Source organism: Actinomadura vinacea (assembly GCF_039532545.1).
In the GTDB taxonomy this organism is placed as follows: Bacteria; Actinomycetota; Actinomycetes; order Streptosporangiales; family Streptosporangiaceae; genus Spirillospora; species Spirillospora vinacea.
Genome location: NZ_BAAARW010000022.1, coordinates 111644 through 166729, shown reverse-complemented (window position 1 = coordinate 166729; position 55086 = coordinate 111644). Strand labels below are relative to the sequence as shown.

General features: G+C 70.4%; 58 protein-coding genes and 4 pseudogenes (2 of these 62 only partly in view). 23 read left to right on the top strand and 39 right to left on the bottom strand.

The window, feature by feature from the left end:
• A protein-coding gene (locus ABD340_RS30645; protein WP_344593652.1) for a hypothetical protein crosses the window boundary here: on the bottom strand, window positions 1-158 show its 5' portion. 241 nt of this gene lie to the left of the window's left edge; the window shows 158 of its 399 coding nt (coding positions 1-158); the start codon lies at window positions 156-158; its stop codon lies beyond the left edge, outside the window.
• 193 nt (window positions 159-351) lie between these two features.
• On the opposite strand from ABD340_RS30645, the gene ABD340_RS30640 reads away from it, so the two are divergent.
• The gene (locus tag ABD340_RS30640; RefSeq protein ID WP_344593650.1) at window positions 352-1320 is read left to right on the top strand and encodes an NAD(P)-dependent alcohol dehydrogenase; all 969 of its coding nucleotides are present in this window, start codon (window positions 352-354) and stop codon (window positions 1318-1320) included.
• Window positions 1321-1371: 51 nt separating this feature from the next.
• Here the strand turns inward: ABD340_RS30640 and surE are convergent, their stop codons facing one another.
• Window positions 1372-2370, bottom strand: a complete 999-nt coding sequence (gene surE, locus ABD340_RS30635) for a 5'/3'-nucleotidase SurE (RefSeq protein ID WP_344593648.1) — start codon at window positions 2368-2370, stop codon at window positions 1372-1374.
• Window positions 2371-2776: 406 nt separating this feature from the next.
• On the opposite strand from surE, the gene ABD340_RS30630 reads away from it, so the two are divergent.
• Together ABD340_RS30630 and ABD340_RS48150 are read left to right on the top strand one after the other, a co-directional pair.
• Complete coding sequence (locus tag ABD340_RS30630) at window positions 2777-3352, top strand: MarR family winged helix-turn-helix transcriptional regulator (RefSeq protein ID WP_344593646.1); 576 nt, start codon at window positions 2777-2779, stop codon at window positions 3350-3352.
• A gap of 357 nt (window positions 3353-3709) precedes the next feature.
• A pseudogene (locus tag ABD340_RS48150) lies at window positions 3710-3943 on the top strand (LysR substrate-binding domain-containing protein); the annotation flags it as partial.
• Window positions 3944-4085: 142 nt separating this feature from the next.
• Here ABD340_RS48150 and ABD340_RS48145 read toward each other — a convergent pair.
• From ABD340_RS48145 to ABD340_RS30610, 6 genes and pseudogenes are all read right to left on the bottom strand, one after another.
• Window positions 4086-4334 (bottom strand): annotated as a pseudogene (locus ABD340_RS48145) (P-loop NTPase); the annotation flags it as partial.
• An 88-nt stretch (window positions 4335-4422) separates the two neighbouring features.
• Window positions 4423-4512 (bottom strand): annotated as a pseudogene (locus ABD340_RS48140) (iron-sulfur cluster assembly protein); the annotation flags it as partial.
• A 37-nt stretch (window positions 4513-4549) separates the two neighbouring features.
• A pseudogene (locus ABD340_RS48135) lies at window positions 4550-4639 on the bottom strand (iron-sulfur cluster assembly protein); the annotation flags it as partial.
• Window positions 4632-4775: a hypothetical protein gene (locus tag ABD340_RS30620; protein ID WP_344593642.1), complete on the bottom strand. Its 144-nt coding sequence runs from the start codon at window positions 4773-4775 to the stop codon at window positions 4632-4634. The pseudogene ABD340_RS48135 and the gene ABD340_RS30620, both read right to left, overlap by 8 nt.
• A gap of 214 nt (window positions 4776-4989) precedes the next feature.
• A complete protein-coding gene (locus ABD340_RS30615; RefSeq protein ID WP_425547478.1) occupies window positions 4990-7371 on the bottom strand; it encodes an ATP-binding cassette domain-containing protein in 2382 nt (793 codons plus the stop codon).
• A gap of 73 nt (window positions 7372-7444) precedes the next feature.
• Window positions 7445-7717 carry a hypothetical protein gene (locus tag ABD340_RS30610; protein WP_344593640.1) on the bottom strand — a complete coding sequence of 91 codons (273 nt, stop codon included), beginning with the start codon at window positions 7715-7717 and terminating at the stop codon, window positions 7445-7447.
• A gap of 89 nt (window positions 7718-7806) precedes the next feature.
• Here ABD340_RS30610 and ABD340_RS30605 point away from each other — a divergent pair, with 89 nt between their 5' ends.
• On the top strand, window positions 7807-8013 hold the full coding sequence (locus ABD340_RS30605) for a VOC family protein (protein WP_425547473.1): 207 nt from the start codon (window positions 7807-7809) through the stop codon (window positions 8011-8013).
• A 485-nt stretch (window positions 8014-8498) separates the two neighbouring features.
• Here the strand turns inward: ABD340_RS30605 and ABD340_RS30600 are convergent, their stop codons facing one another.
• The gene (locus tag ABD340_RS30600) at window positions 8499-9101 is read right to left on the bottom strand and encodes a TetR/AcrR family transcriptional regulator (protein ID WP_344593638.1); all 603 of its coding nucleotides are present in this window, start codon (window positions 9099-9101) and stop codon (window positions 8499-8501) included.
• Window positions 9102-9384: 283 nt separating this feature from the next.
• Here ABD340_RS30600 and ABD340_RS30595 point away from each other — a divergent pair, with 283 nt between their 5' ends.
• The 3 genes from ABD340_RS30595 (at window position 9385) to ABD340_RS30585 (ending at window position 11978) form a co-directional block, all read left to right on the top strand.
• On the top strand, window positions 9385-10218 hold the full coding sequence (locus ABD340_RS30595) for a TauD/TfdA dioxygenase family protein (RefSeq protein WP_344593637.1): 834 nt from the start codon (window positions 9385-9387) through the stop codon (window positions 10216-10218).
• Between the two features lies 1 nt (window position 10219).
• Window positions 10220-10807 carry a nuclear transport factor 2 family protein gene (locus ABD340_RS30590; RefSeq protein WP_344593635.1) on the top strand — a complete coding sequence of 196 codons (588 nt, stop codon included), beginning with the start codon at window positions 10220-10222 and terminating at the stop codon, window positions 10805-10807.
• A 223-nt stretch (window positions 10808-11030) separates the two neighbouring features.
• On the top strand, window positions 11031-11978 hold the full coding sequence (locus tag ABD340_RS30585; protein WP_344593634.1) for a TIGR03564 family F420-dependent LLM class oxidoreductase: 948 nt from the start codon (window positions 11031-11033) through the stop codon (window positions 11976-11978).
• Window positions 11979-12031: 53 nt separating this feature from the next.
• Here ABD340_RS30585 and ABD340_RS30580 read toward each other — a convergent pair whose 3' ends face one another.
• Window positions 12032-12232, bottom strand: coding sequence for a carboxylesterase family protein (locus ABD340_RS30580; RefSeq protein WP_344593632.1), 201 nt, complete (start codon window positions 12230-12232; stop codon window positions 12032-12034).
• Between the two features lie 14 nt (window positions 12233-12246).
• Here ABD340_RS30580 and ABD340_RS30575 point away from each other — a divergent pair, with 14 nt between their 5' ends.
• Window positions 12247-12414, top strand: a complete 168-nt coding sequence (locus ABD340_RS30575; RefSeq protein WP_344593630.1) for a hypothetical protein — start codon at window positions 12247-12249, stop codon at window positions 12412-12414.
• Between the two features lie 38 nt (window positions 12415-12452).
• Here the strand turns inward: ABD340_RS30575 and ABD340_RS30570 are convergent, their stop codons facing one another.
• Entirely contained in the window at window positions 12453-13106 is a 654-nt protein-coding gene (locus ABD340_RS30570; RefSeq protein WP_344593628.1) for a TetR/AcrR family transcriptional regulator, read from the bottom strand.
• Window positions 13107-13572: 466 nt separating this feature from the next.
• Between ABD340_RS30570 and ABD340_RS30565 the strand changes: the two genes are divergently transcribed.
• Window positions 13573-14037, top strand: a complete 465-nt coding sequence (locus ABD340_RS30565) for an alpha/beta fold hydrolase (RefSeq protein WP_344593627.1) — start codon at window positions 13573-13575, stop codon at window positions 14035-14037.
• 288 nt (window positions 14038-14325) lie between these two features.
• Here ABD340_RS30565 and ABD340_RS30560 read toward each other — a convergent pair whose 3' ends face one another.
• From ABD340_RS30560 to ABD340_RS30525, 8 genes are all read right to left on the bottom strand, one after another.
• A complete protein-coding gene (locus tag ABD340_RS30560) occupies window positions 14326-16542 on the bottom strand; it encodes a beta-glucosidase (RefSeq protein ID WP_344593625.1) in 2217 nt (738 codons plus the stop codon).
• Between the two features lie 345 nt (window positions 16543-16887).
• Window positions 16888-17751 carry an alpha/beta hydrolase fold domain-containing protein gene (locus ABD340_RS30555; RefSeq protein ID WP_344593668.1) on the bottom strand — a complete coding sequence of 288 codons (864 nt, stop codon included), beginning with the start codon at window positions 17749-17751 and terminating at the stop codon, window positions 16888-16890.
• A 98-nt stretch (window positions 17752-17849) separates the two neighbouring features.
• A complete protein-coding gene (locus ABD340_RS30550) occupies window positions 17850-18467 on the bottom strand; it encodes a TetR/AcrR family transcriptional regulator (protein WP_344593623.1) in 618 nt (205 codons plus the stop codon).
• A gap of 176 nt (window positions 18468-18643) precedes the next feature.
• Window positions 18644-21139 carry a glycoside hydrolase family 2 TIM barrel-domain containing protein gene (locus ABD340_RS30545; RefSeq protein WP_344593621.1) on the bottom strand — a complete coding sequence of 832 codons (2496 nt, stop codon included), beginning with the start codon at window positions 21137-21139 and terminating at the stop codon, window positions 18644-18646.
• Between the two features lie 281 nt (window positions 21140-21420).
• Complete coding sequence (locus ABD340_RS30540; RefSeq protein WP_344593620.1) at window positions 21421-22149, bottom strand: MFS transporter; 729 nt, start codon at window positions 22147-22149, stop codon at window positions 21421-21423.
• Between the two features lie 106 nt (window positions 22150-22255).
• The gene (locus ABD340_RS30535; RefSeq protein WP_344593618.1) at window positions 22256-23059 is read right to left on the bottom strand and encodes a DeoR/GlpR family DNA-binding transcription regulator; all 804 of its coding nucleotides are present in this window, start codon (window positions 23057-23059) and stop codon (window positions 22256-22258) included.
• A 374-nt stretch (window positions 23060-23433) separates the two neighbouring features.
• Complete coding sequence (locus ABD340_RS30530; protein ID WP_344593617.1) at window positions 23434-24735, bottom strand: tetratricopeptide repeat protein; 1302 nt, start codon at window positions 24733-24735, stop codon at window positions 23434-23436.
• A 140-nt stretch (window positions 24736-24875) separates the two neighbouring features.
• Window positions 24876-25226 (bottom strand): hypothetical protein, encoded by a 351-nt coding sequence (locus ABD340_RS30525; protein ID WP_344593615.1) that lies wholly within the window; start codon window positions 25224-25226, stop codon window positions 24876-24878.
• A 518-nt stretch (window positions 25227-25744) separates the two neighbouring features.
• On the opposite strand from ABD340_RS30525, the gene ABD340_RS30520 reads away from it, so the two are divergent.
• Window positions 25745-26125: a hypothetical protein gene (locus tag ABD340_RS30520; protein WP_344593613.1), complete on the top strand. Its 381-nt coding sequence runs from the start codon at window positions 25745-25747 to the stop codon at window positions 26123-26125.
• Between the two features lie 623 nt (window positions 26126-26748).
• Here ABD340_RS30520 and ABD340_RS30515 read toward each other — a convergent pair.
• Window positions 26749-27933: an MFS transporter gene (locus ABD340_RS30515; protein ID WP_344593612.1), complete on the bottom strand. Its 1185-nt coding sequence runs from the start codon at window positions 27931-27933 to the stop codon at window positions 26749-26751.
• Between the two features lie 128 nt (window positions 27934-28061).
• Here ABD340_RS30515 and ABD340_RS30510 point away from each other — a divergent pair, with 128 nt between their 5' ends.
• From ABD340_RS30510 to ABD340_RS30500, 3 genes are all read left to right on the top strand, one after another.
• Window positions 28062-28412, top strand: coding sequence for an ArsR/SmtB family transcription factor (locus ABD340_RS30510; RefSeq protein WP_344593610.1), 351 nt, complete (start codon window positions 28062-28064; stop codon window positions 28410-28412).
• A 281-nt stretch (window positions 28413-28693) separates the two neighbouring features.
• Entirely contained in the window at window positions 28694-28990 is a 297-nt protein-coding gene (locus tag ABD340_RS30505) for a hypothetical protein (protein WP_344593608.1), read from the top strand.
• Between the two features lie 16 nt (window positions 28991-29006).
• The gene (locus ABD340_RS30500; RefSeq protein ID WP_344593607.1) at window positions 29007-29222 is read left to right on the top strand and encodes a hypothetical protein; all 216 of its coding nucleotides are present in this window, start codon (window positions 29007-29009) and stop codon (window positions 29220-29222) included.
• A gap of 36 nt (window positions 29223-29258) precedes the next feature.
• Here the strand turns inward: ABD340_RS30500 and ABD340_RS30495 are convergent, their stop codons facing one another.
• From ABD340_RS30495 to ABD340_RS30445, 11 genes are read right to left on the bottom strand one after another with little or no spacing between them, the layout of a single operon-like run.
• Window positions 29259-31037 (bottom strand): gamma-glutamyltransferase family protein, encoded by a 1779-nt coding sequence (locus ABD340_RS30495; RefSeq protein ID WP_344593606.1) that lies wholly within the window; start codon window positions 31035-31037, stop codon window positions 29259-29261.
• Window positions 31034-31705 (bottom strand): GntR family transcriptional regulator, encoded by a 672-nt coding sequence (locus ABD340_RS30490; protein ID WP_344593604.1) that lies wholly within the window; start codon window positions 31703-31705, stop codon window positions 31034-31036. The genes ABD340_RS30495 and ABD340_RS30490 overlap by 4 nt, the downstream gene beginning before the upstream one ends.
• Before the next feature lie 49 nt (window positions 31706-31754).
• Window positions 31755-32945, bottom strand: a complete 1191-nt coding sequence (locus tag ABD340_RS30485) for a M20 metallopeptidase family protein (protein WP_344593603.1) — start codon at window positions 32943-32945, stop codon at window positions 31755-31757.
• Complete coding sequence (locus ABD340_RS30480; RefSeq protein WP_344593601.1) at window positions 32942-34474, bottom strand: class I adenylate-forming enzyme family protein; 1533 nt, start codon at window positions 34472-34474, stop codon at window positions 32942-32944. The genes ABD340_RS30485 and ABD340_RS30480 overlap by 4 nt, the downstream gene beginning before the upstream one ends.
• Window positions 34471-34902, bottom strand: coding sequence for a PaaI family thioesterase (locus ABD340_RS30475; protein WP_344593599.1), 432 nt, complete (start codon window positions 34900-34902; stop codon window positions 34471-34473). Before ABD340_RS30475 ends, ABD340_RS30480 begins: the two co-directional genes overlap by 4 nt.
• Window positions 34903-34905: 3 nt before the next feature.
• The gene (locus ABD340_RS30470; protein ID WP_344593597.1) at window positions 34906-35934 is read right to left on the bottom strand and encodes a zinc-binding dehydrogenase; all 1029 of its coding nucleotides are present in this window, start codon (window positions 35932-35934) and stop codon (window positions 34906-34908) included.
• Between the two features lie 54 nt (window positions 35935-35988).
• Window positions 35989-36621: a VOC family protein gene (locus ABD340_RS30465; RefSeq protein WP_344593595.1), complete on the bottom strand. Its 633-nt coding sequence runs from the start codon at window positions 36619-36621 to the stop codon at window positions 35989-35991.
• On the bottom strand, window positions 36618-37364 hold the full coding sequence (locus ABD340_RS30460; protein WP_344593594.1) for an ABC transporter ATP-binding protein: 747 nt from the start codon (window positions 37362-37364) through the stop codon (window positions 36618-36620). Before ABD340_RS30460 ends, ABD340_RS30465 begins: the two co-directional genes overlap by 4 nt.
• Complete coding sequence (locus ABD340_RS30455) at window positions 37357-38208, bottom strand: ABC transporter ATP-binding protein (protein WP_344593592.1); 852 nt, start codon at window positions 38206-38208, stop codon at window positions 37357-37359. Before ABD340_RS30455 ends, ABD340_RS30460 begins: the two co-directional genes overlap by 8 nt.
• A complete protein-coding gene (locus ABD340_RS30450) occupies window positions 38205-40082 on the bottom strand; it encodes an ABC transporter permease (protein ID WP_344593590.1) in 1878 nt (625 codons plus the stop codon). Before ABD340_RS30450 ends, ABD340_RS30455 begins: the two co-directional genes overlap by 4 nt.
• 4 nt (window positions 40083-40086) lie before the next feature.
• Window positions 40087-41259 (bottom strand): ABC transporter substrate-binding protein, encoded by a 1173-nt coding sequence (locus ABD340_RS30445; RefSeq protein WP_344593589.1) that lies wholly within the window; start codon window positions 41257-41259, stop codon window positions 40087-40089.
• Window positions 41260-41516: 257 nt separating this feature from the next.
• Here ABD340_RS30445 and ABD340_RS30440 point away from each other — a divergent pair, with 257 nt between their 5' ends.
• The 4 genes from ABD340_RS30440 to ABD340_RS30425 all read left to right on the top strand — a co-directional run bounded on the left by ABD340_RS30440 (window position 41517) and on the right by ABD340_RS30425 (window position 44388).
• On the top strand, window positions 41517-42389 hold the full coding sequence (locus tag ABD340_RS30440) for an alpha/beta fold hydrolase (protein WP_344593587.1): 873 nt from the start codon (window positions 41517-41519) through the stop codon (window positions 42387-42389).
• 48 nt (window positions 42390-42437) lie between these two features.
• Window positions 42438-42647 (top strand): hypothetical protein, encoded by a 210-nt coding sequence (locus ABD340_RS30435; RefSeq protein WP_344593586.1) that lies wholly within the window; start codon window positions 42438-42440, stop codon window positions 42645-42647.
• A 74-nt stretch (window positions 42648-42721) separates the two neighbouring features.
• Complete coding sequence (locus ABD340_RS30430) at window positions 42722-43234, top strand: Chromate resistance protein ChrB (RefSeq protein ID WP_344593585.1); 513 nt, start codon at window positions 42722-42724, stop codon at window positions 43232-43234.
• Window positions 43231-44388, top strand: coding sequence for a chromate resistance protein ChrB domain-containing protein (locus ABD340_RS30425; protein ID WP_344593583.1), 1158 nt, complete (start codon window positions 43231-43233; stop codon window positions 44386-44388). The genes ABD340_RS30430 and ABD340_RS30425 overlap by 4 nt, the downstream gene beginning before the upstream one ends.
• 365 nt (window positions 44389-44753) lie before the next feature.
• On the opposite strand, the gene ABD340_RS30420 is transcribed toward ABD340_RS30425, so the two are convergent.
• The 6 genes from ABD340_RS30420 to ABD340_RS30395 all read right to left on the bottom strand — a co-directional run bounded on the left by ABD340_RS30420 (window position 44754) and on the right by ABD340_RS30395 (window position 50185).
• Complete coding sequence (locus ABD340_RS30420) at window positions 44754-45794, bottom strand: NAD(P)-dependent alcohol dehydrogenase (RefSeq protein WP_344593582.1); 1041 nt, start codon at window positions 45792-45794, stop codon at window positions 44754-44756.
• Between the two features lie 38 nt (window positions 45795-45832).
• Window positions 45833-46021, bottom strand: coding sequence for a hypothetical protein (locus tag ABD340_RS30415; protein WP_344593580.1), 189 nt, complete (start codon window positions 46019-46021; stop codon window positions 45833-45835).
• The gene (locus tag ABD340_RS30410) at window positions 46018-46389 is read right to left on the bottom strand and encodes an ABC transporter permease subunit (protein WP_344593579.1); all 372 of its coding nucleotides are present in this window, start codon (window positions 46387-46389) and stop codon (window positions 46018-46020) included. Before ABD340_RS30410 ends, ABD340_RS30415 begins: the two co-directional genes overlap by 4 nt.
• Before the next feature lie 2 nt (window positions 46390-46391).
• On the bottom strand, window positions 46392-46559 hold the full coding sequence (locus ABD340_RS30405; RefSeq protein ID WP_344593577.1) for a hypothetical protein: 168 nt from the start codon (window positions 46557-46559) through the stop codon (window positions 46392-46394).
• 176 nt (window positions 46560-46735) lie between these two features.
• Entirely contained in the window at window positions 46736-49450 is a 2715-nt protein-coding gene (locus ABD340_RS30400; protein ID WP_486303566.1) for a family 78 glycoside hydrolase catalytic domain, read from the bottom strand.
• A 60-nt stretch (window positions 49451-49510) separates the two neighbouring features.
• Window positions 49511-50185, bottom strand: coding sequence for a GntR family transcriptional regulator (locus ABD340_RS30395; protein WP_344593575.1), 675 nt, complete (start codon window positions 50183-50185; stop codon window positions 49511-49513).
• Between the two features lie 96 nt (window positions 50186-50281).
• Between ABD340_RS30395 and ABD340_RS30390 the strand changes: the two genes are divergently transcribed.
• From ABD340_RS30390 to ABD340_RS30370, 5 genes are read left to right on the top strand one after another with little or no spacing between them, the layout of a single operon-like run.
• A complete protein-coding gene (locus ABD340_RS30390) occupies window positions 50282-51073 on the top strand; it encodes an SDR family NAD(P)-dependent oxidoreductase (protein ID WP_344593574.1) in 792 nt (263 codons plus the stop codon).
• Window positions 51073-51459, top strand: a complete 387-nt coding sequence (locus tag ABD340_RS30385) for a hypothetical protein (protein ID WP_344593572.1) — start codon at window positions 51073-51075, stop codon at window positions 51457-51459. Before ABD340_RS30390 ends, ABD340_RS30385 begins: the two co-directional genes overlap by 1 nt.
• Window positions 51368-51958 carry an amidohydrolase family protein gene (locus ABD340_RS30380; protein WP_344593571.1) on the top strand — a complete coding sequence of 197 codons (591 nt, stop codon included), beginning with the start codon at window positions 51368-51370 and terminating at the stop codon, window positions 51956-51958. The genes ABD340_RS30385 and ABD340_RS30380 overlap by 92 nt, the downstream gene beginning before the upstream one ends.
• Window positions 51955-53019, top strand: a complete 1065-nt coding sequence (locus ABD340_RS30375) for a VOC family protein (RefSeq protein WP_344593570.1) — start codon at window positions 51955-51957, stop codon at window positions 53017-53019. Before ABD340_RS30380 ends, ABD340_RS30375 begins: the two co-directional genes overlap by 4 nt.
• Window positions 53019-53357, top strand: a complete 339-nt coding sequence (locus ABD340_RS30370) for a hypothetical protein (RefSeq protein WP_344593568.1) — start codon at window positions 53019-53021, stop codon at window positions 53355-53357. The genes ABD340_RS30375 and ABD340_RS30370 overlap by 1 nt, the downstream gene beginning before the upstream one ends.
• 138 nt (window positions 53358-53495) lie before the next feature.
• Here ABD340_RS30370 and ABD340_RS30365 read toward each other — a convergent pair whose 3' ends face one another.
• Window positions 53496-53729 carry a hypothetical protein gene (locus ABD340_RS30365; RefSeq protein ID WP_344593567.1) on the bottom strand — a complete coding sequence of 78 codons (234 nt, stop codon included), beginning with the start codon at window positions 53727-53729 and terminating at the stop codon, window positions 53496-53498.
• A 207-nt stretch (window positions 53730-53936) separates the two neighbouring features.
• Between ABD340_RS30365 and ABD340_RS30360 the strand changes: the two genes are divergently transcribed.
• Entirely contained in the window at window positions 53937-54446 is a 510-nt protein-coding gene (locus ABD340_RS30360; RefSeq protein ID WP_344593565.1) for a CHAP domain-containing protein, read from the top strand.
• Between the two features lie 639 nt (window positions 54447-55085).
• Here the strand turns inward: ABD340_RS30360 and ABD340_RS30355 are convergent.
• Window position 55086 carries a 1-nt sliver of a hypothetical protein gene (locus tag ABD340_RS30355; RefSeq protein WP_344593563.1) on the bottom strand. 1067 nt of this gene lie beyond the right edge of the window, so just 1 of its 1068 coding nucleotides falls inside the window; the start codon falls outside the window, past its right edge — the gene reads right to left on this strand; only part of the stop codon is in view: it crosses the right edge, with 1 base visible at window position 55086.

The following is a 55086-nucleotide window of genomic DNA, read 5'->3' as shown; positions in this document are numbered from 1 at the left end:
CAGTCCGCATACTGCACGGGGTTGAAAGGGCCGGTGTTCTCGGCCACCCCCACGACAGGCCCGTTCGACTCGCGCACGAGTTCGACGCCTACATGCGCGAAATGCCCGATTCCACCCTGCTGCCTCTGCAGCCGGTACTCACCACGCCCCCAGATCACGTCACCAGTATCTCCGTGCAGGACTCCGTCACACCGCCATCGACCTGCGCCTGGCGGCCCCGAACACCGGAAGCCGGACCACGCGGGCCGGCCGGTGGCCGCTTCCGGCCCGCTGAACGGCCATCCCTCCGGCCACGGGCGGCGAAACCCTGGACGAAGCGCCCGCTTCGACCTCCAGGCCAGGGAGAACGCCATGAAAGCGATCGTCCAGGACGTCTACGGCTCGGCCGACGTGCTCGAGCTGCGGGACATCGACCGTCCCGTGCCCGCCGACGACGAGGTGCTCGTGCGGGTACACGCCGCGGGCGTCGACCCGAGCGTCTGGCACCTCATGACCGGCCTGCCGCGCGTTTCCCGCCTCGCCTTCGGCCTCCGCCGCCCCAGAAACCCGGTCCGCGGCTGGGACGGCGCCGGCCGCGTCGAGCAGGTCGGCGCGAAGGTGACCGGTCTCAAGCCGGGCGACGAGGTCTTCGGCAACTGCGACGGCTCTTTCGCCGAATACGCCCGGGCCAAGGCCGACAAGGTCGTCCCCAAGCCGGCCGGCCTCACCTTCGAGCAGGCCGCCGCCATCCCCGTCTCCGCCCTGACCGCGCTGCAGGCCCTCCGTGACAAGGGCCGCGCCCGCGCCGGCCAGAAGGTCCTCATCATCGGCGCCTCCGGGGGCGTGGGCAGTTTCGCCGTCCAGATAGCCCTCGCCCATGACCTCGAAGTCACCGGCGTCTGCGGCCCCGACAGCACCGACTTCGTCCGGTCCCTGGGCGCCGCCCACGTCATCGACTACACCAGCGCGGAGATCACCGACGCGGGGCGGCGCTACGACATCATCGTCGACAACGCCGGCAACCGCCCCTTGTCGCTCCTCCGCCGCGTCCTGGCCCCCAGGGGCACCCTGGTCATCGTCGGCGGCGAGGGCGGCGGCGCCTGGCTCGGCGGCATCGACCGCGCGTTCCGCGCCTCCCTCCTCTCCCTCTTCGTCCGCCAGCGGATGGGCACCTTCTACAGCACCGCCCGCCACAAGGACCTCCTCACGCTCAAGGACCTGGTCGAAGGCGGCAAGCTGGCCCCGGCGATCGACCGCACCTATCCCCTGACGGAAGCCCAGGCCGCCGTCCGCCACCTGGAAAGCGGCCATCCCAAGGGCAAGCTCGTCCTCACCATCTGACACCCCATGTGAGCCGCTCCGATGCCTCGTCCCGCGGCACCGGGACGCGGGTCAGTCGGCAAGGGCGGCCGACCGCAACCAGGCGAGGTCGCCGGTAGCGTCGCGGTCGGCCGTTATGGCGCCGACGCTGATATGGCCGTTCACCAGTGCCGCCGTGTCGCTGCGCGGATCGAGGCTCGGTGCGGGCTCCGCGGGCCCGAACGTGAGCCGATAGGTGTCCGTGCCCGCCGCCGTGTACGCGAAGCGGTCGAGCTGCACTCGTCCCAGGCGTGTCCATCGCGGCGAGGGGGTCGTACCGTGGGCGACGTCCGGACAGTTGATGTTCAGCAACAGCCGGTGCTGGACGAGCTTCCCGGCGGCCTTCCGGGAGAACAGACGGGCCGCGACCTTCGCCGCGAACACGGCCGCGGTCCGGTACGTGTCGTCGGACGGGACGCTCGTGGCACGCGTGCCCGCACTGACCGCCACCGCCGGCAGGCCCTTCTCCACGGCGGCGGTCGCGGCCCCGACGGTCCCGGACAGGTTCGCCGCCAGGTCGGTGTTCGCGCCCGGATTGACGCCGGTGAGGACGAGGTCGGGTCCGCCGCTCCACCCGACCCGTTGGGGCAGGAAAGCGCCCAGTGCCACCTCGACGGCGTCGGCGGGCGTGACGGAGGAGGAGGCCGGTGTGCACGTGGAGGCCCCCTGGCAGACGCCCACGACCAGCCCGCCGGAGGGCGCCGTCGAGCAGTCCTTGACGTACTGCGCGGGCGTCGCCGTCGGCGGCGCGACGGTGACGTGCGGTGAAGCGGCGGTGGAACGGCCGCGGCCGCCCTGCTGCGCCCATGGGCCCACGACGACGACGTCGGCCTTCGCCTCGCACAGCGCCTTGCGGAGGACGAACAGTCCGCGTCCGTCCTTGCCGTCGTCTCCAGCGGCCTGAACCGAGTCGTCATTGGCCAGGAGGATGCGCTTGCCCGCAAGGGCGCTGAGATCGGCGCCCGGCCCATGTCCCCGCTGTGCGCTCGCACCGCCTGCCACGGTAAGGGTCAGGAGCCCCGCGAGAGTCATCCTCGCAGCACATCGGCCACGCTGCCGGAGCCCCTCGCGCCTCGGCCGTTTCAGTTTCACTCCTGCGCCTCCCCAGAGTCGACGACAGGACGACTCTGGACTTCGGACACGATCCCGGGCGATAGAAGGCAGCAAGCTCTAACCACCGATTACTTCAACAGCGACTACTCGGCAACGCCGGATGCCGGCGCCGCCGACCGGCACGTCCGAGCCCTCCGAAGTTCCGCCGCGCGGTTCTGGCCGCCCTTCACCAGATCTGCTTGGACTCAATAATTTTTCACTAGGGCTTTTTGCCGAGGCCGACGGCCACACGTCCAGTTGTATCGGAGCCTGTGAAGTCTCGGACTAAACTGTTGCGGTGCGGCCGGTCCGACCGTCGCACCATCCCGGACACCAGGAGCGAACGATGGCAGCACGGTCTCGGGGCAGCGCCGCCTCAGCCACCAACGCCTCGGAGGCCAAGGCGCAGGCCGACCCCATCGACTGGGCCCGCCACTTCTGGCGCCGCCACGACCTCGGCGACTCCGAAGAGGCCTTCATCGCCATGAGCTCGGTGCTGCGCATCCACCGCCTCATCGTCGAGGCCGCCGAATCCAGGCTCCGGCCGCACAAGCTCAACCTCACCGACTACATGCTCCTGATGACCCTCCAGCTCAGCGAGACCGGAACCCGCCTCATCAGCCAGCTCGGCCGCAACCTGATGGTGCACCCCTCCACCGCCACCCTGGCCACCGACCGGCTCGAGGCACAGGCCCTGATCGAACGCACCCCGCACCCCACCGACCGCCGCGCCATCCAGGTCTCCATCACCGCCAAGGGCCGCACGGTGCTCGCCGAGACCACCGACGCCCTCCGCGAGATCGCATTCGGCCTGCCCGGCAGCGAGATCGACGATCAGAACACCCTCATCGAAGTGCTCACACGCCTGCGCCTGGCCGCCGGCGACAGCGAAGCCCCGCTGAAGACCATGCGCGCGAAGTGACCGGGCCAGGTTCCGCTGCGATCCACGCAGGTGGTCGATCCTGCTTCGCCGTCCACGGTGAGCCGGGCGGGGCGCTCGTGATGACCGGCTCCCGGCCGGCGACGATCGAGATCGGCGCCCCTCACCTCTGACAACACCGCGGCGCGCTGGGCGGCGGGGCCGGGGACTCCCGAGCTCGCCGACCTCGACCTGCTCCTTTCGGTCAAGATTCATCGAGGACCCGGCCGCGCACGGCGAGCTGCACGAGCTCGTGGTCGCCGACGACGAGCCGGTCGTGGTGGCCGGCCCGAGCCATCCCTGAGCGGGCGTCCGCGCCCCGCTCACCGGCGCGGACCTGGCGGCCAGGACGCTGGACGGGTGCTCGGCGACCTGCGGGACGACAAATCGCATCTGGGGCTTTCCTCGACCGCGGCCATCAAGGAGCCGGTCGGGGCGGGCGCCGCCGTGCTGAACGCGCTGGCCGTCAAGCACGAGCTGCGCACCGGCCAGCTCGTCCGGGTCCCGGTGACGGGGATCGAGCTGACCAGGCGGCTGCGCGCGGTGTGGCGCCGCCGCACCGAGCCGTCCCCGCAGGCTCGGGTCCTGCTGCGGATCGCCGCCCGGGCCGGGCGGGGCGCACCCGGCGCGCGGTCCCTAAACGGGGAGAGCGGAAGAGGCACCCCGACCAGGCTGCGGCGTGGTGACCACGACGACCCGCGCGTCCTGTACCAGTTCGAGCAGGGAGCGCGTCCAGTTCGCCCCAGTGGACGTCGTCCAGGAACTGCTGCAGCGCCTGTGCAGCATGGGGGCGCCACACCAGCGGCTCGGTCCCGTCGACGAAGAAGCCGGTCGACATCAGCCGCACGCCGTGCGCCTCGACGGGCAGCATCGCCCCGCCGAGCGCGATCGGGGCGCGGCGGACGCCGAACAGCGACGGGATCGACGGCCCCCACACGTCGGCGTCCAGGACGCCCACCCGGTGACCCGCACGGGCCAGCGCCACCGCCGCGCACCCTGCCGGTCTCCCCGCGCAGCCGCTCGCCCAGTTCGGCCCGCCGGCACGCGGTCATGGCGGCGAGCTCGACCCTGACCTCCCGCGTCCCCGGGACGGCACGCGCCGCGGCCTCGACGTCGGCGCCCAGCCGTTCCCGCATGGGGCAGCCGGCGGTGGTGAGGAGGATCCGGATCCGGCCGCGCCGCCCCGGCCCGCACCTCGGCGACCATGCCGAGGTCGGTGATCGGACGGTGCAGCTCGGGGTCCTCGACCCCGGCGAGGGCGGCGCGGACGGCCCGCTCGAGATCAGACATGGAAGGCCCGCCGCTTCGGTTTCACCGGGCGCATCATGAACTCGGGGCGGCGCAGCCCGGCGGCGTTCGGCCCGGGCCGGGTCATGGCCGGCCACTCCCGATAGACCTCGCGCGACCTGCGGGTGTCGACGACCACGTCGCCGTACTCGTCCCCCGTCCAGCCTGCGGGACGGCGTGGGCCAGCCCACCGTCGCGGTGCCGTCCTCGTGCCGGACGCCGATCGCCCCGGCCTCCCCGATCAGCGGCGGCACCGAGTCGGGGGCGTCGGGCGGCGCAGCACGCCGATGAGGTCATAGCCGCCGGCCATGGCGCTCGCCCCTCGCGGGGTGTCTGTGAAGGTCTGAGGTCGGTCAGGCGTCGATGTAGGCCGCGAGGTGTTCGCCGGTGAGGGTGGAGCGGGCGGCGACGAGGTCGGCGGGGGTGCCTTCGAAGACGATGCGGCCGCCGTCGTGACCGGCGCCGGGGCCGAGGTCGATGATCCAGTCGCTGTTCGCCATGACCGCCTGGTGATGTTCGATGACGATGACGCTCTTGCCGGAGTCGACGAGCCGGTCGAGCAGGCCCAGCAGCAGCTCGACATCGGCCAGGTGCAGACCGCTGGTCGGCTCGTCCAGGACGAGGACACCGCCCTTGTCGCCCATCCGGGCGGCCAGCTTCAGACGCTGCCGTTCGCCCCCCGACAACGTGGTCAACGGCTGGCCCAGACCGAGATAGCCCAGCCCCACGTCGGCGAGCCGGTCGAGAATGCGGTGCGCGGCCGGCGTGCACGCCTGGCCTTCACCGAAGAACTTCCCGGCCTCGGTCACCGACATCGCAAGCACCTCGCTGATGTCGCGGCCGCCGAGACGATACTCCAGCACCGAGGCCTGGAACCGCTTGCCCTCGCACTCCTGGCAGGGGGTGGCGACACCGGCCATCATCGCCAGATCGGTGTAGATGACACCCGCACCATTGCAGGCGGGGCAGGCACCCTGGGAGTTGGCGCTGAACAGCGCCGGCTTCACCCCGTTGGCCTTCGCGAACGCCTTGCGGATCGGATCGAGCAGCCCGGTGTAGGTCGCCGGATTGCTCCGCCGCGACCCCCGGATCGCGCCCTGATCGATCGACACCACCTCGTCCCGCCCCGCCACCGAGCCGCCGATCAGCGAACTCTTGCCCGAGCCCGCCACCCCGGTGACGACGACCAGCACCCCCAGCGGGATGTCGACATCGACATCGCGCAGGTTGTTCGCCCTCGCACCACGGACCTCCAGCGCGCCGGTGGCCGTCCGCACCTTCTGTTTCACAGCGGACCGGTCATCGAGATGACGGCCGGTGAGGCTGTCGCCGGCCCGCAGCCCGGCGACGCGGCCCTCGAAACAGACCGCGCCACCGGCCGCACCGGCCCCGGGACCGAGGTCGACGACGTGGTCGGCGATCGCGATGGTCTCGGGCTTGTGCTCCACGACCAGCACCGTGTTGCCCTTGTCCCGCAGCCGCAGCAGCAGATCGTTCATCCGCGCGATGTCATGGGGATGCAGACCGATGGTGGGCTCATCGAAGACATAGGTGACGTCGGTGAGCGGGGATCCCAGGTGGCGGATCATCTTGGTGCGCTGCGCCTCACCGCCCGACAGAGTGCCCGAGGACCGGTCGAGCGAGAGGTAGCCCAGCCCGATCTCCACGAACGACTCAAGGGTGTGCCGCAGCGCGGCCAGCAGCGGCGCCACCGAAGGCTCCTGCAGACCGCGAACCCATTCGGCGAGATCGCTGATCTGCATCGCGCACGCGTCGGCGATACCGATCCCGTTGATCTTCGAGGAGCGGGCGGCCTCGTTGAGCCGGCTGCCGCCGCACCCGCCACAGGCGGTGAAAGTGACCGCCCGGTCCACGAACGCCCGAACGTGCGGCTGCATCGCCTCCCGGTCCTTGGACAGAAACGCCTTCTGAACCTTGGGAACCAGCCCCTCATAGGTCACATTGATGCGACCGACCTTCACCTTGGTCGGCTCGCGATACAGGAAATCGCGCAGCTCCGCTTCGGAGAAGTCACGGATCGGCTTGTCCGGGTCGAGGAAGCCCGACTCCGCGAACACCCGTGCATACCCGGCGTCGCCGTTGTAACCGGGGATGGTGAACGGGTCCTCGTTGAGCGATTTGCCGTCGTCGTAGAGCTGGGCCAGATCGATGTCGCTCACACTGCCCCTGCCCTCGCAACGCGGGCACATTCCGCCGAGAACGGTGTAGGTCTTCCTCTCGGTCTCCCCCTTGCCGGCACCGCGCTCGACGGTGATCGCGCCGCTCGCCCGGACCGAGGCGACATTGAAAGAAAATGCGTTCGGCGAGCCGATGTGCGGCTGCCCGAGCCGGCTGAAGAGAATACGCAGCATCGCGTTGGCATCGGTGGCGGTACCGACCGTGGAACGGACGTTGGCGCCCATCCGCTCCTGGTCGACAATGATCGCGGTCGTCAGCCCCTCGACCACGTCGACGTCGGGCCGCGCCAGGGTCGGCATGAAGCCCTGCACGAAAGCGCTGTAGGTCTCGTTGATCAGCCGCTGCGACTCCGCCGCGATCGTGTCGAACACCAGCGAGCTCTTGCCCGAGCCGGAGACACCGGTGAACACCGTCAGCCGCCGCTTCGGAATCTCAATGCTGACGTCCTTGAGATTGTTCTCGCGCGCGCCGTGCACCCGGATCACATCGTGGCTGTCGGCAGCGTGCGGCGCACGCGACCGCCCGTCCGTCCTCATCATGTCTCCCCTCGTTACGCGGAGCCGCGTGGGACCCCTCGCGGGTGTCGCTTCGCTGAGCCGATGCCCCATGTCACAACGACGTTGGCGGCCGAACGCTGCCGTCTACAAGCCATGGCCGCGATCGTCGGGCGGTTTCCTGGATCCGGATCAGGTTGCCCGCACGATCGTGGACCCCGTACTCCTGCTCGGTCTGCTCCCGGACGACCTCGGCGTGGACGCCGGTGCAAGTCCCCTTGGCCATCATCTCCACGATCATGCGGCTGATGGATCGTGCCGTCCATGCCGACCACGCTAACCACGGCCGAGTGATCAGCACTTCTCGATTCCTGATCAGTCCGCTCATCCGTTCCACCTGGCACCGACCAGACGCCTTCTGAAGGTGCCCGGTGACGCTCAACGCGGCAAACCGCACGAGGCGACACAGCGCCGTCGATGACCACGACAAGGCGCTCGCCTTCTACCGGGACGCTCGGTGTCATCTTCAGGACCGACGACTGCGACGCGACCTTCGAGCGCGTCCGCGGCGCGGGTGCCGAGGTCATACAGGAGCCGATCGACCAGCCCTATGGCGTCCGCGACTGCGCTTTCCGCGACCCCTCCGGCAACATGCTGCGCTTCACCCAGCCTCGCCGACAGTGAGCCCTGGTCCAACACTTCCGGCTGATCCCCCGCCGCGGGTGACATCCAGAGACGAGGCAAAGACCGTCTACGCCTCGTAATCGGGCATGGCGGCATCACGACGCCAAGAGGGAGCCGTACCCGCACGGGCTGATGCTGTCAGGAGGCCTGGACGCGGGAAAGGAAAACATACGAGCTGCTCAAGCGTGCGAGGGCGAGCGCCGGGCAGTGGACCACGATTGCCGCAAGCCGCCATCTCCGTTCGTCCGAGTTCGTCCGCCGGAGGGTGCCCGGGATCTGTTGCCGGCCGCCACGATCATCGACCGGCCGCAGACGGTCCCGTCACACGACGCCCTCGGCGGCCAGGGCGTCCACCTCGTGGTTGTGCACTCCGTACGCCGGTGCGCCGCGAGCCGCTTCTTCCACCACTTCGCGTCCCTTCCGGTCGGCGATGCGTCAGCATCTCGGTCGCCGAGTCGGTGGGCCGTCTCAAAATGGGACCCGCACTAGGGTGCTGGGCTGGAGGACGGGGCGCCACTGTCCGACTGGGCAGCACGTGCCAGGTACTCCTCGATGAGCGTGAGCACCTCGTCGTGGCCGGCGGTGATGCCGAGCATGCCGTCCATCGCCAGGATGCGGGACAGGGCGGCGGTCACGACGGTCATCGCCGCCGGGGTCGGCCCGCCTACGTCGCCGGAGCCGTGGACGTGCTCGATGATCTCTTGCTGCCGCTCCCGGAATCTGCGGGTGTAGGAGGCCAGTTCGGCGCGGACGGCCTGGCGGTGGTTGGCGAGGGCGATGAACTCGATGGTCAGGGCGCTGTCCCGAGGTTCGCTGCTGACCTGCCACAGCGCGCGCAGTGGGTCGTCGGCCCGCGCGGCGCGTTCCATGCGCTTGAGGCTGGCCTCGGCGCCGCGCCGGAAGACGGCCAAGAACAGCTCGTCCATCGTGCGGAAGTAGTAGTACACCAAGGCCTGGTTGACTCCTGCCCTCGCGGCGACCTTGCGGGTCGTGACGGCGGCGTAGCCCTCCTCCAGCATCAGCTGGTTCGCCGCGTCGATCAGCGCGGTCCGGGTCCCGGAGTCCCTGGCGGGCGGGGAATCGCTCATGTCGCCCCCGACCACCGAGTGGGGACGGATCTGCCGGTATGGAGCACCCGGCCACTGTATCTGGGCCTTGACCCGCGCGATCCACCGATGTTAGGCATGTGCCTAATGGAATTTAGGCGAACGCCTAAGGACGCGGCACGGCGTGCCTCGCAGAGCCAAGGAGCGCGTGAGAGATGGGCGGTTCCGCGAAGTTGAAGAGCGATCGCACGCTCACGCGCCGTAGACACGGCCGCAGAGAGCGCTGCGGTCGTTCCCCGATTGCGAAACACCTCGGAGGTACGCGATGACCGTTGGGTTCACCCCTCTCAAACCGTTCGGTGTCGAGATCACCGGTGCCTCCGGCGCGCAGCTGGTCGACCGCCGGGCCGCGGACGAGTGCCAGGCGGCACTCGACGAGCACGGTGTCGTGGTCTACCGCGAGCTCGACATCGGCGACGAGGACCTGGTGGCGTTCAGCCGCCTGCTGGGCAAGGTGGTGGTGGCCAAGACCGGGGAGCACCGCCATCCGGAGATCGCCACCATCACGCTGGACCCGGCGAAGACCAACGCCGTGCTCGCCTCCTACCGGCAGGGCAACTTCCTGTGGCACGTCGACGGCCTGACCGACGAGCTCCCGCAGAAGGCCACCCTGCTCACTGCCCGGGAGGTCGACGACGCCGGCGGCGACACCGAGTTCGCCAACACCTACCTGGCCTACCAGGCGCTTCCCGAGGCGGAGAAGGCCGAACTCGACGGCCTTCGCGTGCTCCACAGCTTCGCCGCCGCGCAGGCCCGGTCCAACCCCGACGCCTCGGCGGGGGAACGAGCCGCCTGGGAGAAGGTGCCGTCCCGCGTCCACCCGCTGGTGTGGACCCGGCGTAACGGCCGCAAGTCGCTACTCGTCGGGGCCACCGCGGGCGAGGTCCTGGACCGTCCGGCCGAGCAAGGGCGGGCACTGCTGGAGCGGCTGCTCGAGTGGACGACCCGGCCGCGTTTCACGCTGCGGCATCGCTGGCGGCGCGGCGACCTGGTCATCTGGGACAACACCGGGATGCTGCACCGCGCCCTCCCGTTCGAACCGACGTCCCTGCGGCTGATGCACCGCACCACCCTCGTCGGCGACGAGGCGGTCGCCTGAGATGACCGGCGAAGACCTCGAGGCGCTGCGGCGCGACGTGCGATACCTCAAAGACCGCGCCGAGATCCTCGACTGCGTCGCCCGCCACGCGCGCGGCTGCGACCGTCACGACGACGACCTCATCACCGGTGCCTATCACCCGGACGGCACCGACGAGCACGGCTTCACCGTCAACTCCGGCGCCGACTACGCCGGCTGGGTCAACCCGGCGCACGCCGCGACGTCGCAGATCCACCTGCACAACATCACGACCCACTCCTGCGACATCGACGGCGATGTCGCCCACTGCGAGAGCTACTCGCTGGTCGTCCTGCTCGGCAAGGACGGACGGACGGCACAGGTGGTCAACGGACGTTACCTCGACCGTCTCGAGCGGCGAGACGGCCGGTGGCGCATCGCGCTGCGACGTTCCACCGTCGAGGTCATGTTCACCGCCGACGCCTCCGTCCTGAAATCCTCGTTCTTCCAGGAACAGGGCTACCTCAAGGGAACGCGCGACAAGGACGACCTGTCCTACCAGCGCCCGCTGCGGCTGGAGACGCCCGCTCCCGCTCGCTGGTCGTCCGCTCCGCCGGCGACCATCCGATGACGGGGGCGCCTTCACCCGGCTGGTGCCGCGGGACAGGGCCCCCGCGGACCGCGGACTGGACAGCGGCACCCATCGGATCGACATCGAATCACCCGAGCGTCCGTAGCCGACCGAAGAGAAACATGTGCCTCGCCCCGATGAATCCCGGTTCGAGGCGCGGCCCGACCACTTCCCCGCGCGGTGTGAGATCTCGGCGCCGCGGGACACCCATGGAGGACGCGGCATGCGCATCGGCCTCACCGGCGGTGCTTCAACCCCCGACAAGATCATCCAGCAGGCGAAGCGGGCCGAGGAGGACGGCTTCACCTCGCTGTGGTACGCCAGCATCGTCACCGGCGATCCGCTGACCCCCATGGCCCTCGCCGGGCGGGAGACCTCGGCGATCGAACTCGGCACCGCCGTCCTGCAGACCTATCCTTGCCATCCGCTGCTGCAGGCCAACCGCGCCGTCTCCGTGGCCGCCACCATGGGCCGCCCCGGCCTGACCATCGGCATCGGCCCGTCCCACGAGCCGATGATCCGGGACGTGTACGGCATGTCCTACGACCACCCCGGCCGTAGCACCGAGGAGTACATCCGGATTCTCACCGGCCTCCTGCGCGGCGAGGACGTGGACTTCCAAGGCGAGGACTGGACGACCCGCAGCAGCGGCCGGATGGCGGCCGGCGACCATTCCGTCCCCGTGCTGCTGTCGGCCCTGTCGCCCCGGCTGCTGCGCGTCGCCGGCCAGTACGCCGACGGCACCATCCTGTGGATGGCACCCGCCAAAGCGATCGACGGCCACATCGCGCCCCGGATCCACGCCGCCGCGGCCGCGGCCGGCCGGCCGGCGCCCCGCATCGTCGCCGGGCTGCCCGTCGCCGTCCACGACGATGCCGCGCGAGCCCGGGAGGCGGTCGCGGCCACCGCCGGAACGTACGCCGGGATGGCCAACTACCAGCGCATCATGGACATCGGCGGTGCCCGGTCCCCGGCCGAGGCGGCCCTCGTCGGCGACGAGACGTCGGTGCGCCGCCAACTCCAGTCGCTTCTGGACGCCGGAGCGACCGACATCTGGGTCAACATCGTCCCCGTCGGCCCCGACCACGCCGCGTCGGTTCGCCGCACCCGAGACCTCCTCCGCGAACTCGCCACCCCACCCGCTGAACAGCGCCATCGCAGCTCGGCATAGGAGGCCGGGCCCGCGAGCCGACTTCTCTTCGGAAAGCGAGGCACCCTCGGTGGTCAACGGTGCGGGTCGCGGATGTGAGCGTTTCCGCCGACGTCCGGCATGCCATGAACCCGCAGCGCCTGGAAGCGGGCTTCGCCGAGCGGGGGCTCGGCGTGCGGAATGCCACGGAAAACGGCCAGACCGTCCTCCGTGCGGCCGCGCACCACACCGGCGGCGATGCGGACCTCGGGCCGGGAGGTCTCGACTACGGACATGGGGAACTCCTCAGATGATCGACGTGGACGAGTCCCACTACTTCGTATCAGGCACGTCGATGGCCGCTGGGGCCGGTTCGGAGGAGTCCAGGCTGGTCCGGAGCGTCACCGGCTTCAGCAGGACCGCCGCGACGAAGCCGAGGGCGGCGATGAGGAAGATGACTCCGGTCGCGTCGGCGTAGGCAGCCGACTCGCGGTCCGCACCGGAGCCGGCCGGCGATCAGCCCTCGCGCGTGACCGGCGCCTCCCACAGGGCGGCGATCGCGTCGATCAAGCCGTTCGCCGCCTCACCCCAACTGGCGCGGAACGTCGGCGCGTTGTCCGCGAGGGCGCGCTCCCGGTCCGCGACCATCTGCGTGATCAAGTGACGGGTCATGGCGGCGCGTTCGGCGTGCACCTCGGCCGGCAGGTCGGGCAGGCAGCGGTTCAGACCATCCTGCAGCTTCCGCATCGAGGGCGCTCCGGCCGCGAACTCCTCGGCCGTGACCGCACGCAGGGCCGGGTCGTCGGTCACCTGGGCGATGAACCGGGCGTACCAACTGGGCGTACCCAGGGCCTCCAGATACCCGGTGACGGGGCGGACCGCACAGGCCACCCAGTCCCGCAGGTCGGCGGAGTCGCCGATCTCGGCCAGCATGCGCAGACGGCCGACCTCGATCGCTTCGGCATGCCGGCGGGCGATGGCGCGCACCAGGTCGACCTTGGTGCCGAAGTGATAGCTGACCGCGGCGTTGTTGCCCTGCCCGGCGGCCTCGCTGATCTGGCGGTTGGCGACCGCATGCACCCCGTGTTCGGCGAACAGCCTCTCCGCCGCGCTCAGGAGCGCCTCCCGCGTCGCGCTGACCCGCTCGTCCCGCCTCACCCTGCCGACCATCGTCACCACCGCTTCGGGACATCACACCAGCCCGCGCAGGCCCGTCCACCAGGCCACCGCAGGCCCTCGACCAGGTCGGCGAGGTCAAACGACGAAAGCGTACGGCCCGATTTGGAGATGCAGAACCCGCCAGATTTAAAATCAACCCGTTGATTTAAGGCGGCGGGAAATCCCCCACACCTGCCTGTTCCTACGGAGACCAGCCATGCCGCCTACGGGGCCCTTGGGCGCGGTACCGGTGTCCGAGACGGCTGCCGCCAACTGTCTCAATACTCTGCTGCGGCCATCCGCACCTCCTTCGCCAGCGCCGCCCTCCTCGCCCTGCGCCTGGCCTCCTTCCTCCCCCGGCAACGCGAGGGCGCCACCGCGCGCGGGGCCCCCGCCGAAACAGTCGCCCAGAAGGTATAGACGTCCCTGCGCCCGCACACCCGACAGAGAACCCCCACGACAGGCAACGAGAACGAACGTGGCCACCTACGTCCTCGTACCCGGCGCTCACGGCGGCTGGTGCTACCAGCCCGTCGCCAGGATCCTGCGGCAGGCCGGACACGACGTCCACACCCCGACCCTGACCGGAGTCGGCGAGCGCTCCCAACTGCTCAGCAACGACATCGACCTCGACTTCCACATCAACGACGTCATCCAGGTCCTGACCTACGAGGACCTGAGCAACGTGATCCTGGCCGGACACAGCTACGGGGGCATGGTCATCACCGGCGTCGCGAGAGTGCTCTCCGAGCCGCGCATCATCTGGAGCGGCACCGGCCTGGCCACATGGAGGGACCGCACCCTGATCCGGCGCGGTGACCTGTGGTACCTCCTGGTGACCGAAGGCGGCACGGGCCCGGGGTCTGCGTCACGCGGTCGGACTCGCCCTCCGGCCCGTGGGAGCCGCACCCGGCGAACCCGATCGTGTCGCCGCCACCGGTGAACCAGCGAGGGCTGCTGAACTAGTGCAGGGCGACGACCGGTTCAAGGCCGAGAACGCGCGCGGTGTCGATCATGCGGCGGTAGCGGGCGAGTCAGGCCTTGGAGAACTCGCCGGGCTCCGGTTCGCTGGGGGCCCATTCGATGCCGAACCGGTAGGCGTTCAGGACGGCTTTGGACAGCAGCCTCATATCCCCGCCATGGCCGGGTCACCGCTTCACCAGTCGCTGTTGAGGTTGTTGCCCTCGGCTGGTGCGGTGGACGCGCCCCGGACGAAGGCCGGGGTCGCGGCTTATCGAGTCGCCTCCAGGATCTCGGTCAGGTCGTCGGTGGACACAGGGACGCCGGGGAAGTGGAGGAACTGGCGGGCCGGGATGGATGCGACCATGTCCATGAGGTCGCTGTTGGCCTCCCCCTGTCGGCGCTGTTCCTCGGTCGCCCCGGCCATGAGCGCCTCGCGGAGCAGCGGGCCGGCGACGGGGTGGGCGAACCAGTCGCCCAGGGCGGAGTCGAGGGACAGGGCGGTCGCGGCGGTGTCGCCGGGGAGGGTGACGGTCTGTTCGGCGACGATGCGGGTGGCGCTCTCCCCGATCTGGACCGTGTACGTGCCGGGGGCGACCGCCCATTGGCCCGCTTCGATGTCGTAGTAGGCGAACGCCCTGCGGTCCAGTGGGAGTTGGACGGTGCTGGACTCCCCAGGCCGCAGGGCGACCTTGGTGAAGGCACGCAGTTCGCGTGCGGGCCGGCGGACGCGGCCGGCGGTGGTGGCGACGTACGCCTGGACGACGTGCTTGCCGGGCCGTTCTCCGGTGTTGGTCACAGTGACCCGCACGATGGCGGTGTCGTCGCCGGTGACGTCGACGGCCAGGTCGCCGGTGCTGAACGTGGTGTAGCTCAGACCGTGTCCGAAGGGGTAGCGGACGGCGCGTCCGACGGTCTCGTGGTGGCGGTAGCCGACCATCACGCCCTCGCCGTAGCGGACATGGCCGGCCTCACCGGGGAATGTGAGGTAGCTGGGGGTGTCCTCCAGCCGCAGCGGGATGGTCTCGGCCAGGCGGCCGGACGGGTTGACGACGCCGGACAGCACGTCCGCGAGGGCACCGCCCGAGGCCTGTCCAAGGAGCCAGCCCGCCACGATCGCGTCGACGTCGTCGTGCCAGCCCTCCAGGGACACCACACCGCCGGTCGAGAGGACGACCACTGTGCGCGAGGCGACGGCGGCGACCGCGCGCAGCAGCACAACCTGATCGGCGGGCAGGTCGATGTGCTCGCGGTCCACCCCCTCGGTCTCGCCGCGCAGACCGACGAAGATCACGGCGACCTCGGCCCCGCGGGCGGCTCGTACGGCCTCCGCGCGCAGCGCCTCCGGGTCCTCCCCGCCGGTCGTGAACCCGGCCGCGTAGGTCACGGTGTGGCCGAGGGCCTGGATGGCCTCCAGCGGGGTGTCGACGCGTGTGGCGTTGATCAGGGAGCTGCCGCCGCCCTGGAACTGCGGATCGGCGGCGAACTCGCCGATGACGGCGAGGCGCACCCCCGCCGCGAGCGGCAGGGTGTGCTCGTCGTTCTTCAGCAGGACGACGCAGTCCGCGGCCAACTCCCGTGCCAGGGCGTGGTGTTCGGCGGGTACGGTCTCATCGGGCTCCGGGGCGACGGCCGGTTCGGCCAGCCCGGCCACACGCCGCACGCTCGCGTCGACGACGGCCTCGTCCAGGAGGCCCGCGCGCACCGCCCTGACGATCGCCGCGTCGTTCGCGGCGTCCGGACCGGGCATCTGGAGGTCGAGACCCGCGGCCAGCGCCGCCACCCGGTCGCCGACGCCGCCCCAGTCCGAGACGACCACGCCCTCGAAATCCCACTCCGCGCGCAGGACATCGGTGAGCAGCCATCTGTTCTCCGAGGCTGGGACACCGTTGATCCGGTTGTAGGCGGCCATGACGGCGGCCGGGCGCGCCTCGGTGACGATACGTTCGAAGGCCGCCAGGTAGATCTCGCGCAGGGGGCGCTCATCGACGTCGGCGCTGACGCGCATCCGGTCGGTCTCCTGGTTGTTGGCCGCGAAGTGCTTCACGGCCGCTCCCACGCCCTGGGCCTGCAGGCCCCGCACGAACGCGGCGCCAAGGATGCCGGACAGAAGCGGGTCCTCGGAGTAGTACTCGAAGTTGCGCCCGCACAGCGGGGACCGCTTGATGTTCACGCCAGGGCCCAGGATGACTCCGACACCCAGCGCACGGGCCTCCCGGCCCACCGCCTCCCCCACACGTGCGGCGAGCTCGACGTCCCAGCTGGATCCGACGGCAACGGCCGGAGGAAAACAGGTGGCGGGCTCACTCGCGTGGAAGCCCAGGTGGTCGGCGTCGGCTTTCTGCCGGCGGACGCCATGGGGGCCGTCGGTCAGCACCACCGCCCGCACATCAGCCTCGCCGAGCGACTGAGTGGACCAGAAGTCCCCTCCAGAGAGCAGGGATGCCTTGCTCTCCAGAGGGAGGGCGGCCGGATCGGGCTGCTGCATGGGCGGATCCTTCCGAAGGTGCGACGGCGGCCTCACAGAGATGTTCGCCCGCCGAAAATCTATCATTCAAAAAATTAGGAGTGGCCACACTGGGACCACAAGGGCTTAGCAGTACGGAAGGCCGGGGCGCGGCATGACACTCGACATCGAGTCACCGAACCAAGAAGGGGAAGCCGGTAAGGGCGGTTTCGGCGCGGTTCACACTGATCCTGATCGCACTGCTGTGGGGGTCCCAGCTGAACAGCCTCATCGGCCTGATCGCTTCGAACGCCCAGTCCCAGATCGCGCCCCACCACCACACCGCTCAGCTCGCCTGGTTCAGCCAGATCGGCCTGCTCACGACGGTTACTCCTTCAGAGACCACCCCTCCCCGGGGTCCGAGGACGCCGGCCCCGTGGCCCTCAGTCCACCCGAGGCCGGCGCCATCGCAGCCAGCGGACGCTGGCCCGAATCGCCTGCGGACGCCCGAGGTACGACGCGATGGCCGACCGCATCGCCGCCTCGTTCAACGCGGTCGACTTCCTTGAGGGACGGGGTCCGGTTCAGGTGTCCGTGTGTCATGCCCGCCGCGAGATACCTCCGGCCGGGGACGCCGGACTCCTCCAGTTGCCGGGCGAGCAGGTCGCCGGACGGCCGGAGGTCGTCGTACTCGGCGAGGACGATGCCGGTCGCGGGAAGGCCGTCGAGGTTCGCCGCCCCCGGCAGCGCGGCCGCCGGCAGATCGGTCAGGCGGCCCACGTAGTTGCGCACCATGTGCTCGATCGACTCGGTGGTGAAGCGCAGGAGCGCCGGCAGGTCCCGCATCCCGGCCGCCGTCCGGTCGTCCAGGGCCGGGGTCGGGAAGTGGACGAAGGGATAGGCGAGCAGCAGGGCGTCCGGACGCGGCTCGTCTTGATCGCGGAGCCGGATCGCCGTGGACAGGGCGAGGGCGGCACCCGCACTCGCACCACCCAGACCGACAGGACCCGACGGCGGCCGACCGGTCCCGGCGAGCCAGCGCCACGCGGCGTGCGCGTCATCGACGGGAACCGGATACCGCGTGCCGCCCACGGCCAGGCGGTAATCGACCGAAACTACCAACGCCTCCGCGCGAGCGGCGAGTTCAGCGGACACGACGTGCGCTTCCAGCATGTCGAGATCACCGGCCATGAACCCGCCACCGTGCAACCACAGCAACGCCCGGCGAACCTCGTCCCGCGGGGCATAGATCCGGACGGGGACCTCTCCGTGAGGTCCCGGGACGGTGCGGTCCTCAACCGAGATCCGGCAGGTTCCACTCTCGGATTGGCTGCCAAAAATCTAAAAATTCAAGGCGTCTCCTGCCCGGAACCGGCCGGAGGCGCCAGCATCCGCGTGAACGTCTCAGCGATCGCGGCGATGTCCACCGTGGGGTCGTGCATCCACTGGATCTGCAGGCCGTCCAGCACCGCCAGCACCGCCCGGGCAAGGTGGTCGGCCGGTTCGTCGGCCCGGATCACGCCGGCCCGCTGCTGCTCCTGGAAATCCTGCGTGACCTCAGCCGCCAGGCCCCGGTAGCGCTCGGTGAAATAGCCGTGCGCGGGACTCTCCGGATCCGTGGCCGCCGCCGAGAGCGTGACATACAGCTTGGCCAGCCCAGGATGGTCCGTGGTGTGCCGCGTGCTCGCCACCATCCCGTCGACCATGCTCTCGCCCGCTCCGGCCGCACCCCCGGCGAACGCCTTCCCCAACACATCCCTACGCTCCAGAACCGCCAGAAGCAGCTCATCACGCGTAGGGAAGTAATAAGTCAACGCCGGCTGCGTCACCCCGACCCGCTCGGCGATGTCATGCAGCGAGGCCCGTTCCCCGAACTCGTCGACAGCCTCATAAGCGGCCTGGAGGATCTGCTCCCGCCGTTCCGCACTCTTGCGATACGGGCCCCGCGGCTTTCGCTGCTTCGTCACCCGACAGACCGTACTTCACCTCGTTCAGCGGCGAGTCGACGTATGGCCTGCGCTGTCGTGCCGCGGAGGCCGTGACGCGCCGGTGTGTCAGGGCGCCGGCGCCCAGGCCATCGAGGCGGTGTCGAACTTGTCCGGGTACCGCACTGGCCCGCGTGCCGTCTGATATGTGCCGACCGTCAGGACGTGGGAGGGATCGGGTCGGGTGATCTCGATGGTGTGGGGGCCTGCGGGTGCTGTTCGGCCGTGACGACGACGTCCACCGGATCGCATTCCCGCGCGGTCGCGGTGAGGTTGATCTTTCCGGCTGCGGTGGGGCGCAGGACGGCCAGCGCGCGTCCCTCGTAAGTGCGGCGTTCCGTGGTGTCGAACCGTTCCTCGGTCGACGGATCGGCGCTGCCGAAACCGATCAGTTCCCCGGCGCCGGAGACCTCGATGCTCACCGGCCGGTCGGCGCCGGTGTGGCAGATGCCCTGTGCGTCGGTGAGGGTCAGAACGACGTAGGCCAGGTCGCCGCCCGTCGCCCCGAGGACCTGGCGATCGGCCTCGGCGGTCAGCCGCACGGGGCCGGTGGCGGATCGCAGGCTGGTGCGGCCGGTCTCGACGCCGCCCCGGTAGGCGACGGCGACCAGTTCACCGGGCAGGTAGACGATCTCGAACTCGGTGCGGAAACGGTGCTCCGCGCCGACGGGACGCCGCCCGAAGGAACCACCCTCGGCGATGAGTTCGACCTCGTCGGCGTCGCTGTAGACCTCGACGGTGATCGGCTCGCCCTCGAAGCCGGGCCAGGTCCAACTGGAGACGGTGTCGCTCCAGGCCCACGGCGACCCGGCCCAGGTCTTGCCCTGTCGCTCGGGCCGGCGGACCGCGATGTAGGGCTCGGCGCGCAGGCCGAAGACGATCTCCCGGTAGTAGGAGGCGGGCCTGCGGTGGCCGGTGATGTCGATGTCGCCGCAGCCGGCGACCAGGTACGGGTAGGGCGCGTTGTGGGCGCGCTGCGGCTCGTCCGGCGCGAAGTACTGGGGCCGGCCGATGCCGACCTCGCCGAGGTAGTCCCAGCCGGTCCAGGTGAAGTCGCCGATGACGTGGCCGTACTGTCCGACCAGCTGCCAGTTGCCGTCGATCCTGGTGGGGAAGGTCTCGGTGCCGAGGATGATCCGGTTCGGGAACAGGTCGCGGTCCAGGGCGTAGCGGGCCTCGGCGTAGTTCATGCCGGCCACGTCGAGGACGGCGAAGGACTCCGCCGTGCGCTCGGTGACCAGCTCCGAGGAGCTGACCGCGTTCATCGCGTCGCCCGCGTCGGCCATGAGGGTGTTGATGCCGGCGCCGTCCCCCGCCTGCTCAAGCGCCTGCTTCCGGAGGGCGCCCAGCTCGGACATAACGGCGAGCATGCCGTTGACGGCGTTGGTGACGTAGCGCGTGGGGTCCAGGGAGCGGACCTTCTCGGCGAGCCTGCGTCCCCACACCGCGCCGAAGGGCGAACCGGTCTCGGGGATCTCGTTGCCGATCGAGTACATGATGACGCTGGGGTGGTTGAAGTCCTTGGCGACCATCGCCTCGATGTCGCGCTCCCACCACTCCGGGAAGCTGAGGCTGTAGTCGAACTCGCTCTTGCCGGAGGTCCACACGTCGAACGCCTCGTCCACGACCAGCATGCCGAGCCGATCGCAGGCGTCCAGCATCGCCTTGCTCATCGGGTGGTGGGAGCTGCGGATCGCGTTGAACCCGGCCTCCTTGAGGAGCTCGACCCGGCGTTCCTCGGCACGGGGGTAGGTCGCCGCGCCGAGGATCCCGTTGTCGTGGTGGACGCAGGCACCGCGGAGCTTGACGGTCTCGCCGTTGAGACGCAGGCCCCGCTCAGGGTCGAGTCGCAGCGAACGGATGCCGAAGGTGACCTTCTCCTCGTCCACGTCCCGCAGGGCCACATGGCACTCGTAGAGGGTGGGCGACTCCGGGCTCCACAGGGCCGGGGAGTGCGCGTAGAGGCGTTGCCGGGCGGTCGCGGGCTCCCCCGGCAACAACGTCAGCTTCGAGATGTCGCTCGCGACGACGGCCCCGGAGCCGTCCCATATCTCCGTGACGACGTCCACCGTGCGGACCTCGATCGAGTCGTTCGCCACGTGAGTCGCAACCTCGACCACGGCACGCGAGCCGTCGACATCGAGGGTGCGGACCCGAACGCCGTCGGGGGCGATGCGGACGACCTCGCCGACGAGGAGCCATGTGTCGCGGTAGATCCCGGCGCCCGTGTACCAGCGTGAGTCGCGGTGGGCGCGGGCTTCGACGCGGATCTCGTTGTCCTCGCCGAAGCGCAGGAAGCGGTCGGCGTCGACACGGAAGTGCGAGTAGCCGTACGGCCGCTGCCCGGCGTGGTCACCGTTGATGTACACGGTCGCGTCGCGGTACACGCCCTCGAACTCGATGAAGATCCGCCTGCCCCGGTATTCCTCCGGGACGGAGAAGGTCTTGCGGTACTCGAAGACACCGCCGGGAAAGTAGGCGCCGGCCGCGCCCTCCATCGTGACGCCGTCGTCCGGCGCCGCGCGCCGCTGCTCGATCATCGCGTCGTGCGGCAGCGTCACCGGACGGAAGGGAACCACCTGACCGGAGAGTTCGGCGAAGGGGTTGACCTTGGACCGGACCTGCCAGCCGTCGTTGAAGGACGTGCGGATCATGTGGACTCCATGAGTTGTCGGCTCGCTGCCGTGTGAGGGTCGCGCACACGGCCTGGCAGGACGCGCTACGCCCCGGCGACCTCGTCTTTGAGTGACCGCACCAAAAATCTATCATTCCAAAAAATTGACGTTAAGGGTGAGCGCGGGCCCTCGTGAACAGCACGCCGACGTCTTCCCCGACCCGACCGGCTCGACGTCCACCGCCACATGGCCTTCGGCTTCGGGGCCGGCCGCTGGCGCGCCTGGAACTCCAAGTCGTCTACGGCACTCTTCCGGCGCGTTCAACAAGTGCTGCGGCGCCGGGAGTTGCGTACTGGCCGCGCCGCCGTCCGAGACGCGGCCGCGGTATGTCCCGCCGCCATCACTCTCAGGGACGAATGACGTTCTGGCCGCACCTGCGGGACCTTTAGCGACAGCTCGTCACGGACCAGGACTGCGCCCCAGCGCGTATCCGAGGTTCGGCCCTCTCGGTGTCCGCCACTTTGCCGTGGGGGATCGTCCGCAAAACGCGAGGCCTGTCGAAGGCCGACGAGCATGCCTGCCACGCCGAGCAGCAGGAGTTGGACGGGCAGCGTGACGCCGGCGGCGACGCCGCCCGCTCCAATGCCCGCCCCGGCGAGGGCGCCGATGCTCCAGCAGCCGTGCACCGTCGTCATGATCGGCCGGCCTCGGACCCGTTCGGCGGCGATGGCTTGGGCGTTCATCGCGATGTCCAGAACCCCCTGGAAGGCTCCCCAGACCGCCAAGACCACGAACAGTTGCGCCGCGGACCCGGTCATGCCGATAAGAGCGCCGGCCAGGCAGTACCCCGGCAGGGTGAGGCGCACGACCGTGCGGCTGCCGACCCGTGACAGGAGCGCGCCGGCGAACATCATCGCGCAGACCGATCCCACCGGAGCACCGACGAGCGCCAGCCCCAGCGAGCCGTCCCCGAGGTTCAGGCGGGCCTTGACATCTGGGATATGCGCGGTCCAGGAGGCGAACAGCAGGCCATGGACGACGAAGACCACTGTGACCGCCCTGGCAGCGGCCTTTCCCACGGGCGCAGCGGTGGACGTCGCCCAGGCGCCGTAGGTCGGGGAGGCTGGGGGCGGCGTTTGTGAGGGGGACGATGTCTCAGGCACGGTGCACCTCGATGCCCATGGCGGCCACGGCATCGAGGGTCTGCGGCGGTGCGGCGGCGTCGGTCACCAGTACGTCCACTCGTTCGAGCGGGGCGACCACCGCCATCGCGGTGCGAGCGAACTTGGCGCCGTCGGCGGCCAGGATCGTCCGCGCCGCCAAGGAGATCGCCACCGACTTCACCGAGGCGTCCGCCGGATCATAGGCGGTGACACCGTGCTCGACCGAGACGCCGCAGCACGTCAGCACGGCCGTGTCGAAACGCAGGGCGCGAAGCCCCGCCTCCGCGAGCGGTCCGCTGACCGAAAGCTCGCCGGGACGGACCTCGCCGCCCGCCTGGATGATCCGGGTCGGCCCCGCGACCGCCAGCGCATGGGCCGCCTGCAGGGAAAGCGGCATCACCGTCACCCTTCGCCCGGCCAGTGCCCTGGCCACCTCCAGCCCGGTGGTGCCACCGTCGATCACGACGGCCTCCCCGTCCCGGACGAGCCCGGCGACCGCAGCACCTATACGCCGTTTGGCCTCGGCGTTGTCCAGCTCGCGGAAGACGAACGGAGGCTCCTGCCTCCGGGCCAACAGGCTCACCGCGCCCCCGCGGACGCGTCGCAGGACCCCCTGCTCCGCCAACTGCTCCAGGTCCCGCCGGATCGTCACCTCAGAGGTGCCCACCGCTCTGGCCAGCTCGGCCACCTCCACCCGCTCGGCCAAACGAAGGTAGTCAATGATCAGAGCATGCCGTTCCGAAAGGATCACAGGCCCATATGAACACGATCCATGTTCGGATACAAGACCGATCATGGCTTCGAGGACAGCGAATGCCGCAGCGGCCGCCATGGACCTGCCGTCCTGGCGCGGCCGGTGCGGCAGGTCTCGGCTGCGAGCAAGGCGCCCGGGGGGCAGGTGGCCCGGTTGGGCGTTGCACCTGCGGTTTCCCCCGGAGGGCCTCGCCTCCGGATACCGCGAGTCAGTGCTGTAGGGAACCCGATCGTCTCGGACGGGTGGGTCGCTCCTAGCTTGCCGGGCTCCGGCCGTGCACGGTTGCTGCGGCGCCCGGGACCCTACTTTGTGTGGCACCGGGCGACGGGGTAAGGGCGTCTGGTTCGCCCTTGCCCCGTCGCCGTAGGAGCCGGCAGCTTCAGGTAGCCCCCATGACGCCCGTGCAGGCGCGGCGATCAGGTGGCCTTGCCGCGGGCGATGTAGAGGTTCATGTCGGTGAAGTCGACGGTGATGTTGTAGGGCTTCCAGAAGCTGTGGGCGAAGTGGCCCAGCACGTCGAACCCGTTGGGGGCGGGGTTACGGCTTGGGTTCGCGAAGCAGTAGACCTCCTCGGCGGCGGCGTCGCCGAGGCGGATCTCCTTCGGGTAGCAGGGGTAGGCGACGGTTGGGCGGCTGTGGGCGAAAGTCTCGATCGGGCGGTCGTAGTCGGTGCGGATCCGCAACTGCTTGGCCGTTTCCTCGGACATGCCCGCGGCGCCCTCGCCGATTCCGCCGAAGTTCACGCCCATCACCCGTGTGCCGGAGCCGGCGATGCTGCCCATGCTGTGGCACATGTGTTCACGGGCCAGCCACAGCGGCAGGGGCTCGGCGCCCGCCCGTTCGGCGGCGGCGCGTACCTTCCTGGCCACCTCGGGGGTGCGGCGGCGCAGGATCAGCTGCTTGCCCGCGTAGTCGAAGGTGGTCAGCAAGTGGTAGAAGACCCACGTGCCGATGATGCCGTCGTTGGGCCCCCCGGGGTCAGCTGCGTCGGTGTCCGTCTCCGACCATTCCACGGGGATGTTGCGCAGTTCGATGCCGCCCAGTTTGAAGGAGTCCAGCACGCCGAAGTACTGCCATGCGCTGCCGTCCAGGTATTCGATCTTCTGGCTGGCGACGGCGCTCAGCCCGGCTTCCTTGGCCACTTCTGCGGACATGCCCAGCCACGGGGCGCCGGTGTAGAACATGAAGCGCTTTTGCGGTCCGCCGTTGACCGAGGCCTCTACCAGCGGTGACGGGTCCATCTGCTCCCATGTCAGCCGCGCGACGTCGCCGTGGATCTGATACGGCTTGCCGCGGACTGCCCCGAACCATTTGGCCCGGACTTCGTTGCCGGCCGCTTGCCAGCGTGGTATGGAGAGGGAGAATTTGTCTTGCCGGATGTAGCAGTCGCCCAGGAGCCGGTTGGTCTCCTTGTCGCCGGGCGCCAACTTGAGGGCCGTCTTGAGGTATTTCTCAGCCTCGGGGAACTTGTTGGCCAGTAGCCCGACATAGCCGCGCTGGCGGGCCGCGTGCACGTTATTGGGGTCCTTCTTCAGGATCTCCTCGTAGGCGCGGCCGGCCTGCTCGAACTTCCCGGCCTTGAACAACGCGTCCGCGTCACCGCCGCCGGCTTGCGCCGTGGCCGCCTCGCCCAGCAGCGCCACCGTCGCGGCGGCACCGGCCACCACAGCGGCGCCCCGCAACACCGAACGCCGGTCCCAGTCCCCATCAACAGCCAACGTACTCTCCTTCCGTGATGATCCTTCGCCACGAACTTTCTAGCGGCCGAGGAGTCACAGCACGGTGCGGAAAGCTGTGACCCGGCTGTGACCGCGAATCGGGCACGCTGACCGGCGATGAAAGTGCCGATGGCCGAGAATCATGCGGAGCCGGCGACTTTTGTCACCACCCGACCGGGCATCGCCCGGCGATGTCCCCGCTCCGTCCGGGAAATGTCATGGTCGTGCAACAACCGCAGCGGGCAGACTCGTTTACCGAACAGTGGTGACACGCGAGGCGGATCGTTGGACATGCTGACCAGCACCCCTTGGCCGGTCCGCTGGATCCTCTCGATCGGCCCGCGGAAGTCGAGGCGGTCCCGGTGCAGGATGCGCCGGCACCGCCATGTCCACAGGAGCCGCTGGCAGTGCAGCGCCAGCGGGAAGACAAAGCCGAAGAACCCGACGATGGCGATCGGCAGAAGGGCTTCGGAGCCGATCAGGATCGTCACGATCCACACGGTGCCGAAGGGGACGGCGAACGTGGCGAAGCATTTCCAGGACCTTGCGTAGTCTCGTCTGACACCCGGCGGGCGTCCGGTTTCTGCTGCGCGGGTACCTTCGGGTCTTCTGCGGTAACTGCCGTTGCTCCTCACGCCTCCTGCTGGGCCGGGCTCGGCCGTGTAGTTAGTCCTTTCGTGGTCCGTCAGATCAGGGCAAGGAGCGGTCGCTCTCGATCACGCCGCCGGTGCCGCAGTGCGTGTGCGGACGGGGACCGGGCAGCCGTGCGCGGGTGCGTGGCTGTGCCGGTTCGGGTCGCAGGGTGCTCCCCTGGCGCCGCACCAGGCCCGCCCGAATGCGGCCTCGCGTGGAGCGTCGGCGGCGGGCGGGGAACCGGCGGCGTCGGGTGGTCCCGGGCACGATCCCCGCGGCGCGCAGCACATGCGCGGCGGCCTGCTCAGCACGAGCTCAGCGCGCACGGCTCGCCGAACGGCACAAACCCCGCGGAGCGCCCGAACTCTACGTGAGAATGGGGCAGAAGATCGCCGCAGAGGTGAAGGAGACGGAGGCACCACAACTCAGCGTGGACGAGTGGACCATCGACCAGACGGTCGCGGAAGTCGAACGCTTCTTCGCTGGCGTCCTGGCCAAAGGCCCCACAGCCGACACCGCTGACGAGCGCCCTGCGCTGCTGCGATGGGCGAACCGTGCTGACGTCGAACGTTACCGCGCGTTCTATGCCCGGCCTTGGAGCACCGGCAGCTTCGACTCGGCCGTGCATGCCTTCGCTTGTGAGTGCGCCCGCCCCGAATGCGATGCCCAGGTCGAGCTCGCGCTCATCGACTTCCCGGCGCCGTCCGACGCCGCCTCACCTGTCCTTGCCGCAGGACACCACATGCCTGAGAACTGACCGAGGCCAGCGAACGACTTCGCTGAGAAACGCCAGGCCGCTATGGCCTTGGCCCCAAAGCGAATCAAAGCGTGCAGGGCATGTGGTCTGCGGGCCATCAGGACTTCTAGGGCGACCGGCTCGATGAACCGTCCGGTCCCCTACTGCCGGCAACGCGTCGGTCAGCTCCTGCTCGAAGGCCGGTCGCCGATCGCCGAGCAGCCGCCGCAGCGGCAGCGACGATGAATACAGTCAGCCGATGATCTGCTCCACCGTCCACGACCGCTCGAACTCGTGGACGTTCCGGACCACGTCCTGAGAAGGAGATCCGGCCAGCACGGCCGATGCGGCCGGGCCGTGGGCCCGCCCTCTGAGGGCGGGCCCACGAAGCGGTGCTGCACTTCCTCAATGGCCCGCTGCAAAGTAAGTCCGAACAGGATCGGCCCCACCCTCCGGACTTGCCTTGCGACTCGCAGGTCAGCGAGACACAGGCCGGAGCCATCAACCGGAACGGACAGCTCCAGCGGCCGCTCACGGACGGCGGCCGGCCCGTCGCAGATGTGCTCGCCGCACGTCGGTCAGCGGCAGGCCGTCCTCGGGTCGGACAACCCCGCGGTCAGCCGGGCCTAGGAAGGGCAGGGGCGTTACGCCTCGGCCTTCTCCGGGCTGGAGGGGGTCGGCAGAGGCGCTGCGAGCGCACGGTGGCGTGCGGTTGTCAGGTGGTACAGCAGCGCCAGGGCCGTGACACCGGCGGCTGGCAGCCCCAGCGCGGCGGGCACGATGGCAAACCACTCCTGGGCCAGTCCGCCCAGGCCGCCGCCGAGGGCCATCCCGACGTAGATGGCCGAGGAGTTGAGGCCGAGCAGAACCGGTGCTGCGGCCGGACTGAGGGCGATGAGCCGGTGCTGTTGGGGCACGACGATGACGCCCAGGGCCGCGCCCCAGATCGCGGCCCATGCCAGGGTGGACACGAGTGTGGCGGTCGCCACCGAAGTGAGGGCAAGTGCGACGGCGGCGATGGTGAGGGGCCCGGTCAACACGTGCGCCGGGTCGTGCCGGTCGACCAGCCGTCCGGCGATGATGTTTCCGGCCAGGATGCCGATTCCCCAGGCCAGCAGGATGACGGTGAGCAGCGATTCGGAGCCGCCGGTCGCATCCTGTAGGGCCGGGCCGATGTAGGTGTAGAGGGTGTAGGCGCCGAGGAAGACCAGCATGGTGACGGCCAGCAGCGCGAGGACCCGGCCCTGCTTGAGCGGGCGCAGTCGGTCGCCCAGTGAGGCGGCGGGAAGCGTCACCTTGGGCAGGCCCGCGGCGATTCCGAGGACGGCGAGGAGGCCGATCCCGGCGACGGCCCACAGGGTGGTGCGCCAGTCGGTACGGCCGATCAGCGTGCCGAGAGGAAGGCCCAACGCCGTCGCCAACGTGAGGCCGCCCAACACGAAGGCCAGTGCCCTGCCTCGGCGTTCCGGGGGTGCGATGGCCCCCGCAGTGCTGGAGGCGGCGGAGTTGATCATCCCGGCCCCGACCGCGGTGACGATGCGAGCGATCATCACTGCCTCGTAGCTGGTGCCCAGGGCGGTGACGGCGTTGCCGACCACGAAGACACTCAACGCGATCAGCAGCGCGGACCGTCTGTCCAGTCCACTGGTGAGCGCGCCCATGACGGGCGCCGACAGGGCCATCACCAGGGCGAAGACCGTCACCAGTTGCCCGGCGGCGGGAGTGGAGACCTGCAGGTCGGTGGCGATGGCGGGGAGCAGGCCCGCGATGACGTAGCTGTCGGTGCCGACGGCGAAGGTCGCCAGGGCCAGCGGAAGAAGTCGTTTCAACACCCGGGGGTGCCGCCTTTCCAGAGGAACCTCAGAAGTACCGAGCCGAACCCTAAGCAATACATGGATGCTTGTCCATATATCCATGGGTTGGTAGCGTGCGGGTGTGCGGAACACAGGGGGCGGCGATGCGTGAGGTGTCACAGCCGGCGACCGAGGCCATCCGGCTGGTGGAGGTGCTGCGCGCTCTGGCCGATCCGGTGCGGCTGGACCTCGTCCTGCGGCTCGACCGGATGGGCGAAGACTTCTGCAACGCGATCGGCGCCGAAATCGACGTGCATCAGACGACGCTGTCGCACCACTACCGGGTGCTGCGCGAGGCCGGCGTGACGTGGACGAAAGTGCAGGGCCGATCCCGGCTGATACGACTGCGCCGAGAGGACCTCGACGCACTGTTCCCTGGCCTGCTCGACTCTGTACTGAGCGCACAGCGCCAGACCAGCGATACCGCGACCACCAGCACTGTCGAGGCGCCGTAGGCGCGGACTTTCCGGCACCCGCCCACAACATGCGATCAGCCGCGAACGAGCCCGTACCCCGCCGTCCTCGGCCTCGACCTGTCGCCGCCAGGGCCAAGCAGACCGGTGGCCCCTGCGATCGCCTCTGGCAGGGATACCGGTGAAGGTCGCCCAGATCCATGCGCCGGGCGCGACTTCCATCACGAACGGGACGTACAAGCGCTTCAGAAAGATCGTGCTGACGTGAAGGAAATCGCAGGCCGATAGCCCTTCAGCCTGGGCGCAGCAACGTTCGCCAGGAGGTGCACATTCCGGGGCGCGGGACCGAACCGCCGACTCCGCACGATCCGCCGCCAGCGGGCGGCTTGTCCGGCCTGACCACTGAACAACTCAAAGAAATGGGATACGTGGTCTGGACGGCTCCCCAAGAGAAGGGCTCGTGGATCTCCGAGGGCGACACCTCGATCTTCATGAACCTGCTCGACAACGGTCTGCTCGGTCACATCGATCCGAGCGGCCGGCCGTCCGCGAACCATGCCGCAAGCCGCTGGTTCGGCGCCGCCCAGCAGGACTTCGCCGCCAGGCTCAATCGCCCGTGACCCGGACGGCGACCGGTTGACCAGCATCTGGTGGCAATACGGCGATGCGGACACCTACCCCGGCAACGTCGCGCTCACGGAGACCTCGCAAGCGCGCCACCGCATCGCGAAATTCCGCGTGCCCCAGGACGCGGTGCCCGGCCAGACGATTCACCTGATCCTGCAGACAACGGACAACGGCTCGCCGGCGCTCACGTCATACCAACGCGTGGTGCTCACCGTGAAGGGCTGAAACCGGCGGGACGCGTTGCCGATCATCCCGTCGCCTTCACCGACCCGCGGCGTAGCCCTGGGCGCCGCGGGGGTTGGCCGCGGCGCGCAGGAAGTCGCCGTCCCGCGCGACCGCGCTGAGGCGGCCGAGCGACCACGGGCCCGGTGTTCGGACGGTGTGGCCGCGCCGGCGGAGTTCCGCGACGACCGCGGGGTCGGCCCGGTCCTCGATGAGCATCACGCCGGGCTGGGCCTGGCGCGGGTAGAACGAGCTCGGGAAGTGCACCGAGTGGAACATGGGCGCGTCGATCGCCTCCTGCAGGTTCAGCCCGCCGTGGACGACGGACAGGAAGAAGTTCAGGCTCCACTGGTCCTGCTGGTCACCGCCCGGTGTCCCGAACGCCAGCCACGGCCGTCCGTCCCGCAGCGCGAGCGAGGGCGAGAGGGTCGTGCGGGGACGCGCGCCGGGACGCAGCGAGCTGGGCAGGCCGGACTCCAGCCAGAACATCTGCGCCCGCGTGCCGAGGCAGAAGCCGAGGTCGGGAATGAGGGGCGAGCTCTGCAGCCAGCCCCCGCTCGGGGTCGCGGACACCATGTTGCCGTACCGGTCGACCACGTCCAGATGGCAGGTGTCGCCGCGGACGCGTCCGTCCGCACGGACGGTCGGTTCGCCCACTCCCCCGGTCACCGGGACGGTCGCTTCGCCGCCCGCCGGAAGCAGCGGGTCGCGCCCGTCCGGACGTCCTGGACGCAGGTCGTGGCTCGCGGTTTCGCCCACGAGGGAACGCCGTGATCTGTTGTAGGTGTCGCCGAGCAGCGTCTCCATCGGCACGTCGGTGAAGTCCGGGTCGCCGTACCACGCCTCCCGGTCGGCGAAGGCGAGCTTCGCGCACTCGACGACCGTGTGGACGTAGTCGGCGGAAAGGTGCCCGGCCGTGTCCAGATCGAAGCCCGACAGCAGGGCGAGCTGCTGCAGGAACACGGGGCCCTGCCCCCACGGCCCCGTCTTGTAGACCGTGTGGCCGTGGTAGTCGTAACCGAGCGGGTCTTCGGCGGTCGCCTCCCAGGATGCGAGGTCGTCGCCGGTCAGCAGGCCGCCGTGGGCGCGTCCCGAGCTGTCGCGCCAGGCGGTCGCGGCGCAGAATTCCGCGATCGCCGCGGCAACGAACCCGCGGTACCAGGTGTCGCGGGCGGCGGCGAGCTGCCCCTCGCGGGTACCGGACGCCGCGCGGGCCTCCGCGACGACCCGCCGGTAGGTGGCCGCCAGCCCGGGGTTGACCAGCCGTGATCCTGGACGCGGCGGCCGGCCGGCCGGGAGCCAGACGGCCGCGGACGTCGGCCAGTCGTCGGTGAACATCTGGGCGACCGCGCCGATCGTGGCGGAGATCCCGTCGACGGCGGGAAACCCGTGCTCGGCGTAGGAGATGGCGGGCTCCAGCACGTCCGCGAGCGTCCAGGTTCCCCAGCGCTCCAGCAGGTGCAGCCACCCGCCGAACGCGCCGGGCACCGTCGCCGCGAGAAGCCCGGTCCCGGGGACCTCGTCCAGGCCGAGCCCGGTGAACCGGTCGATCGTGGCGGCGGCGGGTGCGGTGCCCTGCCCGCACACGGCGGACACCTTCTCCTCGTCCTCGCTCCACAGCAGGATCGGCACCTCGCCGCCGGGGCCGTTCAGGTGGGGTTCGACGACCTGCAGGACGAATCCGGCGGTGACGGCCGCGTCGAAGGCGTTGCCGCCGCGTTCCAGGACGCTCATCCCGGCGGCGGACGCGAGCCAGTGGGTGCTCGCCACCATGCCGAAGTCGCCGGCCAGTTCGGGACGGGTGGTGAACACGCTCATCCTTTCCCGTGGTTGTCGAGGAACGCGGCCACCCGCAGATCCCGGACGCGGGAGAGGTGCTCGGTCATCGCCGCTCGCGCCGTCTCCGCGTCGCCCCGCCTGATCGCCTCGATGATCCGGACGTGCTGGGCCTGGCCCTCGCCGAGCTCGGCGGGCTTTCGCACGTGCATCTGCGGGTTGTAGATCTGCTGGAGCACGCTCAGCTCGTCCAGCAGCCTGGTCATCGTCTCGTTGTGCGCGGCGGCGCGCAGCCCCGCGTGCCATTCGGTGTTGAGCCGCAGGTGCGTTTCGTAGTCGGTGCAGGTCCCGGCCTCCGCGGTGAGGTGCTCCAGCCGCGCGAGGTCGTAGGGGGAGGCGTGTTCGGCGGCCCGGGCGGCGCAGGCGGATTCGAGCACGATGCGGACCTCGTAGATCTCCAGGATCTCCTCCGGCGTGCGCCTCTTGACGACATAGCCCCGGACCTCCCGGTTGATCAGGCCCTCCTGCGCGAGCCGCGCGAGCGCCTCCCGGACCGGGGTCCTGGACACTCCGAGCCGCTTGCTCAGCACGGTCTCCAGCAGCAGCGAGCCCGGCGGCAGCGAACCGTCGACGATCATGTTCCTGATCGCCTCGTACCGCGCGGTGGCCGAGTCCCGCGGGCCCGGCCGTTCAGGCGCGCTGTTCGACATGAGGCACTCCCTATGCGTGCGGCGATACCGCGAGACCGGCCCTGCGGGGTCACGGTACGGCCGATCCCGCCGCCGCGAGCCGGCGGGTGGCGAGCTCGGCCAGCAGCGTCGCGGCGTCCGCGATGACGGCGTCGTCGAATCGCGCCAGGGGCGAGTGGTTCGAGGGGACGGGGCCGGAGGTGAGGTCGGCCGCGCCGACGAAGACGAACGCGCCCGGCACCTCGGCGAGCACCCGGGAGAAGTCCTCCGCGCCCGTCTTGGGCGCGGCGAGCGTCTCGAACGAGCCGAAGACGTCCTCCACCGCGCGCTGGGCGAGCGCGGTCTCGTCGGCGTCGGTGACGGTCGCCGGGTACTGGTACTCGAAGTCCAGCGCGACCTCCACGCCGTGGGCGAGGCCGACGTGCTCGACCAGCCGGCGGATCTCCCGCTCCGCCTTGTGGAGCACCTCCGGTGAGAAGCCCCGGACGGTGGCGCCGAGCGTGGCGTGGTCGGGGATCACGTTGGCCGCCTCGCCGGCCTGGAGCCGCCCGACGGTGACCACGACCGGGTCGAACACGTCGAAGCGCCGGGTGACCATCGTCTGCAGGGCGCCGACCAGCTCGGCCACCACCGGGACGGGGTCCTTCGCCTTGTGCGGGCTGGCGCCGTGCCCGCCCGCCCCGTTGACCGTGGCGTCGAAGACGGCGGACGCGGCCATCAGCGTGCCGGTCCGGCTGTGGAAGGTGCCGGTCGCGTACTCGGTGCTCACGTGGACGGCGTAGGCGGCGACCGGGCGGTCGCCGGACGCCTCGAGGACACCCTCGGCGATCATGTGCCCGGCCCCGTCGAAGCCCTCCTCCCCGGGCTGGAACATGAAGATCACGTTGCCGGATAGGCGGTCCCGCCGCGCGGACAGCAGCCGCGCCGCGCCCACCAGCCCGGCGGTGTGCAGATCGTGGCCGCAGGCGTGCATGGCGCCGTTGGACGCCGCGTACGGCAGCCCGGTCTTCTCGGTCACCGGCAGGGCGTCCATGTCGCCGCGCAGCAGGACGGTCGGCCCCGGTGAGCCGCCGCGCAGCACCGCCGTCACCGAGTCCAGGGACTTCCCCGTCCGGATCTCCAGCGGCAGGCCGTCCAGCGCGGCGAGGACCCGCTCCTGCGTCCGCGGCAGCCGCAGCCCCACCTCCGGTTCCCGGTGGATCTCCCGCCGGAGCCGGATGAGGTCATCGGAGAGGGCACGGGCGTCGTCGCGCAGGGTCATCGCTGTTCTCCGGCGGGTCGGGGGGACGGTGGGAGCTCGCCGAACGCGGTCCGCGCGCGCTCGGCGAGCGAAGCGCGGTCGATCTTATTGGTGGACGAGAGCGGGAGCGCGTCCACGAACCACACGCGGCGCGGATGCTGGTAGGCGGGAGCGTTCTCCAGCACGTGCCGCTTGATGCCGTCGGCGTCGGCGCGCGCGCCGGCCCGCGGCACCACGAACGCGACCGGCTTGGTGCCCTTGATCTCGTCCGGGACGGGGACGACGGCGGCGTGCAGCACGCCCGGGTGGGACTGGATCACCTGCTCCACCTCGCCGGGGTAGATGTTCTCGCCGCCGGAGATGAACATGTCGTCCGAGCGGCCGACGAAGAAGTGGAACCCGTCGGCGTCCACGCGGAAGATGTCCTTGGTGTGGTAGAAGCCGTCCGCGGTCACCGGGTCGGGGACGTCCGGCCGGTTGTGGTAGCCGGTCATCAGCGCCGGGCAGCGGATCTCCAGTACCCCCTGCCCGGCGCCGGCGGAGCCGTCCTCGCCGACCAGGCGGAGTTCCACCTCCGGGTCGGCCACCCCGACCGAGCCGTCCGGTGTGGGCCGCCCGTCCGGATGCGCGGTGAACGCGATCGGCCCGGACTCGGTCGTGCCGTAGCCGTTCCGCACGACCGCGCCGGGGAACACGGTGCGCACCTGGTCGAACAGGCTCTGGCTCGCCGGTGCCGAACCCATGAACAGCTCGGTGACGCTGGACAGGTCGAGGCCGTCCAGCAGGTCCCGTTCCTGGAACAGCATCGCGATCATCGGGGGGACGCCGGTGATCCGGGTTGGCCGGTGTTCGGCGATGGCCCGCAGGTAGCCGCGCGCGTCGAAGGCGGGCATCAGGACGCTGGCCGCGCCCGTCACCAGCGCCGCCTGCACGGTCGCGAGCGCGTTCATGTGGTAAAGCGGCGCGGCGACCAGGTTGCGGACGTCCGGCGGCGGTGGTGTGGCAGCGCGCACCTCCAGCACCCACAGGTGGCTGCGCTGCGACAACTCGACGCCCTTCGGCCTGCCGGTGGAGCCGGAGGTGTAGAGGAACATGGCCGGGTCGGCGGGCTCGGGACGGTGCGACACGAAACCGGCGGGGTCGGCGGCGGGGTCCGCGTCCAGCGGGAGCTTCGGGAGGTCCACGCCGTCGGCGAGCCGGCGGTTCCGGTCGTCGGCGAACACCGCGACCGCGCCGGAGTCGGCGAGGATGTACTCCACCGCGGACGGCGGCAGCCGGTGGCTGATCGGCACCGGCACCAGCCCGGCGCGCTGCAGGGCGTAGAACGCGGCGAGCCAGCGCGCGCTGTTGTGCCCGAGGACGCCCACGCGGGAACCGGCGGCGAACCCCTGATCGCGAAGCCACCGGCCGGTCGCGCGGACGGCGGTGTCGAACTCCGCGAAGCTCCACGTCCGCAGCGCCGCGCCGGCGGTGTCGGTCTCGATGAGGGCGGGCCGGTCCGGACGGGTCAGGTCGACGGCGTCACCCTGGTTGACGTGGTCGAAGGTCACGGTCCGTCCCCTCCGGCGGCGGCCAGGAAGGTGCCCCTGCCGACCGCCACGATCTTGCCGTCCGCGCCCGTCACCACCGCCTCGGACACCGCCACGTGGCGCCCGGGCTTGAGCACCGTCCCGACCGCGGTGAGCGGTCCCGGACGGGCGGGACGCAGGTAGTCCAGACGCAGGTCGAGGGTGGGGACCGCGCGTCCGACGGTGCCGACGAGGGCCCAGTCGGCGGCGAGGTCGGCCAGCGCCGCGAGCACGCCCCCGTGCGCGGTCCCGCGCTCGGGGTTGGACACGAACTCGTCCCGCCAGGGCACCTCCACGGTGATGCTGCGCTCGCCCAGCGCGACCACCCGGATGCCCAGCCACCGGTGGAAGGGGCTCGCGAGGATCTCCCGCTGGACGTCCTCGACGGCCGGCGTCCCCGTCTCCGCCATCTCTCAGCCCTCCAGCCACGGGTCGACGACGACCTTGCCGATGACCTCGCGGTCGCGGAGCCTGCGCAGCCCTTCGTGCGCCTTGGACAGCGGCAGGACGTCGTCGACGACGGGCGCGAACTCGCCGGCGGCCACACCGGCGAGCAGGGCACGGAAGTCCTCGGCGGTGAACCCGTTGGAGCCGACCACCTGGAGCTCGAACGTCCAGATGTAGCGCAGGTCCTCGGGCGGGTCGAACCCGGCCGTGGCGCCGCAGACGAGGATCTTCCCGCCGCGCTTCACGGCGCGCAGGGTCGGCGCCCAGGTGTCGCCGCCGGTGTAGTTGACGACGACGTCCACGCCGCCGTCGTAGCCGTGCCGCCGCGGTTTGCCGTAGCGGTCCTTGACCCACTGGAGGAAGTCGGTCTCGCGGTAGTCGATGACGTGGTCGGCGCCCAGTTCGAGCATCCGCCGCGCCTTCTCCGCGCTGCCGACGGCCGCGATCACCTCGGCGCCGAGCTTCTTGGCGAGGATCACCGACGCGGTGCCGACGCCGCCGGACGCGCCGAGCACCAGTACCGAATCGCCCGCCCGGACGGTCTCCTTGTCGACGATCATGCGGTGCGCGGTCCCGTAGGCGACCGGCAGCGCGGCGGCGTCGGTGAAGGAGACCTTGTCCGGCAGGGCGATCAGCTGCTCCGCCGACACCATGACGTACTGGGCCAGCCCGCCGTCGAGGGTCTCCCCCATCAGCCCGCGCCGCGGGTGGTGCGGATGGACGAGCACCCGGTCGCCGGGCCGCCAGCCTTCGATGCCCTCGCCCGTCTCCTCGACCTCGCCGGCGATGTCGAGCCCGATGACGATGGGCAGCGGGACGCGGATGCCCGGCATCCCCCGCATGGTGAACACGTCGTGGTAGTTGAACGAGGTGGCCCCCACCTTGACCACGACCTCGCCGGGCTCCGCCCGCGGGCGCGGATGCTCCTCGCGCAGGCTCAGCTTGTCCAGGTCGCCGTGTTCGGTGAGCACGACCGCGCGCATGGTGTCTGCCATGACCGCCTTTTCTCGTGTCGTCGGGAGGGTGCCGCGCCGGCCAGGTCCGGCCGGTCAGAGAAGGGTGACGCTCCCGTTCGGGGTGTCGATGGTGAAGCTGACGCCGGGCTCGCCGGTCTCCACCGGAAGGTCCACGTCCAGGGCGTCCAGCAGCGGCGCGATCTCGGCGGGGTCCTGCGCCCGCAGGGTCAGCGCCGTCAGCGGCGTCTCCGGCAGCCCGGCCGCCGTCGGGTGCACGGCCGCGCCCCAGTCGATGAGGAACGGGACGACGCCGGACGGGTGGGCGTCCTCCGACGGCGTGAGCCGCCACTCCAGCAGCGACCCGGCAGGGGTACGGCGGCTCATCGGCCGCACGTCGCCGGGATCGTAGCCCCGTTCCCTGGCGCGGGCGACGGCGGCGTCCAGGTCCGCGGGGCGGATCACCCAGGTGACGACCTTGGCCGCGGCCAGGTGGTCGATGCCGAACGGGCGCGGCAGCTCCGGCTCGGGCTGCTCGGGGTCCGGGCCGATGATCTCCAGGTAGCGCGCGCCGCCCAGCCCGACCAGGAAGTTGGCGGTTCCGCGGCCCGGGTGCGCGCCGCCGACGACGGGCTCGGCGCCCGTGCGGCGGGCGAAGTCCGCGACCGTGCCGGCGAGGTCGGGCGTGGCGTAGACGAGGTGGTCGAACTCGTCGGGTATTGCGGTCATGATGCCTCCGTTTCACGCTGGACTGTCTTGCCGAGGTAGGACTCCCGGATCTTCGGATCATCCACCAACTCCCGCGCCGGACCGGACGTCACGAGTTCGCCGGTCGCGAGCAGGTAGCCGCGGTGCGCGATCGACAGCGCCAGCTCGGCGTTCTGCTCGACCATGAACGCGGTGACGCCCAGCTCCCGGTTGAGCTGGACGACGGTGTCGAGGACCCGGTCGACGAACAGCGGCGACAGACCCATCGTCGGCTCGTCCATGCACACCACTCTCGGCCGCGACATCAACGCGCGCGCGAACGCGAGCATCTGCTGCTCCCCGCCGCTCAGCGTCCCCGCGTCCTGGCGGCGCCGTTCGGCGATGCGCGGGAACAGGTCGTACATCTTCGCCAGATCCGCGGCGATCTCCCGCCGGGACCCGCGGGTGAACGCGCCCATCCGCAGGTTCTCCTCGACGGTCATCTCCGGGAACACCCGCCGGGCCTCCGGCACCGAGGCGATGCCCCGGCGGATCCGGGCCGGTGTCGGCTCGCGGGTGATGTCGGCGCCGTCCAGCAGGACCTGCCCGCCGGTCGGGCGCACCAGGCCGAGGATCGTCTTCATCGTGGTGGACTTGCCGGACGCGTTGCCGCCCAGCAGGCAGACGATCTCGCCCTCGAACACCTCGATCGACACCGAGCGCAGCGCGTGGAAGTGCCCGTAGTGGACGTCCACGTCGCGCAGCGACAAGATCGGATCAGTCATCGGTCACCGGTGCCCTTCGCCGTCCGAGGTAGGCCTCGATGACCCGGGGGTCGGCCTGGACGACCTCGGGGGCGCCGTCGACCAGCAGCTTGCCGCCGTCCAGCACCACCACCCGGTCGGAGACGGCGTTGACCAGGTCCATCTTGTGCTCGACCAGGAGCATCGTCTGGCCTGCCTCCTTCAGTTCCAGCAGCTTGCGCATGATCTCGTCGGTCTCCGCCGGGTTCATGCCGGCCGTGGGCTCGTCCAGGAGCAGCAGGCGCGGGTTCGGCACCAGCGCCCGGGCGATCTCGGTGCGCCGCCGGTTCGCGTACGACAGGGTGTGGGCGCTGTGTTCGGCGCGCTCCGGCAGCCTGTCGGGGAACCGGTCGAGCTGCTCGGCGACGAGGCGCCGCACCTCCTCCTGCTCGCGGCGCCGGCGCGGCCCGCCGACCAGGCTCGCCACCGCCTCCAGGAACAGCGGCGCCCAGCGCGCCACCGGTGTGTCCGACCACGTGCTCAGCGGGCGGCTCGCGCGCCGCGTGGCGTGCAGCGCGACCTCCACGTTCGCGGCGACGGTCAGGTTCCCGAAGACGCGGCCGTTCTGGAAGGTGCGGGCGATCCCCGCCTTCGCGACGCGGTGCGCCTTGTGGCCCTGGATCTCCCGCCCGGCGAAGACGATGCGTCCCGCGTGCGGCGCGAGCAGCCCGCTGATCAGGTTGATCGTGGTCGTCTTCCCCGATCCGTTCGGGCCGATGACGCTCACGACCTCGCCCTCGCGGACGGTGAAGGAGACGTCGTCGACCGCGCGCAGGCTGCCGTACGAGAGCGACAGGCCCGACACCTGGAGAAGTTCGCCGCTCATGCCGTGTCCCTTCTGGGGGCGGTCCTCAAGACCCCCCGGACGGCTCCGCCGCTCGTGTCGGCGGCCCTTCCGAGGAGACCCTGAGGTCGGAACCGGACGAGGAGCACCAGCACCAGCCCGTAGAAGAGCATCCGGTAGTCCTGCAGGTCGCGGAACAGCTCGGGGACGCCGACGAGCACAATGCTCCCGAGGACGACGCCGAGCGGCGAGCTGATCCCGCCCAGCACCACGATCGTCACGGCCAGCAGTGAGATCTGCATGTTGAACACGCTGGGGTCGATGTAGCCGTACTGGTGGGCCTGCAGGCTGCCGGCGATCCCGGCGATGAACCCGCCGATGGCGAACGCCAGGGACTTGTAGGACGCCGCGTTCACGCCCGCCGACCGCACCGCGACCTCGTCCTCCCGGATCGCCGACCACACGGTGCCGAGCGGCGAGTTCTGCAGCCGCCGGACGACGCCGATGACCAGCAGCAGGACCACCAGGTTGAGCAGGTAGAACGTGGCGGGCGTCTCGAACCGGAACCCCAGGATCCGCGGCTGCGGAATCCCGGAGATGCCCTGCGGCCCGCCCGTCAGCCAGTCGGCGTTCAGCATGAACGCCGCGACCATCATGCCGGTGCCGAGGGTGGCGATCGCGACGTAGTGGCCGCGCAGCCGCCAGCTCGGCGCAACCAGCACCACGCTGACGACCGCGGCGACGACCCCGGAGACGAGCAGGGCCGTCCAGAACCCGAGGCCGATGCGGGTGGTGAGCAGCGCGGACGCGTAGGAGCCGAGCGCGAGCGGGCCCGCCTGGCCGAGGGACATCTGCCCGGCGTTGCCCGCGAGCAGCGTCAGCGACAGCGCGAGGATCGCGAACACCAGGATCTGCGCCCCGACCTCCAGCACGTAGTCGCTGAACAGGAACGGCGCGACCGCCACGGCGAACACGATGAGCGCCGCCGCCTGCCTGCGGTGCAGCCGGTACGGGGTGCCGCTCCCGAAGAACGTCCCCGTCATCGGCTCGGCCGCGAGCGTGCGGGCCTTGCCGAGCAGCCCGGACGGCCGCAGCCACAGCACCGCGATCAGCACCGTGAACGTGATGAGCTGGCGGGCGCCGTCGCCCCACTGGGCGATGCCGAACGCCTCGGCGATGCCGAGCAGCAGCCCGCCGACGATCGCGCCGGGCATGTTGCCGAGCCCGCCCAGGGTGGCCGCGGTGAACGCCTCGAACACCGCCATGGCGCCGATGGTCGGGTTGATGTTGCTGACGTACATGCCGACGAACACCCCGGCGAGCCCGCCGAGCGCGGACGCCAGGACGAACGCCGCGTTGTCCACGGCCCGCACCGGGATGCCCATCTGCGCGGCGGCCTGGCGGTCCTGCGCGGTGGCGCGGATGGCCTGGCCGAGCCGGTGGTGGCGGAGGAACGCCGCCAGCGCGGCGATCACCACCGCCGTGATCGTGAGGATGACGACGTGCAGCGTCCCGAACCGCACCCCGGCCACCTCGAAGTCGTCGCTGGACAGCAGCTGCGGGAACCGCCGGGTTTCCGGCGAGAAGACCAGCTGGGCGGCGTTCTCCAGGATGATCGAGACGCCGAAGGTGGCCAGCAGCGCGGCGATCGGCGGGGCACCGGCGAGCGGTTGCACCGCGAGCACGTTGATGACGAGGCCGAGCAGCCCGGTGAACAGCACGACGCCGATCACCGCCGCCCACAGCGGCCAGTGCATCTCGGCGATCAGCCACCAGCCGGTCAGCGCGCCCACGGCGAACACCGAGCCCTGGGCCAGGTTGATCAGGTTGGAGACGCCGAAGATCAGCGAGATGCCCACCGCGAGCAGCGCGTAGGCGCCGCCGTTGATGACTCCCGAGACGAGGATCGAAAGCATCGGCTCACTCGGCCCCGTCGGCCAGGACGTACTTGCCGCCCTTGACGACGACCTCCAGGAAGCGCGCCCCGGCGACGCGCCGGTCCGGGCCGAACGTGAGCGGGCCGTAGCTCACGCTCGGGATGTCCTTGCCCTTGAGCAGCCCCTGGTGGATGCCCTCCCGGGTGGCGCCGTGCTTCTTCGCCGCCCAGATGAGGATGTTGATGGCGTCGTAGGCGCCGGCGGCGAACATGTCGGGGGTCTCCTTGTAGCGTCCCCGCCACTTCTTCACGAACTCCCGCACCTCGGGGCGCGGCTCGTCGGCGAAGAACGTGGTGCTGAGCCGGACGCCCTCGGTCGCCGTCCCGCCGAGCGCGAGGAACTGCGGCGAGTACGCGCTGTTGGCGATGACGATCGGCAGCTTCTCGAAGCCGACGGAGCGGGCCTGCTGGGTGAGCAGGGCGGCGTCCTTGTAGTAGCCGATGATGACGAGCATGTCGGGGTTCGACTGGCGCGCCTTGATCAGCGTCGGCCGGAAGTCGGTGGAGGAGGCGATGAACCCGGACGAGTAGGTGATCGTGTCACCGTTGGCCTTGGCCGACTTCTCGTAGATCTTCCAGACCGTGGCGCCCCAGTCGGTGTCCAGGTAGACGACCGCGTGCCGCTTGCCGTGCTTGTGCGCCAGGTCGGCCTGGCTCTTGGCGGCGTCGTTCTGGCTCTGGGCGTTGCTCCACACGTACTCGCCGCCCTTGGTGAAGTCCGGGTGCGAGTCGGTGATCCCGAACTGGGTCAGCTTCGCCCGTTCGTAGATGCTGGACGCGGCCATCGACGCCGGGCTGGCGAAGTCGCCGAGTTCGGCGACGATCCGGTCGTCCGAGGCGAACTTCTGGGCGATCGTCACGGCCTGGCGCGGCGCGGCCTGGCTGTCCTGGACGTCCACCTGGATCTTCCGGCCGCCGATCCCGCCGGCCTGGTTGGCCTCAGCGAGCGCGAGGTCGAATGCCTTCTTCCAGATCGCCCCGTATTCGGCGCTGTCACCGGTCATCGGCGCGGAGACGCCGAAGACGACCGGGCCGGAGGACGAGCCGCCGGCCGAGCCGGACGAGGCGGAGAAGGGGTTCCGGCAGGCGTTCAAGGTCAGCGCACCGGCGCCGAGCAGGGCGCCCTGCAGTATGCGGCGGCGAGAAAGGTCGTTCACGGTTTCCCCTCAGCGGACGAGCGGCGGCGTTTCGATGGAATCGAAGGCAAGCTGGTTATTCCTACCGGATAAGTGGGGATATTACGTACACGTGTGTATACGGTCAATCTCGGCAGTTCGTGAGCAATCCCACAGCAGGCCGGCGGTCGACGAACCCGGCCCCGGCGAGCCGGGTCCACGTCCCGGCAACCTCCCCGACGACATCCGGTGGTATGAGAGCAGGAGGCGAAACGTAACTTCTACGGGCATGAGGTGACATGGACTACGACGAGTTCGGGTTCTTCGAGGAGAACGCCCGAGAAGCCGGCCTACCTTGGGCGGGTCCGCCGACCGTACGGCGAGAGTTCGTCGAGGTCGGGCCGAAGCAGCGAGTGAGCGCCCTGGTCTGGGGCGAAGGACCGCCCCGGACCGTGCTGCTGCACGGCGGCGCGCAGAACGCGCACACGTGGGACACCGTCGCCCTGGCGCTCGGCCATCCCCTGATCGCGGTCGATCTGCCCGGCCACGGACACTCCGACTGGCGTGAGGACCGGGACTACTGGCCCGTCCGCAACGCCGATGCGGTCGCCATCGCCATCGAGCGGCTCGCCCCCCAGGCCGGATCGGTCGTGGGCATGTCGCTGGGCGGACTCACGGCGATCCGCCTGGCCGCACAACATCCGTCGCTGGTGCGCAGGCTCGTCGTCGTGGACGTCACCCCCGGCGTGACCCGCGAGAAGGCCGCGCCGATCGCGGCGTTCGTCAACGGTCCCGAGACGTTCGGATCCCTGGACGAACTACTGGCACGGACGGCCCGCTTCCATCCGGGCAGATCGGTGAGCTCGCTGCGCAGAGGCGTCATGCACAACGCGCGCCGCGCCCCCGACGGCACATGGCAATGGCGCTACGACCGGCTCCGGCCGCCCGGCGACCGCTTCGGATTCGAGGGCCTCTGGGACGATCTCGCCAAGGTGCGGGCACCGACGATGCTGGTCCTGGGATCACTCTCCGGCGTCGTCTCCCCGGACGACATCACCGAGTTCACGCGCCGCCGCTCCCAGGCACGGATCGAGACCGTCGAAGGCGCAGGCCATTCCATCCAGGGCGACAAGCCCGTCGAACTGGCGCACCTCATCGAGGACTTCGCCTAGCGATCGGCCCCTCGAGAAGAACTTCCGGGAGCCCAAGGCAAGCGGATCGTGGTCGTCCAGGACGACCACGCCACCACCGCGGCGGTCGACGTGGTCGAGCATGCTGGAGGGCGATCTGCTCCGGCAGCAGATCGGCATGGCGTTCCAGCACTTCAACCTGTTCCCGCACATGAGCGTACTGCGCAACTCACGCCGCCGCTGCGCGTCAGCACGTTCGCGTCGTTCGACAGCCGGGTGTTGCGGGCGATCCAGGATTGATGTAACCATGGTTACATGATTGGGGATAGCGGGGGTCTGCATTGAACGGCCCGCCGCCGCGGCCGGGTGAGTGGGTGCTGCTGTCGTATCGGGTACCGCGCGAGCCGTCGGCGCCGCGGATCGCGGTGTGGCGCAAGCTCAAGCGGCTCGGCGTGGCCCAGCTGGGCGACGGGCTGGTGGCGCTGCCGTGCGATGCCCGCACCCGCGAGCAGCTGGAGTGGATCGCCGAGGAGGTCACCGAAGCCGGCGGCACCGCCGGTCTCTGGCTGGCCCGCCCGGCCACCCAGGCGCAGGAGCGTGCCCTGGCCGCCGCGATGGCCCAGGCCCGGGCGCAGGAGTACGCCGCGGTGCGCGAGGAGGCGCTGGCCGCTCTCGCGCTGACCGGAGCCGCGCGGGCGGGTGCGGTGCGGCGGCTGCGCGGCGAACTGCGGCGCATCATGCGCCGCGACTACTTCCCGCCGGCCGAACGCGACCAGGCCCGCGCCGCGGTCGAGGACCTGACCCGCCCATCAGCCGCCCCGGCCCTCCCGCAGACCGACACCGCCGTTGCAGACACCGGCGCCGCCGCTATCGAGGAGCCGTCATGAAGTGGGCCACCCGCCAGGGGATCCACATCGACCGGGCCGCCTGTGCCTGGCTGATCCGCCGCGAGATCGACGCCGGCGCCGAGTTCGTGTTCGTCGCCGACCCCGCCCAGGTGCCGGGCGAGGCGACCGGCTTCGACATGCGGGGCGTGGACCTGGGCCACCACGGCGGCGACTGCAGCTTCGAGACGATCCTGCGCCGCTACGAGCTGACCGATCCGGTGCTGTGGCGGATCGCCGAGATCGTCCACGAGGCCGACCTGGACGACGAGCGCTACGACGCCCCCGAGGCCCCCGGCCTGGACGTGGTGCTCCGCGGCCTGTCCATGGTCGTCGGGGACGAGGAGATCCTCGCCCTCACCCGGCCGCTGTTGCGCAACGGCGACGGCGACGGCGGCCCCGAACCACTGATCTCCGACGACATCCTGCACCACGAACCGCCCAGCCCGCGGCGCGGAGCCAGGGTGCTGGCCGCCGGGCTCGTCCTGTGGGGAGCACCGCTGGCAGCCGTCGCCGCCCTCACCGGCACCGGCAGCGTCTTCACCGACCAGGGCCTGTTCTTCTCCGGCACCGCCCTGGTCACCTTCGGCGGCGCCTACGCCGTGCTGTCCTACGTCGCCCAGCAGGCCGTCCAGACCTACGGCTGGCTCAACCCCGGCGAGATGGTCCGCGGCCTCGCCCTGGCCGAGACCACCCCCGGACCGCTCATCATGGTCGTGCAGTTCGTGGCGTTCGTCGGCGCCTACCGCAACCCCGGCGACCTGGACCCCTGGGCCGCCGCCCTACTCGGCGCGCTCCTGACCACCTGGGTCACCTTCGTCCCCTGCTTCATCTTCATCTTCCTCGGCGCCCCCTACGTCGAACGACTGCGCGGCAACTCCTCCATCTCCGCCGCCCTGACCGGCATAACCGCCGCCGTCGTCGGCGTCATCGCCAACCTCGCCGTCTACTTCGCCCCCCACACCCTCTTCCGCGACACCCACACCACCGACTGGGGCCCCGTCCACCTGCTGATCCCCGACCCCGCCACCTGGCGCCCCACCGCCCTGGCCATCACCCTGGCCGCCCTCACCATGATCTTCCTGCTCCGCTGGAGCGTCCTGCGCACCCTCGGCATCTGCGCCGTCCTCGGCCTGGTCGCCACCCTCATCTGGTGACGACCGGCCGGGCGCCGTCCTCCAGTGTGCCGTCGTGGCTGAAGATGACGTCGGCGTCCGTGGTGGGCGAACGCGCCGACGCCTGGGCGGACGCAGAACTCGGCGCAGCGGCCGGCCTCGTCCAGGAAGCCGCCGCGCCGGTCCAGCGTCGCCAGCCGCCGGGGCCACCTCGCAGGGTCGGTCGAAGGTGGAGTCGACCAGTCAACAGCGCTGAAATGGGTCTTTCAGGAAGCAAGCAGCATCCGCGTCTGCTCCCCTTGACCGGCGTACGGCTCGGCACCGACAGGACGAGACGACCGCGACTCGCCGCAACCGGGTGCGCGCTGCTGGCAGAGCCGCCCACCATGGCCCGGCCAGTCGCCTCTTCAGTCCAGGTCGGACATGTCGAGCACGAAGCGGTACCGGACGTCGTTTCGCCGGAGCCGGTCGAGTGCCGTGTCCAGCTGTGACGAGGGAAGCACTTCGACGTCGGCGGCGATGCCGTTGTCGGCGCAGAACTGGAGCATCTCGGCTGTCGCGGGGAGGCCTCCGCTGCCCGCGGAGCTGAGCTTCTTGCGGCCCACGAGCAGGTCCATGGCCTCGACGGTGACCGGGCCCAGGTATCCGAGGAGGCTGAGGGTGCCGTCCATCGCCACCAGTTTCAGATACGGGGCGAGGTCGTGGGGTGCGGAGATGGTGTCGATGACGACGTCGAAGGTGTCGCGTGCCGCGGCCATCCGCTGGGTGTCCGTGGCGGCGATGAGGTCGTGAGCACCGAGCCGGCGGGCGTCCTCGCGCTTGTCCTGCGTACGGCTGATGACGGTCGTGGTGGCGCCGAGCGCCACGGCCATCTTGACCGCGAGGTGGCCCAGGCCGCCGAGCCCGGCCACGGCGACGCGGCTGCCGGGGCCCACGCCGAGGGAGCGCAGGGGTTCCCAGACGGTGATGCCGGCGCACAGCAGCGGGGCGGCCGCGGCCGGGGCGAGGCCGGAGGGGAGCGGGTAGGCGAATGTGTCGCGCACGACGTACTCGCGGGAGTAGCCGCCCAGGGTGGTCGACCCGTCCTGCCGGCCGGTGCCGCCGTAGGTCAGGGTCGGGAAGGAGTGGCAGAAATTCTCCTGCCCGGCTTCGCACATGGCGCACACGCCGCAGGAGTCGACGATGTTGCCCACCGCGACGCGGTCGCCGACCGAGAAGGCGGTCACCTCGGAGCCGATCTCGGTTACCACGCCGGTGAGTTCGTGACCGGGCACCAGGGGCGCTTTCGCGTGCTGGTCGTAGTCATGCAGGGCGTGCAGATCGGTACGGCACACCCCGCAGTAGTCGACCTGCACCGCGATGTCATCTGGGCGCAGGTCACGGCGCTCCAGCGACGTACGCCGCAGCGCCATCGGGCCGGTCGCCTGCCATCCGGTGGTCGTTCGCACAGCTGAGGCGGCGTCTCAGGCCGGCCCGGCAAGCTCGCTCATGCCGGAATCTGGGCCGCGGCCGAACGCAGCCGCGCCCGTGCCCGGAGATGGACGGCCAGCGCGCCGATCAGCAGGACGGAGGCCAGCAGGATCAGGTTCGGCGCCGGGTTGAACAGCCCATCGATCGAGCCGCCGTAGGGCGGCATGATCCACGGGGGGATCTCGCCGAGGCCGTACCCGTTCATGATGATGCAGAGGCCGCCGTACACAAGGGCGGCGACCGCGACGCCCGGCCCCCCGCGAAGCCGAACGGGGGCGAATCGGGCAGGCTGTGGCCCTGGGCGAACACAGCGAACAGGAACACGGCGAACAACGGCGTGCCCACATACGCCCAGGGCCGCCATCGCATGGTCAGGCCGACCCGCGCGGCCCCCGTCAGCGTGGCGACCACGCCCGTGACCGGCCCCACCAGGGGGAACACGATCTGGACGAAGAGGCGTAGCGGCCGGGCGCCGTCCACCCGCGCGGCCTCCTCGTAGGCGGTCGGCAGCCCGCGGAAGAAGCCGGTGTAGAGGAAGACCGCCAGCGGCATCTGGAGACCCAGGTAGACCAAGATCAGCCCGACGCGGTACCGGTGAGCCCGGCCTCCACCATGAAGGCGTACAGCGGGATCATCCCGAGCCGTATCGGCATGATCAGTGCAAGGGTGAACAGCCCGAACACCAGGCCGGACAGCCGGAAACCCCGCCGGGCCAGCGCGTACCCGGCCGGTGCCGCCAGCACGACCGCGCCGGTCTCAGCACGCTGTTGAACAGCGCCTGGGGGAAGGACACGGTGTCGCCGCCCGCCTCGTTCCAGGCCCGCCCGACGTTGCCGAGGGACGGCGAGGCCGGCGCGACGCAGCCCAGGATTTTGAGCCGTTCCTTCATGAGAACCTTCTTCCTGCCCCAGGCCGAGGCTCAGTCGCGCGCCACCAGCCGGAGCCGGTGGTGCCCGCCTCCCACCTCGATGACGAGGTGCTCGCCGCTGCGTTCGATCCCCTTGACTCCGTGCGCGGGTAGGTCTCGCGCGGTGCGGTCGTCGCCGGACCGCCAGAGGGTCCGGCCGTCCTTGGTCAGCTCCGCGCCACCGGGAGCGGGCAGCCAGATCTCGGCCTCGCTGGTCGCCGGCACCTGCACCAGGATGTCCAGGCCGTCACCGGAGGTGTACCAGTCGACGGCGGCGTCGCCGCGCGCGGTGCGCACCCTGGCGCCGGCGCGGTCCAGCCGGCGGGTCAGGGCGGGACGCACCCGGATGCGCCGCCAGCCCGGTGCCGCGGGCGCGAGCCCGGCCACATCGTTGAAGAGGAACTTCTCGATCATGGCCATGAGCTTCATGTTCCGGCTGAAGGCGGCGTCGCCGCCCCACGTCTCCCAGATCGTCGTGGCGCCCCGCTCGACCTGCTCGCCCCAACTCGGGAACGTGGTCTTGGTCGCGATGCCGTACATCACCTCGGCCGCGCCGATCCCGGGCAGCACGTTCTGGAGCGCCGCGGTGCCCATCGTGCCTGTGCCGAGGTGGCCGCCGTCGCTCCGGATCCGCTCGACGAGCACGCGGCCCGCGCTTTCGCGGTGCTCGTCCGGGACGAGCCCGAACCACAGCGGCATCGCCTGAGCGGTCTGCGAGCCGGTGGCGTAGCGGCCGGTGGCCGGGTCGAGGAAACGGTCGTTGAAGGCGGTCCGGATCGCCTCTGCCAGTTCACGGTAGCGAGTGGCGTCGGCGTCCTCGCCGACGACCGCGGCGGCATTGGCGAGCATCGTGGTCACCGCGAAGAACCAGGCGGTTGATGTCAGCTCCACGGGCGTCCGCTTGGGGCTGAGCGAGCAGGTGCCGTCCGGCTGAGGTTCCATATGGTCGCCGAGGCCCTCTCTGAGGATGAGGTCCTTGGCACGGGTCCGCAGGAATTCCACGCCCCGGCGCATGCCCGGGTAGTGCCGTTCCAGGATCGAACGGTCGCCGTAGAACCGGTACAGGTTCCACGCGATACTCGGATACGACGTCATGGCGAAGTCGGGCAGCGGCGAGTACGGCCAGTGGACGACCGAGGAGAAGTCGTCGGGCAGCTCGTCGCGTTCCTTCTCGTAGTCGGCCAGGTCATGCTCCTCCAGGGCCTGCATATCGACCTTGCCGCGCCACTGGAGGGGGCAGATGGTCGGGAAGCGGCCGTCGGGAAGCTGGGTGTCGGCGAGGTCGTCCAGCCACTTCAGCCAGAAGCCGCGCGCCTCGAAGCCGTAGAGGTAGTCCTCGACCGACCAGCCGGGATCGCCGACCCAGCCGACGCGTTCGGCGCGGTCGGCGGCGTCCTGCGGGAAGCCCTGGAAGCTGGCGCGGAACGTCCACAGCACATTGCCGTGAATGCGGTTGAGGAGGTCGTCGGAGCATTCGAACGAGCCGACGCGCTCCAGGTCCGAGTGGACGACCCTGGCCCGCAGCTCGCGCAGCTCCACCTCGGGGCTCGATACCGCCACCTCGACGTAGCGGAATCCGTGCAGGGTGAACCGGGGTTCCCAGACCTCCTCGGCGGCGCCCTTGAGGGTGTAGACGTCGGTCTGCCTGGCGGCGAGCCAGGCTTGCATGTTGGCGTCGTCGTCGAGGTTCCCGGCGGCGTCGATCTCGCCGGCGTGCCGTAGCTCGACGCGCGCTCCGGCCGGGCCGGTCACGCGGATCGCGGTCCAGCCGGAGACATGCTGGCCGAAGTCGACGACCCGGCTGCCCTCACCGGCCGGAGAGGTAGCGACCGGTGACAGCGTCTCGATCACACGGACGGGCTCCAGGAGCTGCGCCCGGATCCGTCCGGCAGGGGCCCGCACTTCCGTCGCCGGTGACCAGCCCGCGGCCGCGAACCCGGCGCGGTCCCAGCCGGGGACTTCTTTGCGGGCGTCGTAATGCTCGCCGTGCGTGTAGTCGTTGTAGACGATGGGCCCAGGGGCCGTGCGCCAGGCGTCGTCGCTGACGACCGTCACGCGCTCCCCCTCCGCCGTCTCGATCTCGATGCGCAGCAGCGCGGCGGGACGGTCGCCCCACGGCGTGCGCGGGAACGGACCGGGACCGTTGTCGGACTCCGCGCTGTACCAGCCGTGGCCGAGGATCAGGCCGACCGCGTTCGCTCCCGCGTTCACCTGCCCGGTGATGTCATAGGTGGAGGCAAGGACGCGCGGGTTGGGGATGCGGGCGGGCTCGCCGTCGCCGTCGCGCAACTCGGGATCGTGGTCGTAGCTCGTGGTGGCGGGGTCCAGAACGCGGTCGCCGACGCGCCCACCGTTGAGCCGCAGCTCGTAGAAGCCGAGCGCGGAGACGTGCGCGCGGGCGCGCGTGACCGTTCCGGCCACGGTGAACTGCGCACGGAGCAGCGGCGAGGAGACGCCCTCGTCTCCCGCGATCCATTCGGCCCCGCCCCAGTCCGACGGCTCCAGCAGCCCCATCTCGAACGTGGCGGGCGGGGCGTCCGGGCCCGGGCCACCGCGCCCCCACAAGCGCACCGTCCACCAGCAGAGCTCACCGGAACGCAGCGGACGGCCCGCGTAGGCGACTCCGTTCACCGCGTCCGCCTGGACCCGGCCGGAGTCCCACAGATCGGCGCTTCCGGGGGCCAGCAGCTCAAGCTCGGAGGCGACCAGGACCTGGTACGCCCGCAGTTCCTCCGCGCCCGGCCCTTTTCGGTGCCGGGCAGGTCGGTGTCGGTGACGACGACGAGCTCACTCATCGGCGGTCTCCGGCAGCGAGGCCCGGATGCGTTCGGCGGCGATCTCGATGTGGCGCGCCATCTCGGCCTGGGCAACCGCGGGGTCGGGGTCGAGAATCGCGTCGAGCAACACGTCGTGGGTGCCGGCGTGGTGCTCCAGCTCTCCCGGCTGCAGCGCGGCCGTGGCCGCACGCAGGAACGCGCCGATGCGGCTGCGCAGTTGAGTGACCAGCTCGCCCACTAGGCCGTGGTCGGCCAGTTCCCAGAGCCGCTCATGAAAACGCTGGTCGATGTCGAACACCTGCCGGAAGTTGCCGTCGACCGCTTCCCGGCGCATCTGCGCGACCATCGCGCGCAGTTCACGTTCGGCCTCCTTCGTGAGCCGCTCCTGGACGCGCCTGACGACGAACTGCTCGAGCACGACACGCAGCGAGCACAGTTCGTCCAGCTCTCGGAGGGTGAGCGTGGCGACACGCGAACCACGGCGGGGAGCCCGCTCGACCAGCCCTTCGTCGGCCAGTTTCGACAGCGCCTCGCGGATCGGAATGTGACTGACGCCCAGCTCGGCGGCCAGCGCGCGCTCGACCAGCCGTGTCCCGGGCGCGTAGCGACCATCGTGGATCGCGTCCCGGATGCTGCCGGCGACCTGGTCGGCGAGGTTCCCTGCGGGAAGTGGGTTCAGTGTCATCACTGCGCTTCCGTAGTCTGCGAACGCTATAGCATCTAGCGTATAGCTAAACTCGCTATAGCATCTAGCAAAACCCTGGGTGAGGGAGAAGGCAGCATGCGGATCGCGGGGCAGCGGAAGGCGCTCGTCACCGGTGGCGGCTCGGGCTTCGGGCGGCTGATCGCCCATCGGCTGCACGCCGCCGGCGCATCGGTGACGGTCGTGGACGTCGACGCCGACAGCGCCCGGGCGGTCGCCGGCGAGCTGGGTGACCGCGCCCTCGGCCTGACCGCCGATGTCCGGTCGGCCGGGGCGATGGCGCGTGCCGTCCGGAAGACCGAGGAGACGTTCGGCGGACTGGACACCCTCGTCGTCTCGGCAGGCGTCTTCCACATCGGCTCGCTTGAGAGCATCACCGAACAGGAGTGGGACCGGACACTCGGCGTCAACCTGAAGGGCGCGTTCCTCACCGTCCAGGCCGCGGCCGCGCCGCTGCGGGTCAGCGGCCGCGGACGGATCGTGACGATCGGATCGGACTGCGGGCGGCGCGGCTTCCCCCGGCAGGTCCCCTACGTCGCCTCGAAGTTCGGCCTGATCGGCCTGACCGAGTCGGTGGCGGCCGAACTGGCACCGGACGGCGTCACCGCCAATTGCGTATGCCCGGTGGGAGTGCCCACGACGGGCATGGGCCGGGAGGTACTGGACTGGAAAGTACGCCAGGCCGGAGAGTCAGCAGAGGCGATCATGAAGGCGACCGCACGGACCAACCCGCTCGGCCGCAACGCCGGTGCGGACGACGTCGCCGACGCCGTGCTCTTCTTCCTCTCCGAACAGGCGGGATTCCTGACCGGGGTGACCCTGGACGTGGACGGCGGCGCGCACTTGGGCACAGTGCCGGGGGCGCGCTGATGGCCGGCGTCCCGCTGGTGGACACGCACGTCCACTTCCACGACATGAGCCATCCCAAGCTGCGGTACGCCTGGCTGGAGCCCGGCGCGCCCGTGGACGAGGTGACCGGCCCCGACGCCGCGATCCGCGCCCAGCGCTACTGGGCCGACGACTTCCTCGCCGAGACCCGCTTCCACAACGTCGCCAAAGTCGTGCACGTCCAAGCCGCGATCGGAAGCGACGACCCGGTGGAGGAGACCCGATGGCTCCAGGACTTCGCCGACCGGCTCGGAGCCCCTCACGGGATCGTGGCCTATGCCGAACCTCGCCCACCCCGACGCGGCCGGAGTGCTCGCCCGGCACGCCGAGTCCGCCAATCTGCGCGGCATCCGCGACCTGCGCTATGACGGCTATCTGACCGATCCGGACTGGCATCGGGGCTACGCCGCCTTGGAGCGGTACGAACTCGTCTGCTGCGACGATCCGGCCGTCGAGGAGATGGCGGACGCGCGGAGACTGGCGGAACGCCACCCCGGGGTGACCCTGTGCGTGGACCACGCCGGATACCCTCGCCGCCGGGACCGCGCGTACTTCGAGGAGTGGCGCGCCGGAATTCGCGACCTGGCCAAGGCCCCGAACACGGTGGTGAAGATCTCCGGCCTCGGGCAGGCCGACCACCGGTGGACGGTCTCGTCACTGCGTCCCTGGGCGCTCGAATGCATCGAGGCGTTCGGCGCCGACCGCGCGTTCTTCGGCTCGAACTGGCCCGTCGACCGCCTCTACAGCTCCTACGGCGACGTCGTGAACGCCTATGCCGAGATCATCGCGGAGTTCGGCGAGCCCGACCGGCATGCGCTGTTCCACGGCAACGCCGAACGGATCTTCCGACTCGGGGAGACCGCATGACCGCGCGCATCGCGGTGGTCGGCTGCGGGTGGTGGTCCACCTACGCGCACCTGCCCGCGCTCTCGGAGCACCCCGGTGCGGAGGTCGTCGCGCTGGCCGACCCCGACCCGGCGCTGTCCGGCGGAGGGCAGGGACAGACCCAGATCACCCATGCGGCGGCACTGCTGCTCTGGCTCACCGGTCTCCGCCCGCGGGGCATCGCCGCCTTCCGCGCCGATTCCGAACTGGAGGTGGACCTCGCCGACAGCATCGCGATCCGCTTCGAGGGCGGCGCGATCGGAACGATGAGCTCCACCGGCGCCGTGCTGCCCGACCATGAGGAGATCATGCGCCTGGAGATCTTCGGCCGCCACGGGCACATCCTGCTGGACGTCAACCAGGGCACGGCGAAGGTCCACCACGCCGACGGGCTCACCGAGCTGCCCCGCCTGCCCCCCCGGCAAGCGCAATTCCGAGCACGCGCCCGTCCGCAACCTCGTGGACGTCGCGCTGGGCCAGGGCCGCAACGGCTCCCCCGCCGGCATCGGCCTGGAGGCCGTCCAGTTCGTCGCGGCCATGTACCGCTCGGCCCGGGAGAACACGGTCATCGACCCGACACGGCTCTGAGAGGGACGGAAATGCTCACAGGTTTCTCGCACGTGGGATTCACGGTCACCGACGTCGAGGAGGCCGCCGCGTTCTACCGGAAGGTCTTCGAGGCCGAGCCACTCGTGCGCCGCGTGTACGACGCCCCCTACACCTCGGTCCAGGTGGGGTACCCCGACACCCGGCTGGACATCGCGATCTTCCAGATCCCGGGTTCGGACGGGCTGCTCGAACTCATCCAGTACCTGAACCCGGTCGGCGTCCCGGTCGACCTCGAGACCAGGAACCCCGGTACCGCCCACCTGTGCCTGAACACCGACGACCTGGACGCCGAGCACACCAGGCTGACCGGGCTCGGGGCGACGCCCCGCAGCGCGGCACCGGTCGAGATCACCTCCGGCCCCAACGCGGGGCGCCGGGTGGCCTACTTCCGCGACCCGCAGGGGCTGACCCTCGAACTGATGGAGATCCGCTGATGCGCGTCGCGAACCTCGACGGCCGCCTCGCCCTGCTCACCGGCTCCGGAGCGCTGGACGTGGAGCACGCCTCCGGCGGCCGGTTCGGCGCCGTCCCTCAGGACGTGTACGCCCGCTGGGCCGAGTTCGTCTCCTGGGCGGCGACGGCGTCCGGCGGGACGCCCTACGATCCGGACCGGCTCGGCCTGCCTGTAGCCCGTCCGGCCGATCGGTGCCGCCTCGGCCGAGGTGAAGGTCGCCTGGTCGTTGGGAGGTCGAACATGGAACGGCCCGTTCAGCTGTGCGGTGAACGGGCCGTGGTGAGCGGTCGGGCAGGAACCTGCACCGCCTCCCGATGACACGGTCAAGTGTCATGCAGGATCGTGGGTGGTCTTTTCCTTGGTGCAGGTGTCGCCGAACCAGTCGTCCTCGCTCTTCTTGTAGCATCCAGCCCCCTGGCCATTGCCGTCGATTTTCCCGATGTTCGAGTTCCCATTCTAGAAATCACCATAGACGGCATTTCCGTCATATTCCTTGTCGCAGACCCCGATCTGGACCCTCCGGCGACCGTTCTTGGTGTAGGACTTCACCCAGCCCCAGTCCTTACCCTGCTTCAGCTTGAAGGTCTTCAACGGTGCCATGACGTGGGCGTGGGCCGGTGCCAGCCCAAGGCCGATCGCCAGGCTCGCAGCCGCCGCGGCCCCGAGCAGAGTCGCGGTGAGCTTGGCCATGCTTCCCCGGTCGTTCCAGAGCTACTGGGGCTGATGTGGCCCACGGCCGCTAGGTGGGTGCACCGTCGCCGGGCGAGCTGGGCGCGAGGCGCACTTGACGCCGTATACCGACCCCCGCGAGGTCGACAACCATCGCGAATCCGGTATGCGATGATCTTGTTGCCGGACATTTCGAACCGGCGTCCGCACGCCCCTCGAAGGAGCCATATGCGCTGGGCCATGATCACAGTCGCCACCGTCACGGCCGGCGGCCTGTTCTCCCCCATGGCGTCCGCCGCCACCGTGCCTCACCCCGTCCAGGCCGCCGCCTGCGACAAACCCTGCGACCGCACGATCGAGGACGACTACCCCTACAAGAGCCGCCCCAACGTGGTCGACCCCTGGAACTTCTGGACGGGCCAGTGCACGTCCTTCGCCGCCTGGCGGATCAACGACCGGCTCGGCATCAAGTTCACCAACGCCTACAAGGGCGTCAGCTGGGGCAACGCCAAGGACTGGGACGACGCCGCCAAGAAGGCGGGGATGAAGGTCGACAGCAAGCCCAAGGTCGGCGACATCGCCGTCTGGAACAGCGGCACCTACGGTCACGTCGCGTACGTGGCCAAGATCGACGGCTCGAAGATCGTGGTCGAGGAGTACAACAAGTCCAAGCCCCTCGCCTACACCAAGCGCACGATCGCCGCCAACACCGTCGACAACTTCATCCACTTCTTCTAACCCAGAGGGCCTGGGCCGAGTCCAGCTCGACCAGGCCCGAGCCCCTTCCCGCCGCCGAGCCGAGCGGCTCGAGCCGCGATCAGGCCGTTGCGCGCACGAGGTGCTGGGTCCCGCGCAGCACCGCGAGCGGACCACCGACCGGTCCTCGAGCCGGGCCGTGAGATCGTGCAGCGTGAAGTCGGCCAGCCGCGTCCACAACCCGAGATAGGGGCGTTCACCGCCTGCGCCTGCAGCCCGACCAGTCGGTCCGTCTCCGGCACCGACAGCGGCGACCGCTGCAGCGTCGCCCGGTTCTACGTCCGCCTAGCGATACGCACCGAAGAACTTTCGCAGCTCGTCGGCCAGCAGCTCGGGCACCTCCAGCGCCGGGAAGTGACCGCCGCGGTCGAACTCCGACCAGTGCGTCAAGCAGATCGCCAAGCTCAACAAGCGCCGCGCCCAGGACGCCGCGGCGTGTCGGCCAGCGATCAGGTCGCGGTGCCGGCGCAGCGCCGTTTACGGCCTTACCAGCAACCGCACCCGCTTCCCACCCAGCTGACGCTCCAGCACGGTGATCTGATGCCGCAGCGCCAAGATCTCATGCGGCGTGGTGCGATTCGTTACCGCGGCAGGGGACGACGTACTCGCGCCGCAGCCCTGC

Coding starts and splice junctions, on each gene's coding strand:
- ABD340_RS30510 (WP_344593610.1), top strand. CDS start 28,062: ATGCGTGAGGTGTCACAGCCGGCGACCGAGGCCATCCGGCTGGTGGAG.
- ABD340_RS30520 (WP_344593613.1), top strand. CDS start 25,745: ATGGGGCAGAAGATCGCCGCAGAGGTGAAGGAGACGGAGGCACCACAA.
- ABD340_RS30490 (WP_344593604.1), bottom strand. CDS start 31,705: ATGTCGAACAGCGCGCCTGAACGGCCGGGCCCGCGGGACTCGGCCACC.
- ABD340_RS30570 (WP_344593628.1), bottom strand. CDS start 13,106: ATGGTCGGCAGGGTGAGGCGGGACGAGCGGGTCAGCGCGACGCGGGAG.
- ABD340_RS30485 (WP_344593603.1), bottom strand. CDS start 32,945: ATGACCCTGCGCGACGACGCCCGTGCCCTCTCCGATGACCTCATCCGG.
- ABD340_RS30460 (WP_344593594.1), bottom strand. CDS start 37,364: ATGACTGATCCGATCTTGTCGCTGCGCGACGTGGACGTCCACTACGGG.
- ABD340_RS30600 (WP_344593638.1), bottom strand. CDS start 9,101: ATGAGCGATTCCCCGCCCGCCAGGGACTCCGGGACCCGGACCGCGCTG.
- ABD340_RS30495 (WP_344593606.1), bottom strand. CDS start 31,037: ATGAGCGTGTTCACCACCCGTCCCGAACTGGCCGGCGACTTCGGCATG.
- ABD340_RS30595 (WP_344593637.1), top strand. CDS start 9,385: ATGACCGTTGGGTTCACCCCTCTCAAACCGTTCGGTGTCGAGATCACC.
- ABD340_RS30440 (WP_344593587.1), top strand. CDS start 41,517: ATGGACTACGACGAGTTCGGGTTCTTCGAGGAGAACGCCCGAGAAGCC.
- ABD340_RS30575 (WP_344593630.1), top strand. CDS start 12,247: ATGATCGACGTGGACGAGTCCCACTACTTCGTATCAGGCACGTCGATG.
- ABD340_RS30415 (WP_344593580.1), bottom strand. CDS start 46,021: ATGAACGGGTACGGCCTCGGCGAGATCCCCCCGTGGATCATGCCGCCC.
- ABD340_RS30475 (WP_344593599.1), bottom strand. CDS start 34,902: ATGGCGGAGACGGGGACGCCGGCCGTCGAGGACGTCCAGCGGGAGATC.
- ABD340_RS30425 (WP_344593583.1), top strand. CDS start 43,231: ATGAAGTGGGCCACCCGCCAGGGGATCCACATCGACCGGGCCGCCTGT.
- ABD340_RS30610 (WP_344593640.1), bottom strand. CDS start 7,717: ATGAGCGGACTGATCAGGAATCGAGAAGTGCTGATCACTCGGCCGTGG.
- ABD340_RS30365 (WP_344593567.1), bottom strand. CDS start 53,729: ATGGCCAAGCTCACCGCGACTCTGCTCGGGGCCGCGGCGGCTGCGAGC.
- ABD340_RS30640 (WP_344593650.1), top strand. CDS start 352: ATGAAAGCGATCGTCCAGGACGTCTACGGCTCGGCCGACGTGCTCGAG.
- ABD340_RS30605 (WP_425547473.1), top strand. CDS start 7,807: ATGACCACGACAAGGCGCTCGCCTTCTACCGGGACGCTCGGTGTCATC.
- ABD340_RS30545 (WP_344593621.1), bottom strand. CDS start 21,139: ATGATCCGCACGTCCTTCAACGACGGCTGGCAGGTCCGGTCCAAGGTC.
- surE (WP_344593648.1), bottom strand. CDS start 2,370: ATGACTCTCGCGGGGCTCCTGACCCTTACCGTGGCAGGCGGTGCGAGC.
- ABD340_RS30465 (WP_344593595.1), bottom strand. CDS start 36,621: ATGACCGCAATACCCGACGAGTTCGACCACCTCGTCTACGCCACGCCC.
- ABD340_RS30360 (WP_344593565.1), top strand. CDS start 53,937: ATGCGCTGGGCCATGATCACAGTCGCCACCGTCACGGCCGGCGGCCTG.
- ABD340_RS30450 (WP_344593590.1), bottom strand. CDS start 40,082: ATGCTTTCGATCCTCGTCTCGGGAGTCATCAACGGCGGCGCCTACGCG.
- ABD340_RS30590 (WP_344593635.1), top strand. CDS start 10,220: ATGACCGGCGAAGACCTCGAGGCGCTGCGGCGCGACGTGCGATACCTC.
- ABD340_RS30455 (WP_344593592.1), bottom strand. CDS start 38,208: ATGAGCGGCGAACTTCTCCAGGTGTCGGGCCTGTCGCTCTCGTACGGC.
- ABD340_RS30375 (WP_344593570.1), top strand. CDS start 51,955: ATGACCGCGCGCATCGCGGTGGTCGGCTGCGGGTGGTGGTCCACCTAC.
- ABD340_RS30390 (WP_344593574.1), top strand. CDS start 50,282: ATGCGGATCGCGGGGCAGCGGAAGGCGCTCGTCACCGGTGGCGGCTCG.
- ABD340_RS30535 (WP_344593618.1), bottom strand. CDS start 23,059: ATGATCGGTCTTGTATCCGAACATGGATCGTGTTCATATGGGCCTGTG.
- ABD340_RS30615 (WP_425547478.1), bottom strand. CDS start 7,371: ATGAGGACGGACGGGCGGTCGCGTGCGCCGCACGCTGCCGACAGCCAC.
- ABD340_RS30395 (WP_344593575.1), bottom strand. CDS start 50,185: ATGACACTGAACCCACTTCCCGCAGGGAACCTCGCCGACCAGGTCGCC.
- ABD340_RS30560 (WP_344593625.1), bottom strand. CDS start 16,542: ATGCAGCAGCCCGATCCGGCCGCCCTCCCTCTGGAGAGCAAGGCATCC.
- ABD340_RS30370 (WP_344593568.1), top strand. CDS start 53,019: ATGCGCGTCGCGAACCTCGACGGCCGCCTCGCCCTGCTCACCGGCTCC.
- ABD340_RS30630 (WP_344593646.1), top strand. CDS start 2,777: ATGGCAGCACGGTCTCGGGGCAGCGCCGCCTCAGCCACCAACGCCTCG.
- ABD340_RS30385 (WP_344593572.1), top strand. CDS start 51,073: ATGGCCGGCGTCCCGCTGGTGGACACGCACGTCCACTTCCACGACATG.
- ABD340_RS30380 (WP_344593571.1), top strand. CDS start 51,368: ATGCCGAACCTCGCCCACCCCGACGCGGCCGGAGTGCTCGCCCGGCAC.
- ABD340_RS30470 (WP_344593597.1), bottom strand. CDS start 35,934: ATGGCAGACACCATGCGCGCGGTCGTGCTCACCGAACACGGCGACCTG.
- ABD340_RS30585 (WP_344593634.1), top strand. CDS start 11,031: ATGCGCATCGGCCTCACCGGCGGTGCTTCAACCCCCGACAAGATCATC.
- ABD340_RS30580 (WP_344593632.1), bottom strand. CDS start 12,232: ATGTCCGTAGTCGAGACCTCCCGGCCCGAGGTCCGCATCGCCGCCGGT.